The following is a 57,671-nucleotide window of genomic DNA, read 5'->3' on the forward strand; positions in this document are numbered from 1 at the left end:
GAAGATCGTCATCGCCTCGGTCTCGACCGCCGTCGTGGTCGCCGTCGTCGCCGGCGTGACCGCCGTCGTGGTGAAGAAGATCATGGACGACCGGGAGGCCGCACGCTGGACCACCTGCGCGTTCGAGGACTCGCCGAGCCGGTTCGACCAGCTCCCCGACCAGGTTCCCGACACCGTGCCGGCCGATCAGAAGCCGCAGTACCAGGCCGAACTCGACGAGCTGAAGGCGGCGGCGAAGAACGAGCGCAAGTCCCCCAAGCCCGACGACAAGGTCCTGAAGTCCGGCACCGAGCAGGCCACCTTCACGACCACCCAGGGTGTCCTGCCGGTCACACTGGAACGTGACAGCGCCCCGTGCAATGTCGCCGCGGTCACCTCGCTGATCGAGAACAAGTTCTACGACGACACGACCTGCCACCGCATGACCACCAGCGACAAGCTGAAGATCCTGCAGTGCGGCGACCCGACCGGCACCGGCATGAGCGGGCCCGGCTGGACCAGCCCCGACGAGCCACCGACCGACCTGAAGAAGGTCGGACAGCCCGACCCGATGAGCGGATCGCAGCCGGTGGTCTACCCGCGCGGCACGGTGGCGATCGCCAACAGCAGCCAGGGCGGGCAGAACCCGAACACCGGGTCCAGCCAGTTGTTCATCGTGATCAACGACAGCGAACTAGGTCCCGACTACTCCATCGTGGGCAAGGTCGACGAGCCCGGCCTCGCCGTGCTGGACAAGGTCTACGCCGGCGGCATCACCCCCGGCCCGGCCGGCAGCCAACCCGGCGACGGCAAGCCGAAGCTCCCGGTGACGATCGAGACCGCGGTCATCGACTAGCGAAACCGGCTCCGACGACACAGATCCCGTTGCGTTCTGGCCCGGCTACCGGGACAAGACGCAACGGGATCTGTGGTTTCGACACGGCTCCTCGCTGCGCTCGGTGCCGGCTCAACCAGCGGGAGGTTTCCTCGCTTCGCTCGGTGTCGGCTCAACCAGCGGGAGGGTTCCTCGCTTCGCTCGGTGCCGGCTCAACCAGCAGGGAGGTTCCTCGCTGCGCTCGGTGCCGGCTCAACCAGCAGGGAGGTTCCTCGCTGCGCTCGGTGCCGGCTCAACCAGCAGGAGGGTTCCTCGCCGCGCTCGGTGCCGGCTCAACCAGCGCCCCGCTGGCCGAGTAGCGTCGACCGAGCGTAGCGAGGACGCCGCGTATCGAGGTCACGCCGCCGAGGTGACGCGGTAGACGTCGTAGACGCCCTCCACGTTGCGGACCACGTTGAGCACGTGGCCGAGATGCTTGGGGTCGCCCATCTCGAAGGTGAACTTGCTGATGGCCACGCGGTCGCGGCTGGTGGTCACCGACGCCGAGAGGATGTTGACGCGTTCGTCGGCGAGCACCTTGGTGACGTCGGACAGCAGGCGGTGACGGTCGAGGGCCTCGACCTGGATGGCGACGAGGAAGACCGACTCCGGGGACGGCGCCCACGACACGTCGAGGATCCGTTCCGACTGCTGCTGGAGCGAGGTCGCATTGGTGCAGTCCGTGCGGTGCACGCTGATACCGCCGCCGCGGGTGACGAAGCCCATGATGTCGTCGCCTGGTACGGGCGTACAACATTTGGCGAGTTTGATCACCACGTTGTCGACGCCGTCGACGACCACGCCGGCATCCCCGCCCTGACGCGAGCGGGTCGGCATCGTCGACGGTGTGGACCGCTCGGCGAGCGCCTCCTCCGCGTCCTCGATACCACCCAGAGATGCCACGAGCCGGTTGACGACATGCCGTGCGGAGACATGATTCTCCCCCACCGCCGTGTACAGCGCGGTGACGTCGGTGTACCGCAGCTCCTTGGCGATCGCCGCCATCGACTCCGCCGACAGCAAGCGCTGCAACGGAAGTCCGCCGCGGCGGACCTCCTTGGCGATCGCATCCTTACCGGCTTCGAGGGCCTCCTCGCGGCGTTCCTTGGCGAACCACTGGCGGATCTTGGCCTTGGCCCGCGGCGACACCACGAAGGTCTGCCAGTCCTTCGACGGGCCGGCGGTGGGCGCCTTGGAGGTGAACACCTCCACCACCTCGCCGTTCTCGAGCTTGCGTTCGAGCGCGACCAGCCGGCCGTTGACGCGGGCACCGATACAGCGGTGACCGACCTCGGTGTGGACCGCGTAGGCGAAGTCGACCGGCGTCGAACCGGCCGGGAGGGTGACCACGTCGCCCTTCGGCGTGAAGACGAAGATCTCCCGGACCGCGAGGTCGTACCGCAACGATTCGAGGAACTCACCGGGGTCGGCGGCCTCACGCTGCCAGTCGAGCAGCTGGCGCATCCACGCCATGTCGTCGATCTCGGTGGTGTCGGACTTCTTGCCCGACTTCCGGTAGCCGTTCTCCTTGTAGCGCCAGTGCGCGGCGATGCCGAACTCGGCGGTCCGGTGCATCTCGTGCGTCCGGATCTGCACCTCGAGCGGCTTGCCCTCGGGCCCGATCACGGTGGTGTGCAACGACTGATAGACGCCGAAGCGCGGCTGGGCTATGTAGTCCTTGAAGCGTCCCGCCATGGGCTGCCACAGCGAGTGGACGACGCCGACCGCGGCGTAGCAGTCACGGTCCTCTTCGCACAGGATGCGCATGCCGACCAGGTCGTGGATGTCGTCGAAGTCGCGTCCCTTGACGATCATCTTCTGATAGATCGACCAGTAGTGCTTGGGACGCCCCTCGACCGTCGCGTGGATCCGCGCCGCGGACAACGCGTTGTTGATGTCGGCCCGCACCCGCGCGAGGTAGGTGTCACGCGACGGGGCGCGGTCGGCGACCAGACGCACGATCTCCTCGTAGCGCTTGGGATGCAGGATCGCGAACGAGAGGTCCTCGAGCTCCCACTTCACGGTCGCCATACCGAGCCGATGCGCAAGCGGCGCAATGACTTCCAACGTCTCGCGCGCCTTGCGCGCCTGCTTCTCCGGCGGGAGGAAGCGCATCGTCCGCATGTTGTGGAGCCGGTCGGCGACCTTGATCACGAGGACACGCGGGTCGCGGGCCATCGCGATGATCATCTTGCGGATGGTCTCGGCCTCGGCGGCACTGCCCAGCGCGACCTTGTCGAGTTTGGTCACGCCGTCGACGAGATGGGCGACCTCGGGGCCGAAGTCACGTTCGAGCGCCTGCAACGAGTAGCCGGTGTCCTCGACCGTGTCGTGCAGCAGTGCGGCGATCAGGGTGGTGGTGTCCATGCCGAGGTCGGCGAGGATCGTCGCGACCGCCAGCGGATGGGTGATGTACGGGTCGCCGGACTTGCGTTTCTGTCCGCTGTGGCGCTCCTCGGCGACGTCGTAGGCCCGCTGCAGCAGGGCGACGTCGGCCTTCGGGTAGATCTCGCGGTGCAGCGTGACCAGGGGCTCGAGGACCGGCCGGACCTGGCTGCGGGTGGCGGTCATGCGGCGGGCCAGACGGGCGCGCACGCGCCGCGAGGCGGATGGCGAGGTCGAGGTCGACGTCGCGGTGGGGACGCCGGGTCCGGTGCCCTCGCCGACCGGCGAGGCAGACGAGTCGGCCGCGGGAGTCACGGAGCGCTCAGCCGTGCCGGATTCATCGGGCATCGCCGGTCCTCCTCCGTATGGTCCGTGTCCTGTCGTGGTCTCAATCGAGTCTAGATCCTCGGTCACCCGCGACCGTCAGTCGAGCGCCACCGAGTGGACGGGCACCTCTGGGCCCAGCCCGCGAGCGATCGTGTCGCGCCCGCCGAGCCCGACGAGCTCCATGATCACCGCGACGCCGGTGACACTCGCCCCGGCCCGGCTGAGCAGACCCGCAGCGGCCACCGCGGTACCGCCGGTGGCCAGCACGTCGTCGACGAGAAGGACGCGCTGCCCGCTCAGGTCGAGACCGTTGGCGGGGATCTCCAGCGTCGCGCTGCCGTATTCGAGGCTGTAGCTGACCGCGTGCACCGGAGGCGGCAGCTTGCCGCCCTTGCGCACCGCGAGCACCCCGACCTCGAGTTCGCGGGCGACCGCACCACCGAGGAGGAAGCCGCGTGCGTCGATGCCGGCGACGAGGTCGATCGCGCCGCAGCCGTGGGTCAGGGCCGTGACGATCGCGGACAATCCCTCCGCGTCGGCCAGGACCGGTGTCAGGTCCTTGAAGGCGATCCCGGCGCTCGGGAAGTCGTCGACGAGGCGGGTGTGCCGGGCGATCGCCGCCTGGGCACGTGCCACCGCTTCCGCGGTCCGTTCGGGTACCACGCCACCCATCAGTTCTCCCCTACCGCTTGTCTGCACTGCCACTCGACCGTCATTTGCCGATCGTCCATCGATCCATGTTCCACCCGGTGCCTGCGCGACTGAGTCCGGCCGCGACGCCACCCACCTGATCCTTCCACTGCCGTATGCGCGGCGCGGCGAACAGGGGGATCGACGGCATCGACGACCAGCTCGCGTTCTCGATCGAGCGGACCAGACGGAGCCGGTCGGGTACGGACACGGTGACCGCGAACTGGTCGATCCCACGACTGACCTGAGGGCCCCCGGTGCCGGAGAGGTTGAGCGGGTCACCGCCGCGCAGCGTGTAGGCGTCCCGGCTCGGGTCCGCGGCGCCGGATGCGGCGAAGGAGTCTCCCCCGGCGGTGATCAGGGCATCGACATCCTTGCCCAGTGATTCTGGTTGCACGTCGGGCGTGGCGACATCCTCGACGACGAATCCGGCTTCCCGGCAGGACGCCGCGATGGCCGCCACCATCTGCTGCCACCGCAGGGTCGGCGCCACGTACCCGATGCGGACACGACGCGGCTGCAGACCCGAGGTCGTCGATGTCCCGTCCCCCGCGCCCTGACCGGTCGCGGCGCGCAGCAGCGTCCGTGCCCGTTCGAGATCCGGGCGCTGGTAGGCGCGGCCGAACTCGGTGTTCATCGGCCCGGCGAGGTTGTCGGCGGGTGCGAGCACGCGCAGATTCCACACCTGGGCGCCGCCGGAGAAGTCACGGGCGAGGTCGGCACGCGGAACGCAGGAGGCGAAGGCCTGCCGCATCCGCACGTCCCCGAAGACGCCTCGTCCCGCGAGCACGACCTGTTCCACGCCGAGCGCCCGGGCGGGTGAGGCCGGTCCGTCCGCGCCGGGTGTGCCGGCGATGTCACCCTCCACGATTCCCGCGGTGACGTCGACGATGTCGAACTTCCCGTCGGGAAGGCGGCGCGCCGAATCGGTGCCGCGGCCCCAGATCGCGATGCGCGAGGTCTCGGGCTTGTCGCCCCACCACGATTCGTTGGGGATCAGGACGAGTCCGCCCGACCGTGAGTAGCGGTCGATGCGGTAGGGCCCGGAGGCCGGGAACCGCGCATGGTCGACCGGACCGAAGGTCAGATCGAAGCCCGTGTTCCAGGCGGTGGCGATGCGGGCCAGCGCACCGCGGTCCATCGCCCGGATGGGGTCGACGACGTTGGCGACTCCGGCCTCGCGGGCCACCACGTGGGCGGGCAGCAACGTGCCCGCGCCGAACAGCGACAGCCAGTCGCGGTACTCACGTCCTGGCGCGAACGTCACCGTCGCCGACTTCGCGCCGGGCGCGCACTCCACCTTCTCGATGTCGCGGTACCCGGCCGTCGTCGCCGGCGTGAAACCGGGGAAGCGCCCACTCATCGCTGCCCACGCCAACACCAGGTCGTCGCAGTCGAGGGCGACGTCGTCGGTGAAGGCGGCCTCGGGGGTGAACTCGTACCGCAGCGCCGTGGCGCGTCCGGGGATCCGGGTCACGGTGCCGACGTCGCGGTCCGGGATGACCTGCCCCCGGGGTCCGAGCAGGCTGAAACCCGGCAGGAGGCGACTGGTCGCCATGATCACTCCGTCGGCGTTGCCGTCCACGGTGTTCGCGTTGTAGCTGGTCACGTGGGCGTCGACCACGTAGTCGAGGGTCGGTGGCCCGTCGTCCCCGCACGCCGTCAGGACGCCCGCGCCCGTGACGACCCCGACGAGCAGGCTCAGGACCCTGATGAACTCCCGGTGCCTGACGATCACGTCGGTGAGACTAGCGGTTGCGACGGCGTTTGCCGGTCGGTACCGCCCGGTCGGTGTCGTCCGTGTCGGCCGCGCCGCGGCGACGACGCACCGGCCGCTCGGTGTCGGTCGAGCCGGCGCCGGACGTGATCCCGGCACGACGGTTCATCACCTTCGTGGTGTGCCGGGCGACGTCCGGACGGCGTTCCTTCAACGTCACCAGCAGCGGCGCGGCGAGGAAGATCGACGAGTAGGCGCCGACCACGACGCCGACGAGCTGGATCAGGCCGAGGTCCTTCAGCGTGCCGACCCCGAGCAGCCACACCGCCACGACCATCAGGGCGATGATCGGCAGCACCGAGATGATCGTCGTGTTGATCGATCGCATCAGGGTCTGGTTGATGGCGAGGTTCGCCTGCTCGCCGTAGGTACGACGCGTCGTCTGCAGGACCGAGCGGGTGTTCTCGGCGACCTTGTCGAACACGACGACCGTGTCGTACAGCGAGAAGCCGAGGATGGTCAGCAGGCCGATCACCGTCGCCGGCGTCACCTCCCAGCCGACCAGCGAGTAGACACCCGCGGTGCACACGATGTCGAAGAACAGCGATGCCATGGCCGCGATCGACATCTCCCGGTCGAACCGGACGGCGATGTAGGCGAACACGATGACCAGGAACACCGCGAGCGCGAGAACCATCTTCTCGGTGATCTCACGGCCCCAGGTGGAACTGACGTCGGAGATGCTGACCTCGTTGGGTGCCAGCTCGGGACCGAACTCCGTGGCGAGCGCGCGCGTGACCGCCTCGGCCTGGGCGATGTCGAGGGTCTCGGTGCGCACCTGCACGGTGGCGCTGTCGCCGGCGCCCGCGGTCTGGACCGATTCGGGCTCTTCGCCGAGGGCCTCGGCGACGACCTTCTCGACCGAGTCCGCGGTGACCTCCGACGAGACGACGGGGACCGACATCTGGGTGCCGCCCTCGAAGTCGATGCCGAAGGTGAACCCGCGGATGGCGATGGACGCCAGGCAGATCAGCATGATCACGGCGGTGACGATGTACCAGGTCTTCCGCTTGCCCACGATCTCGAAGGCGCCGGTGCCGGTGTAGAGCCGGGCGAAGAACCCTCGCCGGGTGTCGGAGACGAAGTCGGCGTCGGTCCCGGTGGACGGCGCCGGCGGTTCGGCGACCGTGGTGCCGGTGGTCTCCCGCGCGTCCTTGTTCGGGTTGTCCGGACGGGTCATCGCACAGTCCCCTTCTCGCTGGTGGACGCGTCGACGCGGGCCGCTTCGGTGCCGGTGGCCTCGGCCTGGCGGCGGGCTGCGACCTTTCGCTCGCGGGCCACCTCGGTGACCGCGCCGAGGCCGTTGACGCTCGGCTTGGACAGGAACGCCGACCGGCTGGCGTAGACCACCAGTGGGTGGGTCACCAGGAAGACGACCATGACGTCGAGAATCGTGGTGAGGCCCAGCGTGAACGCGAAGCCGCGCACCTCGCCGATCGCGAGGATGTAGATCACCGCGGCGGCGATGAAGCTGACCGCGTTACCCGACCAGATGGTGCGGCGGGCGCTGGCCCAACCGCGTGGCACGGCCGAACGGAAACTCCGGCCCTCGCGCATCTCGTCCTTGATGCGTTCGAAGTAGACGACGAACGAGTCCGCGGTCATACCGATACCGATGATCAGACCGGCGATGCCGGCGAGGTCGAGCGTGAACCCGATCCAGCGTCCGAGCAGCACGATGATGCCGTAGACCATCGCACCGGCGAGCACCAGTGACAGCGTCGTCAGGAGGCCGAGCATCCGGTAGTAGGCCAGCGCGTAGATCAACACCGCGACGAGACCGATCGCGCCGGCGAGCAGACCTGCCTTCAGCGACGAGAGACCCAGTGTCGCCGAGACGGTTTCGGCATCGGAGGCATTGAACGACAGGGGCAGCGAGCCGTACTTCAGCACGTTCGCGAGCTCGTTCGACGACTTCTCGGTGAACGGGTCGGCGCTGCTGCCGCTGATGCGGGTCTGGCCACCGGGGATCGGCTCGTTGATCGCCGGCGCCGAGACGACCGCCGAGTCGAGGGTGAACGCGGTCTGCGTGCGGTTGGGGGCCTCCTGCGCGGTGTACTTGGGCCAGAAGTCCGCCGCCTTGCCCTTGAACTCGAGGGTGACGACCCACTCACCGGTCTGCGGATCGGTGCCGGCGGACGCGTCCTTGATGTCGCGACCGTCGATGATCTGCGGGCCGAGGAGGTAGACCTCCTTGCCGTCGGTGGAACAGGCCACCAGGTACTGGTCGGGCAGGTCGTTGCCCCGGAGGGGGTCGTTGGCGGTCGGCGAGCAGTCCATTTTCGCCATCTGCTCCTGCAGCGGCACCAGCTGTTCCTGCTTGGCGTCGCCGGGGGCCTGGCGGAGCTTGCGCTGTTCGGCGATCGCCGCCGCGGCCACCTCGGTGGGCATCGCGTCGGCCTGTTTCGCGGTCTGGTCCTCCGGCTTCGGCGGCTGCGGGGTCGCCGCGGTGGCGCCGACCACCGGCCGCACGTACAGCCGCGCGGTCTGACTCAGCGACTTGGCCTGCGCGCCGTCCTCGCCGGGCACCGTGATCACGAGGTTGTTGCCGGTGACGACGACCTCGGAGCCGGACACACCGAGCCCGTTCACACGCTGCTCGATGATCTGCTTGGCCTGGTCGAGCTGTTGCCGCGTCGGCTCCTTGCCGTCCTCGGTGCGCGCGGTGAGCGTCACCCGGGTTCCGCCCTGGAGGTCGATGCCCAGTTTGGGTTCGAGCGTCTGGGGACCGGTGAAGTAGATCAGCCCGTACACGACGGCGAGGAGCGCGAGGAAGGCCACGAGCGGACGCCACGGCGGGATCTCTCGACTCGGTCGCGACCGCTTGCCGGCGGGCTTGTCCGCCTTTGCAGTCGAACGAGGAGTAGTCACAGCTGTTCAGGTCTCCTTTGGGAACGTCAACCGGCCGAGGATGCTGGGACCGCATGACCCACCGACTCCGAAGGTCTGCGTGCGCGCGCCGAGATCACAGCGCGGCACGCAGACCTCAGCAAGACAGGCGTTGCGCGGGAGGTGGGCAGGAGGCGCCATGCCGTTGGACGGCGCGGCGCTGCGCGGGGATTACTTGTCGGTGTCGCGCGCGTCGTCGGACGACGGCTTGTCCAGGCTCACCGAGTCCGAGTGGTCGGCGTAGTCGTCGTACTCGACCTCGGGTGCGGTGTGGCCCGCGTAGGTGGCGGCGGCCTCGTCGGTGGGGATGACGCGCATGATCGCGAGGCGGTTCCAGCGGGTCATCACGCCGGTGGCGATCTCCACATCGACGAAATCCGACGACGTGGCGTCGATGACGGTGCCGTACAGGCCGGAGGTCAGCTGGATACGCGCACCCGTGGACACCGAGTTCTGCATGTCCTGCATCTCGGCCATGCGCTTCTTCTGCTTCCGCATCGACAAGAACATGAAGCCGGCGAGAAGGGCCAGCAAGAGGGGGAAGAGCAGAGCGTCCATGGGTGAGAGTCAGTCCTTTGTGTTTTCGGGGTGTACCGCGTGGACCACCGCCCCGCGCCGACGGGCGTGAGGCGGCAACGGCCACGCTGTGCTCCACACAGTGTGCCACGTCCGCCGGCAAGATCATCCCCGCAGGTGGTGCCCCGCGTCACATGCGGCGACGTCACGCAGCGCGGGTGGGGGTCACAGCTCGTCGAACAGCGGGTCCGTCCCGATGTCGCGGGGCCGGGCGCCGAAGGACGCGTTCATCGCGCCGGCGGGCGGCGTCAGACCGAGGTGATGCCACGCCGCTGCGGTGGCGACCCGGCCACGCGGCGTGCGGGCGATCATCCCCGCGCGGACGAGGAAGGGCTCGCAGACCTCTTCGACGGTCGCGGGCTCCTCGCCCACCGCCACGGCGAGCGTCGAGACCCCGACCGGTCCCCCGCCGAACGCCCGGATCAGAGCGTCGAGGACGGCCCGGTCGAGGCGGTCGAAGCCCAGTTCGTCCACGTCGTAGACCGCGAGCGCGGCCCGGGCGACGTCGACGGTGATCGAGCCGTCACCGCGGACCTCGGCGTAGTCACGGACACGGCGAAGCAGACGGTTGGCGATGCGGGGCGTGCCGCGCGAGCGGCGCGCGATCTCCTCCGAGGCGTCGGGACGCAGTCCCATGCCGAGGATTCCCGCGGAACGGTTCAGGACCTGGACGAGTTCGGCCGGGTCGTAGAACTCCATGTGCGCGGTGAACCCGAAGCGGTCGCGCAGCGGGCCGGTCAGCGAGCCGGAGCGGGTGGTGGCGCCGACCAGGGTGAACGGGGCGACGTCCAGCGGAATCGACGTGGCGCCCGGCCCCTTGCCGACCACCACGTCGACGCGGAAGTCCTCCATCGCGAGGTACAGCATCTCCTCGGCCGGCCGGGCGATGCGGTGGATCTCGTCGATGAACAGGACGTCACCCTCGACGAGATTCGACAGCATCGCGGCGAGGTCACCGGCGCGTTCGAGCGCCGGTCCCGACGTCACGCGGATCGCGGCGCCCATCTCCGAGGCGATGATCATGGCGAGCGAGGTCTTGCCGAGTCCCGGTGGACCGGACAGCAGGATGTGGTCGGGGGTCCCGCCGCGTCCCTTCGCCCCGTGCAGGACGAGCTCGAGCTGTTCGCAGACGCGCGGTTGACCGATGAAGTCGGCCAGCGACCGGGGACGCAGGCCTGCGTCGAGGTCACCGTCGGAACGGACCGGTGTCGCGTTGACCTCGCGTTCCTCGAGGTCGTCGGGGTCGCCCGTCATCACGAGGCCTTGCCCAGCAGCGCCAACGAGCGGCGGAGCGCGGTGGAGGCGTCGGCGTCGGGATTCTCGGCGAGCACCGCGGTGACCGCCTTCTCGGCCGGGCCGGCGGTGAAGCCGAGGCCGACGAGCGCCTCGGCGACCTGTTCGCGGATTCCGCCGGCGACGACGGTGCCGGCCGACGTGTCGCCCGCCGGCCGGTCGACCTTGTCCCGGAGTTCGACGCAGAGTCGTTCGGCGACGCGCTTGCCGATGCCGGGCACCGACGTCAGCGCCTTGGTGTCGGAGTCGGCGAGTGCGCGACGTAACGCCTCCGGCTCGAGGACTGCGAGAGTCGCCATCGCCAGCCGCGGACCGACCCCGGTCACCGTCTGCAGCAGCGCGAACAGCGCGCGGGCGTCGGGTTCGGTGAACCCGTACAGCGTCATCGAGTCCTCGCGGACGATCATCGAGGTGAGAAGCGTCGCCTCGTCGCCGCGCCGCAGCCGCGACAACGTCACCGGGGTCGCGAGCACCCGGTAACCGACTCCGGCACAGTCGATCACGGCATGGTCGAGGGCGATCTCGAGAACCGGACCGCGGACTGACGCGATCATGCGCGACTCCCCTCTCGTGCCTGGGCGAGCCGCTGACGGTGCTTCGCGGCGGCCGCGTCGGCCTGTTTCTGCGCGGCGGCCATCCGCTCCATCATGGGCCCGCGCCAGCAGTGACAGATCGCGAGCGCGAGTGCGTCCGCGGCGTCGGCGGGTTTCGGCTTGGTCTGCATGCCGAGAATCCGGGTGACCATCGCGGTGACCTGCGCCTTGTCCGCGCGACCGCTGCCGGTGACGGCGGCCTTGACCTCCGACGGCGTGTGGAAGCGTACGGGTACGCCACGCTGGCTCGCCGCGAGCGCGATCACGCCGCCGGCCTGCGCGGTACCCATCGCGGTCGACACCTGGTTCTGCGCGAAGACCCGTTCGATGGCGACCACATCGGGCTGATGGACATCGAGCCAGTGACACGCCGAGGTGTAGACGGCCAGCAGACGCTCGGCCAGTTCCATGTCGCTCGGCGTGCGCACCACGTCCACGTCGAGTGCGGTCACCGACCTCCCACGACCCGACTCCACCAGTGCGATACCGCACCGGGTGAGACCCGGATCGACGCCCATGACGCGCACTCGTACCCTCCCAGGAATCCGAACAGTGTTACGAACAGTTGTTCGAGATCCTATCGGGGCGCGGGGACAACTCCGATGATCAACACGCCCTCGTGAAGGCGGTGGGCGATCAGTCGTTCTCGAGCTCGGCGAGGACCTCGTCGCTGATGTCGACGTTGCTGTAGACGTTCTGCACGTCGTCGGAGTCCTCGAGTGCGTCGATCAGCTTGAAGACCTTGCGCGCGCCGTCGGCATCGACGGCGACCTCCACCGATGCGCGGAAGCTGGCCTCGGCCGAGTCGTAGTCGATACCCGCGTCCTGCAGGGCGCTGCGCACCGCGACCAGGTCGGTCGGCTCGCTGACGATCTCGAAGGTGTCCCCGAGATCGGTGACCTCTTCGGCACCGGCGTCGAGCACGGCCATCAGGACGTCGTCCTCGGACTGGCCGTTCTTCTCGAGCGTGACGACGCCCTTACGGGTGAACAGGTACGACACCGAGCCCGGGTCGGCCATGTTGCCGCCGTTGCGGGTCATCGCGGTGCGGACCTCACCGGCGGCGCGGTTGCGGTTGTCGGTGAGGCACTCGATCAGGATCGCCACGCCGTTGGGGCCGTAGCCCTCGTACATGATGGTCTGCCAGTCGGCGCCGCCCGCCTCTTCACCACCGCCGCGCTTACGGGCGCGTTCGATGTTGTCGTTGGGCACCGAGGACTTCTTCGCCTTCTGGATGGCGTCGAAGAGAGTCGGGTTGCCGGCCGGGTCACCACCGCCGGTACGTGCCGCCACCTCGATGTTCTTGATGAGCTTGGCGAACATCTTGCCGCGCTTGGCATCGATGACCGCCTTCTTGTGCTTGGTGGTGGCCCATTTGGAATGGCCGCTCATGTCCGTCCTTTCCCGGTGCCGGTGCGCGGCGGGGGGTGCCCGCGGCACGCTGCCGGGCCCACGAGCCCCACATCCGGCGTTCCTCTACCTGCCGACTCCTGCCGCAGGCGCTTGCACTATCGCTGGTTCGGCACGATCTTACCGACGCACCATCTCCACGAAGTATTCATGTACACGACGGTCGCCGGTCACTTCCGGATGGAACGACGTCGCGAGCACCTTCCCCTGGCGTACGGCGACGATCCTCCCCTCGGCCGGACCCCGTGGGACCCGGGCGAGAACCTCGACGTCGGGCGAGATCGACTCGACCCACGGCGCCCGGATGAAGACCGCGCGCATCGCCGGGGCGCCGACGCGATCGGTGATGCCGGCGAAGTCGAGATCGGTCTCGAAACTCTCCACCTGACGACCGAAGGCGTTGCGGCGCACCGTGATGTCGAGGGCGTCGAGGTGCCGCGCGTCGGGACGGGTGTCGAGGATGGTGGAGGCGAGCATGATCATGCCCGCGCAAGAACCGTAGGCCGGCAGTCCGTCGGAGAGGCGCTCGACGAGTGGATCGAAGAGATCGAAGATGCCGAGCAGCTTGCTCATCGTCGTCGACTCCCCGCCCGGGATGACGATGCCGTCGATCTCGTCGAGTTCGGCCCGCCTGCGGATGGGCAGGGCGTCGGCACCGCTGGCCTGCAGGGCGTGGACGTGCTCGCGCACGTCACCCTGTAGCGCGAGAACCCCGATCCGCGGTCGCGATCCGGCGCTCACCGATCGGTCCGGGCGTGCTGATCTTCGGGCATCTCGCGACCGGTGCGCGCGAGTCCCTCCTGCGTGACGGCCGCGACCATGCGTCCCTGCCGGTCGAAGATGCGGCCCTGCGTCAGGGCGCGGCCGCCGTCGGCAGACGGCGAGGTCTGGTCGTAGAGCAACCAGTCGTCGGCGCGGAACGGGCGCATGAACCACATCGCGTGGTCCAGGGAGGCGACCTGAGGGTTGACCTCGGGGTGGGGCACCCGCGACGACCCGAGGAGCGTCATGTCACTCATGTAGGCGAGCGTCCCCACGTGGAACACCGTGTCGGCGGGCAGCGGATGCCGATAACGGAACCAGACCCGTTGCTGCGCAGCGAAATAGGGCGAGGTCACCATTTTCTCGGGCGGCACGATGCGGAGGTCGAAGTTGCGCCACTCCTTGAACACCGCTCGCTCTTCCTCCGCGAGCTCGTCGAGGCGGTCGTTGAGTTCTTCGGGGTCCGGGACCGGTGGCATGCGGTCCTGGTGTTCATAGCCCTGGTCGGTGCGGACGTGGAAGGAGGCCGACATCGTGAAAATCGCCTCGCCGCGCTGGATTCCGGTGACCCGCCGGGTGACGAAGGAACGACCGTCGCGGACGCGGTCGACGAGGAACACGGCGGGAATGTCCGGGTCACCGGGCCGCAGGAAGTATCCGTGCAGCGAATGGACGTGGTGGTCGGCGTCGACCGTGCGCGTCGCGGACATCAGCGCCTGTCCGGCAACCTGTCCGCCGAAGGTGCGCTGGAGGTGACTCGGGAACGCACCACCCCGGTAGATGTCGGTCTCGATCCGCTCGACCTGGAGTATGTCCTCGATGGCTGCCACGCAGACCAGTATTCCGCACCGGGCGACCCGGCCGGAGGCCGGACCACAGAGTTCCCCGGTCCGGACGTCGGCGTCAGAGCTCGTCGAGCGTCATGATCCCGTCCTGGATGGCGCGGGCGACGAGCGACGCCTTGGTGGGTGCGGGACGACCGATCTCGGCGTACTTGGCGCGAATCCGGGTCAGATGGGTGTTGACCGTGCCCAGCGAGATGTAGAGCTCCTGGGCGACGGCGGGCTTGGAGTCGACGAGCATCCAGGTCCGGAGCACCTCGACCTCGCGGGAGGTGAGGTTCGGCTTGGCGCGACCGGTGGAGGTCTCCACCTTCACCGCGCTCTCCGCGACCGGCATCGGCGAGGCGACGCGGTGCAGGTGGGGGTGACCCGCGCGGTGGCCGAGTCCGGGCTGACTCTGGCGGGAGACCTGTCCGGGAAGCGGCATCCGGCGGGCTGCGAGACGGGCCAGAGCCTCCTGCCGGCGGGCCTGCGCCTCGGCGTCGCGTCGAGCGTTGATCTGGCGCAGGTGCTGGGGGGCCGGGTGGGCGATCGCAGTCATGTGTGCTTCCTCTTCACTCAATCGAACCGGATGGTCGGTGCCGGGTCGTTCCGGCGATGAGTTGAAGATTATGAGCGTTTCGCGTCCCGGTCGATGGGGAGAACTCCCCACCGCATGGGGAGAACTACCCATGCCATGACCGCAGGTCAGACGGTCGGCATCAGCCGGCGGCGTTCCTCGCCGCCTCGGCGTCGATGAGCGGGAGGTCTTCGCGGGTCACGATGCGCGAGGACACCGCGTACTCGACGAGCTTGGTCCGGCGGTTGCTGGCGAGTTTGCCACCACCGCCGCGCATTCCGCTGACGCCGAGCTGGTCGAGCTTGTCGCAGACGTTGTCGAGCTTGCGGTTGAACTTGGTCAGCGGCCAGCCCAGGCGCCGCGCCGCCTGTGCCGAGGACGGGATCGCCGAGGCGCCGGTCCCCTCGCGGCGCAGTATCTCCTCTGCCAGCACGACGATCAGCAGCTTCTGGCTCTCGGTCAGGGTCGGAACGCCCTGGGTGGTGTGGCCGCCGCTGAACTCCGGGCGCGTCACCGACTTCACCTGCGGCGCACGGGCGAACACGCTCAGCTCGTAGGTGGTGGGTCCGGCGGTGAACACGATGGTCGTCTCGCCGAACACGAGCGGCATCCGCGCGCCCGGGCCGAGCGTGGCCGAGAAGCCGACGTCGCCCGCGGAGACGCTCGCCGACAGGTGGGTGCCCAGATTGGTCAGCCACCACAGCCCGTTCTCGTTGTGCACCACCAGGAATCGGCGGTGGAGATACGGGTTGTCATCGATGGACAGATCGGCCTCGCGCCCGATGAAGAAGCGCCGCTCGGCATCGAGTGCGATCCGTTCGCCGCAGTACTCGACATAGGTTGCGCCGGCGTCCATCCCGGTGTCGGCGCCCTCGGAGGCACTCGGAGTCCCGGGGTGGTCGTGCACCGAGGGGTCGTGACCTGTATTCATCAGATCGCCGCGGTCACTCGGGGCCGGCGACCGTCGCCTCGCCGGTGGTCTCCCCGTCGAGAGCGGGCATCGTCAGGGTCGGGACCGACTCGTGCACGGTCACCACGATGACGGTGACGTTGTCGTGGGCGCCGAGCGCGAGCGCCGCGTCGACGAGACGTTCGGCGGCTTCGTCAGAGGTCGACGCATTGGCGAGGATGTCGCCGATCTCCTCGTCGGGCAGTTCACCGGTGAGCCCGTCGGTACACAGGAGCAGGACGTCGCCCGGGAAGGCCGGCGTGTTGAAGAAGTCCGGGACAGGGTCGACCATCCCCGCACCGAGTGCGCGGGTGATGACGTTGCGGCGCGGGTCGGTTCGCGCCTCCTCCGGCGTCAGGAAGCCCGCGTCGATGAATTCCTGGACCTGCGAGTGGTCGGTCGTCAGCTGCTGCAGCGACCCGTTCTGGTACCGGTAGGTGCGCGAGTCGCCGATGTTCAGGACCAGCCAGTGCGGACTCTGTTCGTGGGTGACGAGCACGGCGCCGGTGGCGGTGGTACCCGCGCGGCGGTCGGTCTCGGTGTCGATCTCGCCGATGCGGCGCTGCGCGGCGACCAGCAGATCGTCGAGCTGGAGCCTGGTGGCGTTCAGTTCGCCGGCGCTCGTCGCCTCGGCGAGGGTGAGCAGCGCGGCCTCGCTGGCGAGTTCGCCGCTGTCGTGACCGCCCATGCCGTCGGCGATGAGGTACATGCCCGGAAGGGCGAGTGCGGCGTCCTCGTTGGTCTCGCGGACCCGTCCGACGTTGCACGCCGCCGACCACTCGAGCCGCAAGTCACCCACGATGTGTGTGCCCGAGACCGAGGTGTCCCGAACGATGGTCGCCGCATCCATGATCAGCAGATCCTACCGCCGGAACACCCCCGGCTCGCTACGCATGTCGACTGTTCGGTCTCCGGCGTGTTGAACAGGGGTGTTCCGGCGGTCGGGGTCACCAGCCGCGCTCGGCCAGGCGGTGCGGCTGCGGGATGTCGTCGACGTTGATGCCGACCATGGCCTCGCCCAGACCGCGCGAGACCTTGGCCAGCACGTCGGGGTCGTCGTGGAAGGTGGTGGCCTGCACGATCGCGGCCGCACGCTGAGCCGGGTTGCCGGACTTGAAGATCCCCGAACCCACGAACACGCCCTCGGCGCCGAGCTGCATCATCATCGCCGCATCCGCCGGGGTGGCGATACCGCCGGCGGTGAACAGCGTCACCGGCAGCTTGCCGGCCTCGGCGACCTCGACCACCAGGTCGTAGGGAGCCTGCAGTTCCTTTGCCGCCACGTACAACTCGTCCTTCGGCAGCGACGTCAGGCGGCGGATCTCGTCGCGGATCTTGCGCATGTGCGTCGTGGCGTTGGACACGTCACCGGTACCGGCCTCACCCTTGGAACGGATCATCGCCGCACCCTCGGTGATACGACGCAGCGCCTCACCCAGGTTGGTCGCACCGCACACGAACGGCACGGTGAACGCCCACTTGTCGATGTGGTTGGAGTAGTCGGCCGGGGTAAGCACCTCGGACTCGTCGACGTAGTCCACGCCCAGACTCTGCAGGATCTGCGCCTCGACGAAATGCCCGATGCGCGCCTTGGCCATCACCGGGATCGACACCGCGGAGATGATCCCGTCGATCATGTCCGGGTCGCTCATCCGCGAGACCCCACCCTGGGCGCGGATGTCGGCGGGCACCCGCTCGAGAGCCATCACGGCCACCGCGCCGGCGTCCTCGGCGATCTTCGCCTGCTCGGGGGTGACCACATCCATGATCACGCCGCCCTTGAGCATCTCGGCCATCCCCCGCTTGACCCGGGCGGTGCCCTGACCGACCTCGGGAACGGTCGCGCCGTTGTGACTCACTGATTTCTCCTCATGTCGCTGTCTCGGCGTGCCGCAGCCGATCCGCTCCAGCGGACCCCGCGGCAGCGTGGAACCAGTCTAGGTCAGCCGGGCGAACGCGCTGGTACCAGGATCACTCGCCCTGACCCGGCGTGACGCGTTCGTTGATCTCGAAGTACGTCGGCGGCGACGCGCGGCCACCGAGACGCAGCCACCGGACCAGTCGCCGCTCGGCGAGCGCCCGGGTGTCGCGCACCGCATCGTTGTAGAAACGGCGGGCCATCATCACCCGCGTCTCGGCGTCGGCGAGCTCGATGACCAGGGCCGGAGACCGTCCGCGGCCGTCGGTGCGGGCCAGTGCCGCCGACAGTGCGTTCTCGGCGTCCTCGCGTGTCTCGGGCGCTGCACGCTCGGCCCGGTCGGCCAGTGCGGTCAGCTCGGATCCCGGCAGTTCGGCGGCGATCGCGCGGACGACGACGGCGCGACGGTCGAGACTCGCGTAGAGGGACTGCCGGGCGAGGTCGACCCGGACGTTGAGGCGGTCGAGCCGGTTGGCCGTGTGATAAGCCCAGCCGACGACCAGCAGGACCAGGACGATCCCGATGACGATCCAGGTGGCCATCAGTCCGACACCACCACCGGTCCGGCACCGACCGTCACGGTGTCGTAGACGCGCAGAATTTGGTCGGCCACCCGCGACCAGTCGTATTTGTCCGCTCGGACGCGACCCGCGGCCACCAGTTGCTCGCGCGCCTCGTCGTCGGAGAGCAGCGAGATGATCCCCGCGGCCAGCTCATCCGGCGACCCGGTGTCGACGAGCTTGCCCGCCCGGCCGTCGTCGAGGACGCGCCGGAAGGCGTTCAGCGAGCTGGCGATCACTGCGGCACCGGCGGCCATCGCCTCGACGAGGACGATGCCGAAGCTCTCGCCGCCGAGGTTGGGTGCGCAGTAGACGTCGGCCGATGCGAGCGCGCGCGCCTTGGTGGCGTCGTCGACCTGACCGAGGAACACGAGGTGGCCGGCGAGGGTCCCGGCCCGCCGGCGCAGTGCGGCCTGGTTGCCGCCACCGACGACGAGGACGCGCACGTCGGGGAACCGGGCGACGACCGCCGGCAACGCGCGCATCAGGATGTCGATGCCCTTGCGCGGTTCGTCGAAGCGACCGAGGAACAGGATCGTGCCACCCGCATGCGGATAGCCGTCGAGCGGTCTGGCGTTGGCGAAGCTGCCGACATCGATGCCGTTGGGGATCTCCACGGCATCCGACCCCAGCGACTCCATCTGCCAGCGCCGGGCGAGTTCGGAGACGGCGATCTTACCGGCGATGCGTTCGTGGTACGGACGTAGGATTCCCTGGAAAGCACTGAGCCACAGCGACTTCGACGTCGCGGTGTGGAAGGTCGTGACGATCGGGCCGGAGGCGACCATCAGCGAGAGCATGGAGATCGACGGCGAATTGGGCTCGTGGACGTGGAGGACGTCGAAGCCGTTCTCCGCGATCCAACGACGCAGTCGTAGATAGCCTTTCGGACTGAAGTTCACCCGCGACACCGACCCGTTGTACGGGATCGCCAGCGACGGGCCCGCACGCACGACGTACTCGGGCAGTTCGGTACGACGCGATGCCGGGGCGAGGACGCTGACCTCGTGGCCGCGGTCGATGAAGACGTGGGCGAGTTCGGTGACGTGCGCCTGCACACCTCCGGGAACGTCGAAGGAGTAGGGGCAGATCATCCCGATTCTCATGTCGCTCCCCCGGTGTCGGCCAGCCGCGCCTTCTGCTTGTCGGTCCAGTCGGCTTCCCAGAGCGGCTGCAGCATGTGCCAGTCGGTGGGATGCGCGGCGATGTTCACCGCGAATGCGTCGGCGAGCGCCTGGGTTGCCGCCTCGACACCGCCGGAGACGTCGATCTCCTCACCACAGGACATGGCCGAGTACGGCGCCTCCTCGAACCAGTGATGCACGGGGATCAGCGCTGCCCCGGTCTCGATGGCCAGGCGCGCCGACCCGGCCGGCATCCGGGTTCGTTCACCGAAGAAGGTGACCGGGACGCCCTGACGGGCGATGTCCCGCTCCCCCAGCAGACACACGATGCCGCCGGCGCGCAGCCGTTCGGCGAGTGCGCCGAACGGCGGCTGTTCACCGCCGCTGAGCGGGAAGATCTCGAAGCCCAGCGACTCGCGGTACTCGACGAACTGGGTGAACAGCGACTCCGGCTTCAGCCGCTCGGCGACCGTCGCGAACTTGCCGTAGTGATGGACGAGCCACACCCCGGCCATGTCCCAGTTGCCGGTGTGCGGCAACGCCAGCACGACGCCCTTGCCGCGGGCGACCGCGGCGTCGAGGCGGGCGTGGTCGGGGTCCGGCAGCGTGGCAGTCGACGCCGCCGTGGCCCGGTCCTGGGTGGGCAGGCGGAAGGCCTCGCACCAGTACCGGGCGTAGGACCGCACGGCGTCGGCGACGAGGTCGTCGGGGACGTTCGCCGGGTCGGTGCCGATCACGCGGGCCAGGTTGCGGCGCAGCTGTTCCGGGCCGCCGTTGCGGCGACCGGCGAACTCTCCGGCACGGTCGAAGACGGCGCGTGCGGCGCGTTCCGGCGCCCTCCGCACCGCGGCCCAGCCGGCCCGGTATCCGAGGTCGGCGGCGAGAGCGGCGACGTCGGTCATCGCGCTCCGTCGGGGGGAGTCGATCCGTTCGCGTCGTTCCCGGTGTCGTCGTTCCCGGTGTCGTCGTCGGGGTCTGCCTTCAGCGGGATCAGGTCGCGGGCACCGGGCGAGTTCGAGATCGACCACATGCGCTGGCCGACGGTGATCACGCTGCCGACGGCGAGCAGCCACATCGCCACGTGGACCGCCCAGGGCAGGCCCAGCCCGGTGAGGCCGGTACCGACGAGCACGATGATGAGCCGGTCGGGACGCTCGATGAGCCCTCCGTCGCCGTAGAGCCCGCTGGCCTCGGCCCGGGCCTTCGCGTACGAGATGACCTGAGAGGTGACCAGGCAGATCAGGGTCGCGACCAGGAGCAGGTGGTGCGGTTCGGTGACGGTGCACCACCACACGAGTCCGGCGAAGATCGCGCCGTCGGCGATGCGGTCACAGGTGGCGTCGAGGACGGCGCCGAACCGTGTCCCGCCACCACGGGCACGCGCCATCGCGCCGTCGAGCATGTCGAACATGACGAACAGCCAGATCACCAGGGTGCCCAGGAAGAGGTACCCCATGGGGAACAGCGTGAGGGCGGCGGCCACGGTCGCGACCGTTCCGATGACGGTCATGATGTCCGGGGTCAGACCGGTCCGCAGCAGCGCCCGCCCCATCGGCAGCGTCACCTTGGAGACCGACGCCCGACCCAGAATGCTCAGCATCCGCGAGCTCCCTCCCCCTCAGTCATCGAAGCGCTGCCACGCCTCGGCGAGCAGCAACCGGGTGTCGCGCAGCAACTGCGGCATCACCTTCGTCTCGCCGACGATGGTGATGAAGTTCGCGTCGCCCATCCAGCGAGGCACGATGTGCTGATGCAAGTGCTCGGACAGCGAGCCACCCGCGGCATAGCCCAGGTTGAGTCCCACGTTGAAGGCGTTCGGGTTCGAGACCGCCTTGATCGTGCGGATCATCCGCTGCGTGAACGCCATCAGCTCGGCCGACTCGGCGGGTGTCAGGTCCTCGAGGTCGGCGACCTGGCGGTACGGGACCACCATCGTGTGACCGGGGTTGTACGGGTAGAGGTTGAGCACCGCGTACACGGCTTCGCCGCGCGCGACGATCAGACCGTCCTCGTCGGACATCGTCGGGATGTCGAGGAAGGGGTGACCGGTCTTCGCCGCCGGCTGCGGGTCGGCGATGTAGGTCATCCGGTGCGGACTCCACAGCCGCTCCAGACGATCACCGACACCGACGCCCTCGTCGCGGATCTCGCCGGATGCCTCAGCCATCGACCGCCCCCACCGGGCCGAGCTTCGCCTCCAGGAGTTCCCCGGTCGGCGACTCGTTGCGCCGGCTCGCCACCCAGTCGGTGATCGCGGCGATCGCGGGACCCACCGGGACACCGTTGATCTGGGACCCGTCGCGGAACCGGAAGCTCACCGCATGCGCTTCGACGTCGCGCTCGCCCGCGAGCAGCATGAAGGGAACCTTGCCGGTGGTGTGGTTGCGGATCTTCTTCTGCATGCGGTCGTCGGAGTGGTCGACCTCGGCACGGACACCGGCGGCCCGCAGCGCGTCGACGACGCCCTGCAGGTGATCGGCGAACGCCTCGGCGACCGGGATGCCCATGACCTGGACCGGGGACAGCCACGCCGGAAAAGCGCCCGCGTAGTGCTCGGTGAGCACGCCGAAGAACCGCTCGATGGAACCGAACAGCGCGCGGTGGATCATCACCGGCCGCTGCTTGGTCCCGTCCGACGCGGTGTATTCGAGACCGAACAGCTCCGGCAGGTTGAAGTCGAGCTGGATCGTCGACATCTGCCAGGTGCGACCGAGCGCATCCTTGGCCTGCACCGAGATCTTCGGGCCGTAGAACGCGGCACCACCCGGATCGGGCACCAGATCCAGACCGGAGGCCTGTGCCACCTCGGCGAGCGTGTTCGTCGCCGCCTCCCACACCTCGTCGGAGCCGACGAACTTCTTCGGGTCCTTCGTCGACAGTTCGAGGTAGAAGTCGTCGAGACCGTAGTCCTTGAGCAGCCCCAGGACGAAGGTGAGGATCGACGTCAGCTCGTCGCGCATCTGGTCTTGCGTGCAGTAGATGTGCGCGTCGTCCTGCGTCATACCGCGCACTCGGGTCAGCCCGTGGATCACGCCGGACTTCTCGTACCGGTACACCGACCCGAACTCGAACATGCGCAGCGGCAGTTCCCGGTACGAACGTCCCCGACCCCGGAAGATCAGGTTGTGCATCGGGCAGTTCATCGGCTTCAGGTAGTAGTCCTGGCCGGGCTTGCGAAGCTCGCCGTTCTCGTCGTACTCGGCGTCGACGTGCATGGGCGGGAACATCCCGTCGCGGTACCAGTCGAGGTGACCGGAGACCTCGTAGAGGTGCGACTTGGTGATGTGCGGGGTGTTGACGAACTCATATCCCGCGGCGACGTGACGCGCCCGTGAGTAGTCCTCCATCTCCTTGCGGATGATGCCGCCCTTGGGGTGGAAGACCGGCAGTCCCGAGCCGAGTTCGTCGGGGAAGCTGAACAGGTCGAGTTCGGCACCCAGCTTGCGGTGGTCGCGCTTCTCCGCTTCCGCGAGCAGTTCGAGATGGGCGTCGAGCGCCTCCGCCGACTCCCATGCGGTGCCGTACACGCGCTGTAGGTCGGCATTGTCCTGGTCACCGCGCCAGTAGGCGGCCGACGACCGGGTCAGCTTGAAGGCCGCGATGTATTTGGTGGTCGGCACGTGCGGACCGCGGCACAGATCGCACCAGATCCGTTCGCCGGTGCGCGGATTGAGGTTGTCGTAGACGGACAGCTCACCGCCGCCGACCTCCATGACCTCGGCATCGTCGGCGGCGCCCTTGTCGTCGATCAGCTCGAGCTTGAACGGCTCGTCCGCCAGCTCGGCGCGCGCCTCGTCCTTCGAGTCGTAGACGCGGCGCGAGAAGCGCTGGCCGGACTTGATGATCTGCTTCATCTTCTTCTCGAGGGCCTTGAGGTCCTCGGGTGTGAACGGCTCGGCGACATCGAAGTCGTAGTAGAAGCCGTCCTTGATGGGCGGTCCGATACCCAGCTTGGCCTCGGGGAACAGATCCTGGACCGCCTGCGCGAGCACGTGGGCACACGAGTGCCGGATGACGCTGCGTCCGGTCTCGGTGTCGGCCGCAACGGGTTCGACCTCGGCGTCCTCGGCCGGCGCCCAGGACAGGTCACGAAGGTCGCCGTGCGCGTCGCGGACGACGACGATCGCATCCGGCCCCTTGTTGGGGAGGTCGTGATCACGAAGTGCGGTGCCCGCGGTCGTTCCAGCCGGCACACGGATCGTGGCTGGGCTGGTCACCTGGACGTCGTCGGGCACGGGGACGCTCCTCGAATAGGTTCGGACACGCGAAGGGCGCGTCCGTAGGGGACGTTTGCGACTCTGATGGTATCCGCGTGTCATCCCGCCCGACCGAACCCCTCCTCTGCGGCGCGGCTCGGGTGAGCGATCAGGAGAAAATGGGACTCGCGAGCCACTCGTAGTGGAGGTTCACCCAACCGGCCGCCGTCTGCAGGGCCCCGAGGAGCCAGAGGGTGCCCACGACGATCGCGCAGGTACCGATCCAGAAGACGGACTGCACCGACCAGTGTTGCCGGCCGATCCATTCCATCCAGGCGTCGTACTTCGCGCGTGCGAACTTCAGCAGGCGATGAGCCCAGTCGAACTCCGACGCCAGGATTCCCAGTCCGAGGAAGACGATGAGCCAGCCGGGACCCGGGTACGGGATGGTGACGAGCCCGCACAGCAGGACGACGGTGCCGACGACGGCGACCGCGATGCGGTAGATCCGATGCCAGCGGGGATTGGAGCGAACCACGTACCGGCGATGACGCGCCCGGATCCGCAGTCGCTTCCACCACGACTCCGTCATGTCTCCCCTACTCCGCCGTCGCCCAAGCCGTGTTCAGGCTACCGGCATCTCGGCGACCATCGCCGACGCGGACATGAGGCCCGCCGCCGCGATACCTTTACCAGAAGTTCGCCCGATCACCCGGTGCCCGGGGGCATGCTGGAACGATGGCGACCACGGCGGCCCCGACACGACCGGTGACGATCGACGCGCGTCTGCACGACGGCGTGATCGTCGGCTTCGGCCACCCGACCACTGAGGCGCACCCGCGGGCGATCGAGTCCACCGCCGGTCTCGTCCAGCGTCTCCGCGGGTTCGGAATCGTCTGCGGGGCCCGCTCGGTCGGGCGCACCCTGGGCCCCGAGCTCGACGGCCTGTTCGCCGCGAACATGACCGACACCCCGCCCGAACAGCTCGAGGGCACCGCTCACCCCGACCCGGCCGGGTTGCTCGACATCGCCCGGCGCCTCGGCGTGTCACCTCTGCGATGCGCTGTCGTCGAATACACCCCGGAAGGCGTGGCCGCAGCTCGCCGGGGCGGTTTCGCGCTGGTCGTGGCGATCGGGACACCGGCGCGGGCCGAGGAACTCCGCCGTCTCGGCGCCGACGCCGTGGTCGGTGATCCCGCCGACATCCGGGTACGCCTCGGCGGCGCCCGGATCTCGACGATGCCCGACGCACTGACCTACCTCGAGCACCTGCACGCCATCGCCGCATCTCGACGCCCCGTGGTCTTCCTCGATTTCGACGGAACCCTGTCCGACATCGTCGACGATCCGTCCGCTGCGGTCCTCGTCGAGGGTGCCGCCGAGGCGCTGACCCGGTTGGCGAAGTTGTGTCCGGTCGCCGTCATCAGCGGCCGCGACCTCGACGACATCCGCGAGCGCGTGGGGCTTCCCGGCCTCTGGTACGCCGGTTGTCACGGCCTCGAACTCCTCGGACCGGGGGGCGAGCACCTCGTCAACGAGGTGGCCCGCACGTCCACGCCGACGATCGCGGCGGCATCCGAGGAACTTCGGCAGCGGTTTGCCGCTGTCGACGGAGTCCTGGTCGAGCCCAAACATTTCAGTGTCGCCGTCCACTTCCGCAACGCCTCCCCCGACGATGTCGAGGACATCATCGTGGCGGCGCGCGAGATCGGTGTGCGCCAGGGATTGCGAGCCCTCCCCGGCCGCATGGTCCTCGAACTGAAACCCGACGTCGACTGGGACAAGGGGCAGGCGCTGGAGTGGGTCCGCCACCAGGTGGGCGCCGTCGACCGGGGGTGGATCACGATCTACTTCGGCGACGACCTCACCGACGAGGACGCCTTCGACCGGATCGCCACCGACGGGATCGGGATCGTGGTGCGCGCCGAGGAGAACCGCGACCGCCGCACGGCCGCCCAGTTCGCCGCGGAGTCACCCGCGGCGATCCCGGCACTGCTGGCCCAGATCGCCGATCACGTCGAGCAGGCGAGCGAGCCCCCGTCGGACTGGTCACTGACCTACGACTCCTACGATCCGCCCGCGGAGAAGCTCCGCGAAGCCCTGTGCACCGTCGGCAACGGCTACTTCGCGACGCGTGGGGCGGCCTCGGAGTGCGATGCCGGACCGGTGCACTACCCGGGCACCTACGCCGCCGGCGTGTACAACCGGCTCACCGACCGACTGCCCGCCGGAGAGGTGGAGAACGAGAGCCTGGTCAACCTGCCGAACTGGTTGCCGCTGACCTTCCGGATCGACAGCGGTGACTGGTTCAGCATCGACGATGTCGAGGTGTTGTCGTTCCGTCAGACGCTCGACCTACGGCGCGCGATGCTGACCCGCGACCTCCGCTACCGCGATGCGCACGGCCGCACCACCACCGTCCGGCAACGCCGATTCGTGTCGATGGACCAACGTCATGTCGGCGCCCTGGACACCAGAATCCTGGCCGAGGACTGGTCGGGCAGGATCGAGGTCTCCTCGATGATCGACGGCACCGTCACCAATTCCGGGGTGGAGCGTTACCGGGAGCTGGCGAGCAGGCATCTCACCGTCCCGGAGGGGACGGCGGATTCGACAGATTCGGTTCTGTTGCGGGTGCAGACCAACCAGTCCCGCGTCATCATCGCGGTGGGCGCTCGGACCACGGTGTGGCGCGGGAACGAACAGCTGCCCGCCCACTACGACCTGATCTCCGATCAGGGTCGGATCGGGCACCGGATCGGTGTCGACATCGCCGCGGGTGAAGAGGTCATCGTGGAGAAGGTCGCGACGCTGTACACCTCACGCGACAACGGGATCTCCGAACCCGGTGTCGCCGCGTCGCGCACCCTTGCCCGGCTCGGACGGTTCCACGACCTGCTCACCGATCACGCCAGGGCGTGCGTGCGCATGTGGGATCTGTGCCGCACCGACCTCGAAGGGCACCCCGACGCGCAACGGGCGCTCCGGTTCCACATGCTCCACATTCTGCAGGTGGTCTCACCGAACACCATCGACATGGACGTCGGAATCCCGGCGCGGGGCCTGCACGGTGAGGCTTATCGCGGCCACATCTTCTGGGACGAGGTCTTCGTCCTGCCCGTGCTCACCCCCCGGCTCCCCAAACTCGCCAAGGCACTGCTCCGCTATCGGTTCCGGCGTCTCGGGGAAGCGCGGGTCGCCGCCCGCGAAGCCGGCCACCGGGGTGCGATGTACCCCTGGCAGTCCGGAAGCGACGGCCGGGAGGAGAGCCAGAAGCTGCACCTCAACCCGCGCTCGGGACGGTGGAACCCGGACCCCAGCGCCCGCCAGCACCACATCGGCCTGGCTGTGGCCTACAACGTGTGGCAGTACTTCCAGGTGACGCACGACCTCGACTTCCTCATCGAATCCGGCGCGGAACTGCTCGTCGAGATCGCCCGGTTCTGGGCCGACATCACGACCTACGACCCGCGCCACGACCGGTACGCGATCCGGGGCGTCATCGGGCCCGACGAGTTCCACTCCGGCTACCCCGAGGCACCCTACGACGGGATCGACAACAACGCGTTCACGAATGTGATGGCGGTGTGGGTCATCCGGCGCGCTCTTGATGCCCTGGCGACCATCCCGCAGCGTGATCGGGTCAATCTGCTCGACGAGATCGGCTTGCGCGAACCAGAACTCGAGCTGTGGCGGACACTGACCTGCCGGATGTTCGTCCCCTTCCACGACGGCACGATCAGCCAGTTCGAGGGATATGACGAACTGGTCGAACTGGATTGGGACGCCTACCGCGCCGAGTACGGGAACATCCAGCGGCTGGACCGCATCCTGGAGGCCGAGAACGACGACGTGAACCGGTACAAGGTGTCCAAGCAGGCCGACGTTCTCATGCTCTTCTATCTTCTTTCTGCGGAGGAGTTGCGAGAGTTGCTGGAACGCCTGGGCTATGGGCTGCCGCCCGAGATGATCCCGCACACCATCGACTACTACATGTCCCGGACCTCGCACGGGTCGACATTGAGTTCGGTCGTCCACGCGTGGGTGCTCGCCCGCGGCGATCGCGAACACGCGGTGTCGTTCTTCGAGAGAGTCCTCGACTCCGATATCACCGACATCCAGGGCGGTACGACGTCGGAGGGTATCCACCTCGCGGCCATGTCCGGGAGCATCGACCTGTTGCAGCGCTGTTTCACGGGCCTCGAGCTCCGCGACGACCGCCTGATCCTCAACCCGCGGTGGCCGCGATCCCTGGGCGTCTTGTCCTTCCGCGTCTACTACCGTCGGCACCGTCTGCAATTGCGGGTCAGCGGCAGCGGCGTCGAGGTCACGTCTGAGAAACGCGACGTCGCTCCGATCGATGTGCAGTGTCGCGAGAAACTGGTCCAGTTGGCGCCCGGGACAACGGTCCGCTTCCGATGACTCCCCCGGACGGACGAACCAGCAGGGCGTGGGCCGGAGGCCTGATCGCCGGTGGCGCCCTGGCATCGGTCGCCGGGGTGCTCGGCATCGCCTATGTCCGAGACCTCGTCGCAGCACGGAAGCGGGTCGGGGCGGTCACCCGCCATGTGATGGAATCCCGCTGTGGCGCTGTCGAATACGCGGCACACGGCGCGGGTGAGTCGGTCCTGGTGAGCCACGGCATCTTCCAGGGCTGCGACGGTGGACTGCTGTCGGTGCGCGACCTGCTGCCAGACCGAAGGATCATCGTCCCGTCCCGCTTCGGATATCTGGGATCGGTGATGCCCGCCGAGCCCTCGGTCGCCGCCCAGTCCGACGTCTTCGCCGAACTGCTCGATCACCTCGGCCACCACGAGGTCGACGTCATCGGGATCTCCGCGGGCACGAGCGCAGCGGTCCAGTTCACGCTGCGCCATCCCCACCGGGTTCGGCACCTGATCATCCTCTCCGGGAACTTTCCGGGGAGCCGCACGGCACGCATACCACCCCGGTGGGCACGGTGGTTCTATTCCGATCACGCGCTGTGGCCCCTGAAAGCCTTCGCCCACCCGACGTTCCTCCGCCTCCTCGGTGTGCCGCCGGGGTTCCCTCGTTCGGCCGATGAGCGCCGTGTCGCCGAGGAGATCTCGGAGAGCATCTTCCCCGTCGCCTGGCGTCGGCGGGGCGCGGTGTTCGACGCCTATGTCGCCGACCCGGAGATCGGCACCTACGACCTCGAGGCGATCGAGGCGCCGACTCTGATCGTGCACGCCGCCGATGATCCGCTGGCGTCCTACGACGCGGCCCGTGACGCGGCGTCGAGGATCCCCGGCGCACGACTGCTCGGCCTCGATTCCGGCGGACATCTCCTCCTCGGTCAGCGCGACCGGGTGAAGGAGGTGATCGCCGATTTCGTGGAATCCCGACCCGGATGAGGCGGTCGCCGGCCATGAAGCGAAAGTTCGCGCCGCGGAGTGGCAAACGGGTCCTTCGCGCCACGAGCGCGAGTAACGTGCGCCCACACGGCCGCGCATGGACCGAGGGCGCGACGACACCGGTTCGAGGTGATATCGAATGCCGAACCCCCATGTGGACACCGGATCGCAGACGCCAGACCACTCCCGAGCGTCGACGCTGACACCCGAGACCACCGCCGAGGTCGATGCCGTGGTCGAGAGGGCCGCGGCCGCAGCGACCGAGTTCCGCACACTCGACCAGCAACGGGTCGACGCGATCGTCGCGGCCATGGCGCGGGCCGGGGTGCGGGCCGCCGCCGAACTCGCCGCGGTGGCGATCGAGGAAACCGGTTTCGGGGTCTTCGAGGACAAGGTCGTCAAGAACTATGTCGCGACGGAGTTCCTCCACGACCACCTCAAGGACAAGAAGTCGGTGGGCGTGATCGGGGAGGACCACGAACGCGGTGTCGTGCGGGTGGCCGAGCCCATCGGCGTCGTGCTCGCGATCACTCCGGTCACCAATCCCACGTCGACGGTGCTGTACAAGGCGATCGTCGCGGCGAAGACGCGCAATGCCATCGTCTTCCGCCCCTCGCCGGTGGCGGCGCGTTCCTGTGAACGGACGGTGGCAATCCTGCGTGAGGCCGCCGAGGCGGCCGGGATGCCCCCCGGCGCTCTGCAGGTGATCCCCGACGCCGCCCACGAGGTGACCCATTATCTGTTCCGGCACCGGCTCGTCGACTTCATCTGGGTCACCGGCGGGCGGAAGATCGTCGCGCTCGCCAACGCGGCCGGCAAACCCGGACTCAGCGTCGGACCCGGCAACGCGCCGATCTACCTGCACCGGACCGCCGACATCGAAGCCGCTGTCGTCGACATCCTGATCTCCAAGACCTTCGACGCCTCCGTCATCTGCCCCGCGGAACAGACCTGCATCGTCGACGACGCGATCTACGACGCCACGGTCGAGGAGTTCCGCCGGATGGGCGCACACCTGCTCACCGACGAGCAGTCCGCGGCCATCGCCGACTTCGCGTTCGGCGACGGCGACAAGGTCAATCTCGGCGCCCTCGGCCAGCCGGCTCCGGAACTGGCCGCCCGCGCCGGTTTCACCCTGGACCCTTCGGTGAAGGTGCTGCTGGCGCCGCTGCCGTCGGATCTCGACGAGCTCGCGGCACACCCGCTCGTGCAGGAGAAGCTGATGCCCGTCCTCGGACTCGTCCGCGCCCGCGACGTGCATCACGGGATCGACGCCGCGGTCCTGGTCGCCGAACACGGCGGTCTCGGCCACACCTCTGCCGTCTATGCCAACGATCAGTCGGTCGTCGACGCCTACAGTGCCGCAGTACGCACCGGACGGATCCTCGTCAACGCACCCACCGCAGTCGGAGCCCTGGGCGGGATCTACAACGATCTCCCGCCCACCTTCTCGCTGGGCTGCGGCACCTGGGGCGGGTCGAGCACCACCGAGAACGTGAACTATCTCCAGCTGCTGAACATCAAGACCGTCGCTCATCGACGTACCCCGTCCCAGTGGTTCCGCGTGCCCGCGAACACGTTCTTCAACGCCGGCGCACTGGACAATCTTCGCGACGTCCCGTGCACGGATGTCGTGGTCGTCACCGCCGCCCTGAGCGCCGAACGCGGAGTGGTCGACGAAGTGCGTGCCCACTTGCACGCCCAACACGTCCGGGTCTTCGCCGAGGTCGAGCCGGAACCGGACGAGGCGACGATCCGTCGTGGCGTCGCCGTGCTGGAGGGTCAGCCGCCGGATCTGCTCATCGCCGTCGGAGGCGGGTCGGTGATCGACGCCGCCAAGGCGATCCGGCTCTTCCACGAGCACCCCGACACCGACCTGGCCGAGCTGACCCTGCCGTTCCTCGATCCCCGCAAGCGGTTGGCGGAGTACCCGCAGGACCCGCACACCCTGCGGCTGGTGGCGATTCCCACCACCGCGGGCACCGGGTCCGAGGTGTCACCGGCCGCGGTACTGACCGTCGCGGGCCGCAAGGAGACCCTCGTCGACTACTCCCTCGTCCCGGACATGGCGATCGTGGATCCGACGCTGACCCTCTCCATGCCCCGCGCACTGACCGTCGACACCGGCGTCGACGCGCTCACCCACGCATTGGAAGCCGTCGCCTCGATCTTCGCCTCCCCGTACACCGACGCGTTCTGCGTCCAGGCCGCACGACTCATCTTCGACGCGTTGCCCCGTGCGTACGACGATCCGACCGACCTCGCGGCCCGCACCGACATGGCCAACGCCGCCACTCTCGCGGGGCTCGCCTTCTCGAACGCGTTCGTGGGGACCAATCACGCGCTCGCCCACGCCGTCGGCGCTGCATTCGGTATCGCGCACGGTCGGGTGAACGGCGTGTTCCTGCCTCACACGCTGCGCTACAACGCCGCGGTGCCGACGAAGTTCATGCCCGCGCCGGGATACTCGGCGTACGTCGCGCCGGAGAAGTACGCACAGCTGGGACGGGTCATCTTCGGCGGACGCGAGCCCGACGAGAGCCGACGCCGGCTGTTCGCAGGTGTCGACGGTCTGCTGCGCCGGTTGGCAATCCCCCAGACCCTCAAGGAGATCGGCGTGGCCGAGGACGAGTTCCTCGAAGCGTTGCCCGAACTCGCGATGAATGCGTTCCAGGACCTGAGCAACCGCACCAACCCGCGGATGCCGCTCATCAGCGAGATCACCGACCTGCTCAAACTCGGCTACTACGGTGAGGATGATCATGCCCACTGACCGCGCTTCCCAGACCGTCGAGGTCGGCGCCCCGCTCGAGACCGTGCTCGCGACGCTGCGCGACCTCGAGAGCCAGCCCGAGTGGATTCCGGAGATCCTCGAGGCGGAGGTACTCGAGACCGACCCGAAGACCGGACTTCCCCGCACGGCCAGGTTCAAGGCGTCCGCGACCGTCGGGACAGACAGTTACACGCTCACCTATGAGCACCGCGACGACGGCATGAGCTGGTCGATGCTCGAAGGGCGCATGCAGACCGGCCAGGAAGGCCGCTACCAACTCGACGCGACGGGCCCTGACACGACCTCGGTCACCTATGAGCTCACGATCCATCACAATCTGCCGCTGCCCGGGTTCGTGCGCAAAAGGGTGATCAAGGGACTCGTGGACAGCACACTGACCGGTTTGACGAAACGTTTCGCCAAGTGAGATCCGAACCCGCACCGACACGACGCGAAGGAGACCAGGCATGACAGATCCGTCCACCGAACCCCAGATCGTCGAGCTGACCCCGGCGCGGGTCGCGGTACATCGCGAGAAGGTCCCGATGACCGGCCTTCCCCAATTCTTCGATCGTTCGTTCCACGCGGTGGACGACGCGATGCGGAACGCGGGAGCAAGCGTTGTCGGACCGCCGCTGGGCCTCTACTACGGCATGCCCACGGACACTGTGGATGTGGCGGCCGGGTTTCCCACCGACCGCGACGTCTCGGTGGACGGAGAAGTCACTACCGAAACCCTTCCGGGCGGTCGCGCCGCGCAGATCCTGCACATCGGCTCCTACGATGCGATGGAGCAGACCTACGGCCGGCTGATGCAGTGGATGCAGGCCCAGAATCTGAGGCCGGCCGGGGTGATGTGGGAGAGCTACCTGACCGAGCCCGACGAGAACGATCTGTCGTCGATGCAGACCCTGATCGTGTGGCCGTTGGAGGACTAGACGACGCTCAGCGGGTTCCGGGAGCGATCGGCTCTCGTGAGGAGACAACAAAGGCCTCGTCGTCACGATGAGGCCTTTGTCTCTGTGGTCCCGGCTGGGATCGAACCAGCGACCTTCCCGGTGTGAACGGGACGCTCTTCCACTGAGCCACGGGACCGTGTCGGGCGCCTGATGTCGGTGACAGGGGCGCCTGCGCACGAGCCAGAAGATTACACGGGTTCCGCAGAGTTCCCAAATCACGGACGTGCGCCACGTCACAGTCATCGGTTTTGCCGGTCCGGAGTAATCACACGCTGGGAATTCGTCTTTCTCCAGCCCTCTGACCAGGCGATTTGTAAAGTTCGGAATCCATCGCGTAAGTTTCTCTTCGCACCGCGAGCAGCAAGATCCACAAGATCGCTCGTGGGCATGCGGATGTAGCGCAGCTGGTAGCGCATCACCTTGCCAAGGTGAGGGTCGCGGGTTCGAATCCCGTCATCCGCTCGGCGCGAGTCGACTCGCATCTGGTGGTGTGGCCGAGTGGTGAGGCAACGGCCTGCAAAGCCGTGTACACGGGTTCGATTCCCGTCGCCACCTCCACACCACAATTTCATATACCCGCGCGATTAGCTCAGTGGGAGAGCGCTTCCCTGACACGGAAGAGGTCACAAGTTCAATCCTTGTATCGCGCACCACAGTTAGAACAGGTCAGAGGCGGTTTCCGAGACAATCGGGACCGCCTCTCTTGCTGTCTGAACCGTATGGGTTGCCAACGGGTTGCCAGTTGTTCCCCAAACCGGGGCAAACCGGGAACGTTCTGCACGCACCTGCACGCACTCACTCCCCCACGACGCGCAGTGTCGGGGTCGCCGGAGTGACCGCCGTGGCAACCGCCGAGAGCAACCCAGCGGACGCCGCCAAGTCCTCCCGGAACAGACCGACGTACACCCGTTGCGTGATCGCCACCGACGCGTGGCCCATCCACCGACTGACGATCTCGATGCGCACCCCCGCGGACGCGCAGAGGGAGGCGAACGTGTGCCGCAGCGCGTGAATGGTCACGACGCGATCGGCGCTCGACACCCCCGACAGACCGGCCGCGGGGATGATGACGCGCTTGTTGAGGTTGCTCCGTCTGATCGGCGCCCCGGTGGCCCCGACAAACACCGGGTCGGTCGCCACCCTGCCCGCGACGTGTGCGCGGAGATCGTTCGCGAGATGCGGTGCCAGTTCGACGTCGCGCACCTTGTCCCCCTTCGGCAGACCGGGCACGAGGCGACCGGCGACCTCTGTGTTTGCGCGCCGGACGTGAATAAGGCCCTTCGCGAGATCGAGGTCGCGCACCTGGAGTCCGGACAGTTCGCCGACGCGCAGGCCCGAGTACGCCGCGAACCGGATCAGTAGACCGTCGGGTGAGGCAGGAGCGGGAGGGATGACCGGCACACCATTGTCGTCGCGATCTAGGGTCAGTTCTGCATCGCGGTCGCGGCCGACGCGCGAGCGGTTGGTGCGCAGCATCGCCAGGTAGTCCGCGGCGCGCGCCATCCGGTCGACCTCCTCGGCAGACAGAAACACGTCGCCGCCGTCGTCGACCTTGGGCAGTTTCACTTTCGCGGCCGGATTCCCGCGGAGTCGGCCGTCGGCCACGGCATAGTCGAGGATCCCGGACAGGACGACGTAGCACCGGTGGACAGTTGCCGCCGAGAGGCCGGACCCCTTCAGGTCGGCGACCCACGACACCACATCACCGTGCGTGATCGCCCCCAGCTCGCGCGTGCCCCATACCGGCGTGACGTGGTTGTTCAGTATCGAGGCGTAGTTCTTTTGTGTGCTCGCGCTCTTGTCGATGACGAGCGACTTCAGCCATGCGTCGGCGACGGTCGCGACGGTCGTGGACGACTTGCGTCGGTCGACGTGCGAGCCGTCGCGGAACTCTGCCTGAAGCTGCGCGATCCGGTTCTCCGCCTCATCCTTGCGGTCGAAGTCTTCGGCCCGCCGGGCGCCGTCTAGTTGGTACTTGACCCGCCACCGTCTCCCGCGCGGCTCAGTGAGGTTGCCAGCGGCGTCTTTCTTCCATCCGCTCGGCCGCTTGGTGCGCGTCTTCCATTCGCTGTAATGGTTGTCGATCGGCTTGCCCGTGACCCGGTCGTGCCGATTCTCTGAGTTGTTCACGGTCGCAGCCTACGTCAGTGACGCGTTCACAGTTGACGTCTACCGGCCACACTTGCCGACTGACATCTAGTTGTGACACAGATCACTCCTCAAAAACAGCCCTGACCAGGCTAGATAGTTGTCACGGTTGGCGATCATGAGCGCGAGTGTCGTAGCTGGTCAGCGGTTCGCCAGCGTCGGCCGCAGAGGACAGCGGAACTTGTCTCGGTTGACTATCAACCGTGAGAACTATTGTGCTGCAATGCTTTTATGCCCGTCGTCGGTGATTCTGTGTGGTGTCATTTGAGTACTGCAAGCGACCGCACCGGAGGAAAACACCGTGAACGACACAATCGACGTCACCGAAGCTCGCAGCGCCGCCGACGCTGCCCCCGCGCCAGTCTTGCCCGCCGATCATTCGGTTCTGCTCGACGAGCGCCAAGCGGCATACCTGGCGGGGCTCAGCCCGTTCACGATGCGCAATATCCGCAAAGAGGGCCGCGGGCCGCGGTATGTGAAGCTCGCCCGCCGCATTCGCTACCGGCGCCTGGACGTCGAACTCTGGATCGAGCAACACGTCGCCGCCTGATCTCGCACACAACCGGGGAGCGCTCGGCGCGAAACGTCTCGCGCGCAATCGAAATGAGGAAAATTGCCCAGGAATGAGAAACGGCGCCCGACCCGGAAGTCGGACGCCGCCGCCACGGTTGCCAGCCGAGGCCCCAGAGAGCAGGAGAACGCTCGGATCGAGAGTACTTCGGAGGTCGGACATCTGGCCACTGCCGCGCTCGACCTCTACCTCGACGCCGGTTGGCACTGTCCGCTGCCGCTGCCCGAGGGCATGAAGTACCCGCCGCCGGACGACACCACCGGCAACAAGCCGTACCCGGACGAAAACGAGATCCCCGAGCTGTGGCGCGGTCCGGTTCGGCCGAACCTCGGTCTCCGGATGCCGCGCTTCGTCGACGCCGAAGACAACACGACCTGGGAGGTCATCGGTCTCGACGTCGACGACTACGACGACAAGCACGGCTACGAGACCCTGCGCGATCTGATCGACGAGCTCGGCCCGCTGCCGATGACGTACCGCTCGACCTCGCGCGACCCCGACAACCCGTCGGGGATCCGGTTCTTCCTCGTCCCCGCCGACCTGAAGTGGAAGGGCAAGCCGGGCCGCGACATCGAGGTCATCCAGCGCACCCACCGGTACGCCGTCGCGTGGCCGTCGGAGACCGAGGACCGGGTCTACCGCTGGTACGACCTCGACGAGCAGCCGATGGACGGCCCGCCGGACGTGGCCGACCTGCCGAGCCTGCCGGAGCCGTGGATCGAGCATCTGTGTAAGGGTGAGGCCGGTCAGACGCGCGTGATCGAGGAGATCGACGACGTCGAAGAGGCCGTCCAGTGGCTCGAAACCGAGATCCCCGGCTACGAGGAGGACCCGTCCGGCCACATGAATCGGGCGACCAACCCCGAGAAGCTGGCCGAGGAGATGTCCTCCGGCGCGCACGACATGATGCTCGGCCGACTGCACGAGGTCGTGCAGCTCGCGGCCGAGGGGCACCACGGACTGAAGCTCGCGATCAGCCGCGTCCGCAAGGCCTTCCTCACCGAGACCCTGGGCGGGGCCGAGGGTGGTGAGGCCCGCCGGGACATCTTGCAGGCGAAGTCTGAGTGGCGGCGCGCGCTGTGCGGCGAGGTCTCGAAGCTGCGCGCCGACATCGCCGATGACCTCATCCGGATCTCGACCGTCGGCGGGTACACCGCCAAGGACGGCGACATCGACATCGAGGCGTTCCGGGCGAGCCTTGAGTTGGCTTCGACCCCGCCAACCGTCACCGACACCGACGCCGGGGACGACGATGGCGACGGTTGGTCGTGGCATTCGTCAGCCGACCTGGCCGCACCGGTAGCGCCGATCGAGTACCTCATCGAGCCCCTGATTCCTGCTCTGACGTACGGCGTTATCGCTGGTCAAAAGAAGACCCTGAAGACCTATCACGCGCTGATGATGGCGGTCGCAGTCGCCAGCGGGAAGCCGTTCCTCGGACGGTTCCGGGTGCCCGAGCCCGGTCCGGTTCTCTACGTTGCCGCCGAAGGTGGCGCGGTTCCGTTTCAGCGACGGTTCCAGGCGGTGTGCGCGGGTTACGGGATCGTTGGGGATGACATGCGCGCGTTACCGTTTCACGTCACCCACGACCGCGCACGGATGGGCACACCGGAGTGGTCAGCCAACATCGACGCCGCTATCGAGGCATTCCGGCCCCGCCTGTTGATCGTGGACAGCCTGTACAACGTACACGCGTCCGACGTCGAGACCAGCAACCTCTACGCCCGCGGCGGGATGCTCGCCGATCTGTCTGCACTCACTGAGAATCGTTGCGCGCTATTGGTTCTCGACCATTTCAGAAAAGGCACCGGAGGGTCGCTCGACCTGCACGACATCTCCATGAGCGGCGTAGGTGAGTGGGCCGACAGTTGGGTGCTCCAGCGCCACCGTGCCGACCCCGACCTCGACCAGGGGGCGTTCTGGCTGGAGGTCGAGTACGGCTCACGGCAGACCGGTGGTGCGCGGTACGGGGTCGACATCACGGTTCCCCCTCAGCGCGACGACGGCACCATTGCGCCGGTTCGCTGGCAGGTCGGTGATGTTGCCCCCGCGAGCCCGGTCGCCGATCTCCGAACGACGATCCTGCATCACCTCCGCACCTCCGATGGCGGGCTCACCGCGGGCCAACTCAAGTCGGTGATCCCGGGCAACGCACAGAAGCGCAGCGACGTCGTGGCCGAGTTGGTGGGTGAGGGCAAGGTGTCCGCCACGACTGAGCCACGGGGTGCCGGTGGTCGTCGGGTCACGGTGTACCGCGCGAGCGCTCACAAGCTCGTGTTGCCGTTCCGGCCCGGTGGCAATCTCGGTGTTCCCGACCCCGACGAGGATGGGACCGAATGCGCCTAAGAGTCGAGCGGTCCGTTTATAAATCACTCCTACCTGCACTAATGACCAACCTTGCGACGCGCGGTCCTCTTATTCCGACCCTCGGAACAAGACGACCTCACCGACAACCGAGTGGAGACGTTCTGAGCACCGGAACGAGACGGAACAACTTCACGCGAGACCCGCCCATCGTCGCAGGTCACGACGCAATTCGTGTTGTTCCGTCGCTCGGAATATTTCGGAACACGCCCGGAGGAACGGCAACGGCGTAAGCCGTTCCGTTCCGGTCAATCCCTATAGGGGAACAGAACAAGACGAGGAGCCGACCAGATGACACGCGGTGAGGGACCCCGCCGACAGCGCGACGTCGAGCGGCAGGAGGCCCGCCGAGCGCAGTTCGCGGAGTACTGCGATCGGCAGATGCGAGATCCGACGGCGGGCACCACGTGGCACCCCGAATACCAGTGGCCCAGTGAGTCAGACGAGACCTACGCGGCACGACGCCGCACCGAGACCACGCACCCCCAACAGACCGACACCAACAACGGCCATCCGGCCGGGAAGTGAGGACCCATGACGACGAGCTTCGATCCCAACACGCCGCCGCCGCCCGAGGCGTTCCGCGAGAGCCGCCGCCGCGACCCCGACCCGTACGAGCTCGACCGCCCGCCGATGAGCCGAGCCGAGATCGCAGCGGCCAACAGGGACACCGAAGCCCGAAACTCCGATGCCCGTATGGCCCGCGAGACCGCACGCGCGAACGCGTTGGTGGTGCCGCAGAGGGCCCCGCGCAGCGTCGCGCAGCACCCTATGACGCCGAAGCTGGCCGACGCCGGGGAGGTCGGGGCCACCGTGCTCGACCTCGTGCGCTACAGGCACGCCGAAGGTGCGCTGTCCCGCGCGCTGTCCCGGGTCGACGAGGAGTCCCGGGAGATGACCGCGCGGATCAAGGCCGACAATCTGCGAGCCCGCACGACTGACGCCGCCGCCGCGGCCCTGGACGCGGCCGAGAAGCGGGAGAAGGTGCCGCCGACCCTGGCGCCGTTGATCGACTGGCAGCGAGACCGAATCGACCACATCGACCAAGGCGTGGAATCCACGTTGCGCAAGGCGATCGAACGGGGAGCCGCAGAGCGCGCCGAGGCCGCGGTGGTGGCCGTTCTCGCCGAGATCGACGCCGCCGTGATCGAGGAGGCGGGGAAGGTGCTGCGCGACGCGGCGCAGGCTCACAAGCGGCTCAATTTGGCCGGCCTCACCGTCGATGCAGACGCGGGTGAGCTGGTCGACGCTGGCGACGACGGCGCGCTGTCGGCGCTGCGTCTGTGGCGTTCCGCGGTCTCGCGTTGGGAGCACGTGCAGGCCGTCCGCATGTGGGTTGCGGCCGTCCTCGACCGCGGTTTCGAGGTCCATCGTGGTGTGTTGCGCGTGGTACCGCCGCCGCGGGTCAAGGTCGGCGACTTCGTGACCGACGAGCAGGCGCGAGAGCACAACTCGCCGCAGGCCGAGGCCCGGACCCAGGGGGCGCAGTGGGAGGGGTCCACTGCGCCGCGTGCTGTTGGGGAGGGGTCCTCGCACACGGCGTTGCGGTGGTGGTGCGGCCTGGACGAGGGGTCTCGTCCTGCGCCTCGTGGTGTGCTCAGCGAGGAGGGGAACTGATGGCTGATCGAGGCTTCGGCCGCTACCTCGACGAGGCGATGAGGGACCGGCCGCACACGAGCACGGAAGCGGAAGCCGAACGGGAGACGAGGGGTCGCACCACGGACGAATCGACGAGCACCACGGACGACGCCGCCGAACACCGTCCGCCGACGACCCGACGCGGACTCGGACGCGCTGACGCCACCGATCGGGGCTTCGGCCGGTACTTGCCCGACTAACGAGGGATCGGCCGTCTGCGTCGATCTGGGACCCCGATACTGCCACGTGCGGTGTCGGGGTCACGTCGTATCCGAGGGTCGTCGGTTCGGCACGTCGGCCAGGGAGGGGGGTGTCCACCCCTCCCCCACCGTCTCGCGCAGAGCACCGCCGCGTACTGTCCTCTCGTGGATGTGCGGGTCTGGGGGTATAGGGCCTATACGCCCCTGACCAGGGCAAACAGGCCCCTGAGAGCCCCATGAAAGACCTAAAGGCCGTCGACCCATGTCAGATGAAACTCGAATTACGCTGCCGCGCAATGGATATCGTCGCCAGCCCCTCAGAATCGGGGCGCCGTCACAGTCGGAGGCCGCCCCAGCTTGAAACCTTCCCACGGTCGCGTCTGCGGGCCCAGCGCCTCTGGTTTTTCTCGGTTGCAACCCGAGCCTGAGTCGGACGTGGTGACCAAACCCTGGCATAGAAGATGCCGACCGACTCACCAACGGGAATACCTGTGACGTCGAGTAATCGCTCGTCCCCAAACCGCATCAGGTGGTTCCGGAGCGTACCCGCCCGGTGGAGTGTCGGAACGGTCCCGTGGCACAGGACAAACGGGTCGTCGAGGAGTACAACCGCAGGCCGCCGAACCCGGCGCAGCAACATGGTGTTGTCGTTGACCCGCGTCAGCTCGAAGGCTTGACGTTTCCGGCCAGTCCAGAGCACTGCTACCGAACCCACTGCAGCCACTACCGAGGCGACGACCCCGACGTCCGCAAAGCTCATCCGCTCAACGCCCCCTTAACAGTCATCGGATTCTCCGCCTGGCGGCGGCTCGTGAAGGTAGCGTTCGACCGCATGCCCCACGACGATTTCCTGCCGCATATTGAATACGAAGTCCGAATGCTGATGCACACGGCGCGCCGACTTTCGGCGTATCCGGATTACGACGCGATGACCCCCGGCTCAATCGAGAAGGCCGATCACGACGCGTATCTCGAATCGTTCCTGATCCACGCGCGCGTGATCCACGAGTTCTTTCGGCCCGAGTCTCCCAGTCGCGCCGACGACATCCGAGCATGGCAAGTATGTCCCGACCTGAAGGATGCGGACGGGGACATGGGACTGGACCCCGTCCTCAGTGACGCCGTCCTGCAACGAATCAACAAGCAGCTGGCGCACCCGACCACGGCGAGGGTGACTACGAAACAACCTTTCCCCATCCGCGACATTGCGACCGCGGCCGTGGCGGCCGTAGTGGCACTATTCCTTGTCCTCGACGATCCGAAGTACGCACAGCTCAGCGATGACCTAGACGCGTTCGAACAGGACGACACGGTCACCTGGTCGGGTTCCTGATTCGCGTACGGCTATTGACGATCAGAACCCGTCCGGGTTGCCAACGGGTTGCCAGATGATCCGGTTGCCCGCGGTTTGCGCTTGTCGGCCCACGGTGTGACGAATCGGATTATCCACAGTTCAGGGCGTATTTCCGAGTCGGCGGCAGTTTCTCACGGTTTCTCGCAAACGCCCAGATACGAAAACTGACACGGAAGAGGTCACAAGTTCAATCCTTGTATCGCGCACCATCGTCATTCAGCCCCGATCTGCGGATCGGGGCTGAATTCGTTGTGTGGCCATACCCGGGGCACGTGAACAACCCCTCCCCAATAAGTCGACTGCTAAGTTATTTTGCATGCGAGTACTTAGGGGATGTGCGCCCACCGACCGTCGGACGGAGCGATCATGACCTCGATCGGGTTGACACTCCCCCAGCTCGGTCCAGCCGTGTCCGCGTCACTCGTCCGCGACTTCGTCCAGCAGGCGGACGACATGGGTTTCGACTCGCTCTGGGTGCAGGACCACTTCTTGTACTCACTCAAGCAGGCCGGCGAGTACGGCGGCAGCGCCCAGTCGCAACCCGACGTCTACCGCTCGGTCTGGGCCCCGACCGAGCTGCTGGCCGCGGTGGCCACCTGGACGACTCGCATGGAGCTGGGCACGAGCATCCTGGTGGGCGGAAATCACTGGCCCGCCCAACTCGCCAATCGTCTGGCCACGATCGACCAGCTCAGCGCCGGACGGTTGACCGTCGTCGGGCTGAGTGTGGGCTGGTCGGTGGAAGAGCATGTGGCCATGGGTGTCGACCCCCGAACCCGCGGCCGGCGTATGGACGATTTCGTTCCAGCCCTGCGAGCCTGCTGGGGCGAGGATCCGGTCGAGCATCACGGGGAGTTCTTCGAGATCGGCCCCGCAGTGATGCGTCCGAAACCGGTGTCCCCACCCAAACTGATGTCCGGCATGTACTCCGAGCAGGGACTCGCGAGGACGGCAAGGGATTTCGACCTCTGGAATCCCGGTTCCGTCCCGATCGCCACGGTCGTGGACACCCTGGGACAGATGAACAGCCGGCGTCCGGCCTCGATGGCGCCACTCGACGCCATCTATCGCGTCGCCCAGCAATCCACCGCGGGCGTACGGCTCGACGTGGCAGAGATGACCACACGCGTCAGCGAATGCGTTGCCGCCGGCCTGGAAGGCGTCATCGTCGAGACCAACTTCTGCTCGGAGATCACCGAAGCCGCCGACTGGCTCGGAGTCCTCGCGAACCTGGCCCCGCTCGTCGACGCCGCGCGGGGCTGACCGGGCCGCCCGGGCCGACCGGATCGGCGCGGCCGGCCCGGAACGCCTCAGCCCACGAGCCCGCTGTCGACGACCGAGCGTTCCAGCGCGTCGAGGAACATCGCGACGTCGTCGTCGGTCATCGGGGACGTCACCGTCCCGAGTGCCGATTTGAACATCAGGATCCCCTGGTTGTAGAGGCTGGTGGTGAGCAGGTTGGTCACCGCCTTGTCCGAGGTGAGAGCCGTCTCCAGGTCGACGACCGGCGTCGGGGTCCAGTGGATGCCGAAGACGTGGGCGAAGCCGGTGACCTGGAGCGGCGCGTGACGCCGGCGGCCGATGTCGCGGACACCCTGCCGGAGCTGTTCGCCGAGCCGGTTGAGATGGTCGTGTACCTCGGGTGTCAGCGCGCGGACCTGCGCCAGCCCCGCGGCGAGGGTCGCCGGTATCCCGCCGAGAGTGGTCGCGTGCCGCATCTGCGTCATCGGATCGAGAACCGGATCGACCAGCGACATGATGTCGGCGCGGCCACCGTAGGCGGCCAGCGGCAGGCCGCCGCCGATGGCCTTGCCCAGGGTGGTCAGGTCGGGTTCGATCCCGAAATGCCCCTGCGCCCCGTGGACACCCATCGGGAACGAGACGACCTCGTCGAGGATGAGGAGCATTCCGTGCCGCCTCGTGACCTCGCGGAGTCTGGCCAGGAACTCCGGGGTCGCCGGAATCATCCCGGTTCCACCGAGGATCGGCTCGACGATGACCGCGGCGATCTCGTCGGCATGCCGGTCCAGGATCTGCTCGGACTCATCGGAGTGGTTGTACGGCAACAGCACCACGGCATCCTCGACGCCGGGGATGAGGCCGGGCGGGATCGCGCCCGGATCCGCGAAGCGGCCGTTGGCGACGAGCGACAGGTCGTGGGTGCCGTGGTAGCCACCGCGCATCTTGGCGATCTTCGGCCGGCCGGTGAAAGCACGCGCCAGACGTAGCGCCGTCATCGTCGCCTCGGTACCGGACGCGGTGAACCTGATCTGCTCCATCGACGGGAGACGACGATGGAGTTCGGCCGCCAGGTCGGCACCCAGCGATACGTGCGGCGAGCAATAGGTGGTGCCCCGCCGCAACTGAGTGATTGTCGCGTCCAACACATCCGGGTGACAGTGCCCGAGCGGCAGCAACCAGTCGCCGGACATCACATCCAGATACTTGTTGCCGTCGGCGTCCCACGCGTAGGCGCCGTCGGCGCGCTCGAAGTAGACCGGATGGGGACTCATGAAGCCGAGACCGCCGGGAACCCCGCCCGGAATGTGCTCGCGTGCCCGAGCGAACGCCTCGCGCGATGTCGCGGTCCGGGACTCGAAGACGGCCTCGACCTCCGCGCGCCACCGCTCCACGCGGTCGGCGTCGGCGCCGGCGCCGTCCAGGTCGACGCGGTTCATCTCCACGCCCGATTCCGTTACGCCGCCTACTGTTTCGGTCATCCCGATCCCTCCTGACGCGCTGTTATATCGTGTTTTCATTAATTGAGTTATAGACTACTTACTTGTAGGCTACGTCACAATCGCCGAGGACGAAGGAGCCGTGTTGATCGAGTTGCCCCGCCCCGTCGCGGAATTCTTCGACGCCGTCAACTCCCGCGACTTCGACGCCCTCGCCTGCTGTCTCGCCGAGGACATCTCGTACCACCTGGCCGTGCCCCACCCACCGGTGACGGGCCGCACCGCCGTCGTGGATGCGTTACGTGTCTCCTTGACGGCCGCCGACCGAGTCAGCTGGGAACCGATAAGTCACCTCGCCGATCACGATCGGACATTCGTCGAGCGCGTCGACCGGTTCTGGTTCGGAGCTCACGAAGCAGCGATCGAGGTCCCGGAGTCTTCGAACTCGCCGGCGACACGATCGGTGCCATCCGCGACTACGCCGACCTCGACACCTGGCGGCAGCGAAAGGCCGCTGCACTCAACGCCGGTCGGCCGACAGACGAAGGAGACCGATGACCGTCGCCGACCGGTCCGATGGAGGCCGACTTCTCCCGCAGGCAAGGTGAGATACTGGGCCGGTGACTGCGCGTCCGAGCGGCAACCTCCCGGTGGAACTGACGAGCTTCGTCGGCCGGCGTGACGATCTGACCAGAGCACGATCGCTGCTCGGAACCGCACGACTGCTGACGCTGACCGGCGTCGGCGGAGTCGGGAAGACCCGTCTGGCCCTCGCCGTCGCCGCCAGCGTACGACGCGAGTTCCCCGACGGCGTCTGGCTCGTCGAACTCGCCGACCTCCGGCAGACCGGTCTGCTGACACAGACCCTGTGCGGACTCTTCGGCCTCCCGAGTGATTCCTCCGACGCGTTCGGCACGTTGGCCGAGCACCTGCGCGCGAAGAAGCTCCTCCTGGTGCTCGACAACTGTGAGCATCTCATCGACGCGTGCGCCGAGGTGGTCGGCCGATTGCTGTCGGTGGCCCCAGCCGTGAAGATCCTCGCGACCAGCCGCCAGGTACTCGGCGTCGAGGGCGAACAGCTGTTCCCCGTCAGTCCGCTGACCCTGGGATCGCCGGGAGGCCTGGGCGAGGCGATGCAACTGTTCGAAGAACGCGCCTCGGCCGCACAGCCCCATTTCCGCGTCACCGAGGACAATCGCGCCGCGGTCGAGGAGATCTGCCGACGACTCGAGGGACTGCCGCTGGCGATCGAACTGGCCGCCGCCAATATCAGGGTCTTCGGGCCCGCCGAGATAGCAGCGCGACTGGGCGACTCCGCGATGATGATGTCGAGCGAACGGAACCGGTCGGCACGCCACCGGACCCTGGAGTCCGTGGTGGACTGGAGTTATCAGCTGTGTTCACCACGCGAACGTCAAGTGTGGGAACAGCTCTCGGTCTTCGCAGGCGGTTTCACCGCGGAGACCGCCGATGGCGTCTGCCTACCCTCCGAGACGGGCGCAGGGGTGCTGCGGGAACTGATCGGGCTCCTCGACAAGTCGATGATCGTGCGCGTCGACGAGGACCACGAGCCGCAGGGACGCTATCGATTGTTGGAACCGATGCGCCAGTACGCCCTCGCGAAGCTCGAGTCGTCCTCCGATGCGACTGCGGTGCGAATGCGCCATCGCGACCATTTCCTACGCCTGGCCCAGACCTCGGACACCGACTACTGCAGTCCGGACGACGTCGAGTGGTTCCGGCGCACCCGCGCCGAACACGCGAACATCCGCGAGGCACTGGCGTTCAGCCTCGAGACGGGAGACGGGGCCGCGGCGGCCGAGATGGTGCGCACCCTTCGCCCGTACTGGTCACAGTCGGGGACCCTGCGGGAAGGATTCGAGTGGGCGAACCGCGCGGTCGACCTGCTCGGCGAGCCGACGGTCGATCGGACGAATGCACTGCTCATCGGCAGTGTCCTCGGTTTCCTCGTCGGTGAGGTCGAGCGAGCACACACGTATCTCGCCGAGTACACCGAACTCGCCGAACGAGTGGCCGCGACCGACGAGCTCGTCTTCAGCGCGCGGTTCGCGGCAGGATTGGAAGCGTCGTTGCGTCACGACGCACCCCGGGCCTTCGACCTCGCCGAGGAAGCGATCGCGGGGAGGTCAGACCGGGTGAACGTCGGGTTCGTCGCGGATTGTCTGGCACTGTCCGCGCTGTATGCCTTCATCACCGAAGACGAGAACGCAGACCAGTACACGACTCGCTACCTCGACTATGCCGATCAGCACGGCACGCACCTGGTGAAGGCCATCGCACTGGGTCCGATGGGCATTCTTCGCTGGCACCAGGGAGACATCAGCGCCGCAAAGGCGTTGATGGCCGAAGCGATCGAATTGTATCGGGCCTTCGACTATCCCGGCATGGTTGCCGTGTGCATCGAGGTCAGCGGGTGGTGTGCCGCCGGCACCGACCCCGAACGGGCGGCGACACTCTTGGGGTCGGCGCAGACCGTGTGGCACCAACACAGTCACATGACTCTCGCCCAGGCCGCGATCAACCCGGTGACGACCACCGTCGAGAAGAAGTTGCGCGCGGAGCTGGGCGACGAGGGCTTCGAGAAGTCCTATGCGATGGGGCGAGAGTCGACTCTCGAGGTCGCGGTCCAGCTCGTCTCCGGCCGGACGCCCGCGACCCAGGGACGCTCGGGGACCGCATCTCTACGCTCCTCCCTCACCCGCCGCGAGAACGAGGTGGCGACGTTGGTCGCGGACGGCCTCACGAACAAGGAGATCGCCACCAAACTGACGATCTCCGCCCGTACCGTCGACGCCCACGTCGACCACATCCTGACCAAGCTCGGGTTCCGGTCGCGCACGCAGATCGCGCGGTGGGTCAGCGCCGACGAGAGCCTCTGATCCTTCTCAAGCCACCGACGCGAGGTAGGCCAGCGCCTCGACACCGGCGGGCGTGACCCGGATTCGCGGCCGACCGGTCGAATCCGCATTGTCGTCGACGAGACCCAGTTCGACGAGCCTGCGCACGGCCGAGGTGTCCGTCTCGGCGACGCACGTGCGCGGGGCCGACATCACCACGTCGCGCGACCCGACGATGTGTGCTGCCAATTGATCGACAGCCACTCGCTCCAGTACGTCCAGCTGCATAGCGTTCATGACCAGGCCTCCTTTTGCCACCTCCCACCTTGGTCGGCGCGGACACCCGAATCCATTCGCAAAAGTACCTAGGTACCTACCTATGAACTGGCTCACACTCGGATTCGACCGTGAAGTGAGACATAACCGTCACGGAGCCTCGCTCCCCTGCCGGTCGGATGGACGGCCAGTCAACAGTCAACTCACCGGCTGTGCCGAGCGAACGTGAGGAAGCACCTTGTCGACCAGCAATTCGAGGCTGCGCCAGGACAATTCGGGTGAGAGACCACCGAGTAACGAATGCACCCGCAACTCGTAGCCGTCGTCGAGTTCGGAGAGCCGTCGTACCGCTTCATCCGGACTCACGATCCACATCGAGGGATCGTTCCGGATGGAGTCGAGATCGCTCTTCTGGGCCCAGTACCCATTCGTGGTGGCGTTCGCCCGCTCGCCTGCCCAGGAGGCGTACATGTTGCTGGCATAGATGACGTGCGGTGCCACCTGCTCCAGGGCCTGTTCCGGATCCTCGGCCACGTAAAGGAACGCCGGACCGTGCCGCGGGAACGGTTCGGGTTCGGGATGCCCGAGCCTGACACACTCCTCCACGTAGAAGCGGTAGAGGTCCTCGGTGGCCGGCCGGTAACCCAGGCCCATCCGTGCCGCTCGCCGGGCGGACGGTTTGGCGTTTCCCCCGATGTACAGAGTCGGTCCACCCGGGGTTCCCGGGACCGGTGTGACGCGGACGCGGGTGCCTCGGTAGTCGAATTCCGCACCGCGCCACGCGGCGCGGAGGACTTCGAGCTTGTCCTCGAAGACCTTGCCACGATTGGGGAAGTCGACGCCGAACATGTCGAATTCCTCGGGCCGGTACCCGATTCCGGCGGTGACCAACACCCGGCCGGGACCTGCGATGAGGTCGAGCACAGCGAGGTCCTCCGCGAGCCGCAGGGGGTCGTGCATCGTGACGCACAGTGCGGAGAAGTGCAGTTCTATCTGTTCGGTGGCTCCGGCGATCGCGGCCGCCAGGATCAGCGGCGACGGACAGTAGTTGTCCTCTGCCCCATGATGTTCGGCCAGGTAGACGGTGTTGAAGCCCTTCTTGTCGGCCCAGAGGCATTGCTCGACGGCGGCCCGGTACAGGTCGCGCGGGCTCGCCGACCCCGAACCGAGATCGGGCGCTCGCATGTCGTACCGCAAGCCGATCTTCATGAGTTCTCCTTGTCCCTGGGGTCCAGCCAGATCCGGGGCGAGATGGTCGCGGATGATCAGCGCCCGGCACGCAACCCAATAGTCTTTATCGAGACTATTGACTACTAGACTTCACTGATACCGGGACACTACCGGGCCGCGACCGGGTTCGTGGCAGATCGCCTGAACAGGTTGATTCAGATGCTTCGCCCGACCGTCGCCCCGTCCAGGACGGCAGTGCGCAGCCGGCCCGGCACCGACGCGTCACCGATGACGTGGACCTCACCTTCGAAGACCTCGGTGATCACCTCGGCCACTTCACGATTGGGTTCCCGCGCCCCAACCATCACGACCGTGTCGGCGACGACCCGGCGGGTGCGACCGGAGCCGAGGAACTCGACCCCTACTCCGTCCTCCCCGATATCGGTCAGCACCGCGTCCGCGATGAGTTCGAAGCCCGGATGGCCCGCGATCCGGTCGCGCGCGGCCTGCGCGGTGGACGCCGGCTCCGGCAGACCCACCCCGAACGTGGGATGCCGGGTCACCAGGATGACGTCGCACGCCCGGTCGAGCAGGCTCTCCACCACGGAGATGGCCTCGAAGTCGCCGTCGTCGTCGTAGACCACCACCCTCGACGCGCGGTCGATCCGCCCACCGAAACCCAGTACCTCCCACGATGTCCGGACCCGGCGGCGGGCCGCCGTCGACAACCGGAAGGCCGGCCGGGCCGCGGTGAACCCGTCCGTCCGCGGTGAGGCACCGACCGCGACGATCACCACATCCGGCGCCAGACTGCTCACGATGTCCGGCTCCAGTGGCACGCCCAGGCGAATCCTCACCCCCAATCGGGTGAGCTCGTCGGCCAGCCAACGGACATGCGCCCCGTAGTCCGACCGGTGGGGTGCCGCCGCGCCGATCGCGACCTGCCCGCCGAGCTGCCGCGTCATCTCCAGCAGCTCGACGTCATGGCCGCGCAGCGCAGCGGCGCGGGCCGCCTCCATCCCCGCGGGACCGCCCCCACCCACCAGCACACGTTTCGCCCGCGGCGCCGGCGACGGATCAGCTGTCCACGTGACCTCTTTGCCGGCAACGGGATTCACCACGCAGCCGAAGGTCCCACGACGGCCCGCGACGCACCCCTCGTTGGTGCCGATACACGGCCGGATCTCGGCCTCCCGACCGTCGACCGTCTTGCGGACGATCTCCGGATCGGCGATCAGTGCCCGGACCATGCTCACCATGTCGGCCTGGCCGGAGGCCAGGACACGCTCCGCGTCGTCGAGTGTCATGATCCGGCCGGTGACGATCGTGGGAACGGCCAGTCCACGCGTCACCTGCTCCGAGGCGGGCAGCTCATAGCCGAGGGGATAGCCGTCTCCTGTCGCCATCATCCGCACGAAGCGGTAGTACCCGCCGAACGAGGCATCGACGAAATCGACCGAGTCCCCGAGCGCCTCGGCGATCCTCCGGGCGTCGGCCGGAGTGTTGCCACCGGGGACGTCCTCGTCGCTGGACAATCGCACACCGATCGGGAAATCGGCACCGGTCTCCTGCCGGATCGCGGCAACGATCTCGCGCAGGAACCGCAACCGGTTCTCCTCGCACCCCCCGTAGTCATCGGTCCGGTTGTTGGTCACCGGCGACAGGAACTGCGAGACCAGGTAGTTGTGTCCGGCGTGGATCTCCACACCGTGCAGCCCGCCTTCCCGGACATGACGGGCCGAGACGGCGAATCCCTCGACGACATCGTCGATCATGGTCTGCGTCATCGGGATCGGCACGAGACCCCGGACGGGGTTGGGAACATCGCCGGCCGACCACATCGGCCCGCCCAGCGCATTCGCATGGGCCGCGGATCCCGGGTGCCACAACTGCTGCATGAGTCTCATCGGATACCGCTCGATCCGCGACATCAGTCGGCTGTATGCCGGGACCGTCGCGGGATCGTAGGGCGCCAGTTCCATGGCCGCGGACGGGTGCACCGAGGCGGCACCCAGGATCGACAGACCGACGCCGCCGCGAGCCCGTTCGAGGTGATATTCGGCCAGTCCGCCACCCGGGGTCAGCGGCTGGTGCGTCGTGTGCGCGGTTCTGACGATCCGGTTCGGTATCGTCACCGAGCCGAGCTGCAACGGCTCGAACACGTGCGGATACCGATGCCGAACCGACTCTGCTGGTATCCCCGCGACCTTCGTCATCGTGGTCCTCTCATGCACTGGAAGAACGGCACCCGACCGCCACATACTCTATCAGTGAATGGTTCATCAATAGACTTTATCGCAGTCCTCCCCCGCGACACGCCACCCGAGCGACGCCTCCGCTCCGCCACTTCCCGGTCCGGACGCCCGATCCGCGATCAGATGACTTTCGGCCCCGCGACCAAAACGCCCGAAGCGTTCTAATCTGAGATCGTGGCCGCGATCACGATCCAGAACTTGACCAAGTCGTTCGGCCATGTCAAGGCCCTCGACGGATTCGACCTGACCGTCGACGACGGCGAGGTCCACGGCTTCCTGGGACCGAACGGCTCCGGCAAGACGACCACGATCCGGATTCTGCTCGGGCTGCTGCGGGCGGATTCGGGTGTCGTACGCGTTCTGGACCGCGATCCGTGGCGGGACGACGTGAACCTGCACGGACGCATCGCCTATGTGCCCGGTGAGGTGAATCTGTGGCCGGGCGTCACCGGCGGCGAGGTCATCGATCTCCTGTGCAATCTCCGCGGCGACCGGAACCGGCGTCGTCGCGACGAACTGATCGAGCGCTTCGAACTAGACCCGCGCAAGAAGTCCCGCACGTACTCGAAGGGCAATCGGCAGAAGGTCGCGCTGATCGCCGCGCTGGCCTCCGATGCCGAACTCCTCCTCCTCGACGAGCCGACGGCCGGGTTGGACCCGCTCAAGGAAGCCGAGTTCCAGCGGTGCATCGAGGAGGAGCGCCGGCGTGGACGCACCGTGTTGCTGTCGAGCCACATCCTGGCCCAGGTCGAAGCCCTCTGCGATCGGGTCACCCTCGTCCGGGCGGGCCGGACGGTGGACAGCGGCTCGCTGACCGAACTCCGCCACCTCGGCCGCCTCGAGATCAGTGCCGAGACCGCCCACAATCCCGCGCCACTCGACGAGGTTCCCGGCGTGCACGACCTGATCCGTGACGGGCATCGCATCCGCTGCACCGTCGACGCCAACGCACTGGACACCGTGGTCCGCGAACTCGCGACCCTGGGCGTCCGCGACCTGACCAGTGCTCCACCGACCTTGGAGGACATCTTCCTCCGGCACTACGGGGGCTGAGACCGGATGGCGGAGATCGAGATGACGCAGGTCGCCGAGCGGCGATCGGTGGGCAGCGCGGGGCGGAAGGCGGACGCCACCGGTCTCGGCACCCTGCTCCGGTTCTACCTGCGACGCGAACGAGCCGCCCTCCTCGCGTGGATCGGCGGAACCGCAGCCCTGGTGGGCTTCCAAGCCGTCGGCAGCCAGAACCTCTACGACACCCCCGCCAAACTGGCCGCCCTGCGCGAGACCCTCGGCGGAAGTCCTGCAGTCGTCGCACTCGCCGGACCCAAAGAACTGCTCGCCAGCATCGGCGGCGAGGTCGTGTTCGAGATATCCGGCTATGCCGCAATCGTTCTCGGACTCATGTCGATGTTTCTCGTCGGTCGCCACACACGCACCGACGAGGAGAACGGCCGCGCCGAACTCCTCCGGTCGACGCGTGTGGGCCGCGATGCACCGGTCGCCACCGCACTGGCCCTCGCCGCCCTCGCGAACCTAGCCGCCGGGGTCGCCGTCGCAGTCACCGCCGCGGCCACCGGGCTCCCGCTCGGCGGGTCGGTGCTCTTCGGAGCGGCACTGGCAGGTGTGGGTCTCACCTTCGCGACGCTCACGGCGCTGGCCGCGCAGATCTTCGAGAACCCCCGCAGTGTGTACGGATCGATCACGGCCATGCTCGGGCTGGCGTATGTGCTGCGGGCAATCGGTGATGTCGGCAACGGAGCGGCGTCGTGGCTCTCGCCGATCGGTTGGGGCCAGCGCACGCTTCCCTACACCACCGACCGATGGTGGCCCCTCCTCCTGCCACTGGTCGCGTCGTTGCTCACCCTCGCAGCCGCAGTGGCCGTCTCCGAACACCGCGATTTCGGCGCCGGGATCTTCGGCAACCGCGCCGGGCGTGCGGAGGCATCGCGACTGTCGCAGACGACGACAGGGATGGCGTGGCGTCTGCACCGCGGATCCATCGCCGCCTGGGTGGCCGGCGTGTTCGTCCTGTCGGCCGCATACGGATCGTTCGGCGACGCGATCACCGACTTCATCGCGGACAACCCGCAGATCGCGGAGTTCCTGCCCGGCGGCGCCGCGGACGCCGTCGACGCCTACCTCGCGCTCACGCTCACGATCGCCGCCCTGCTGTCGGCGGGATACGGGGTGAACAGTGCCCTGCGGGCGCGCCGAGAGGAGACCGCCGGACGGGCGGAGCCGATCATCGCGGCGAACACCAACCGGATCGCCTGGCTCGCCGGCCATATCGCGATGGCACTCGCGGGCAGCACCGTCGTCCTGGCTGCCGGCGCGGTCGGCGAAGGGTTGGCCTATGGCCTCACCATCGGTGATCTCGGCCAGATCCCACGCCTGCTCGCCGCGGCCGCGGTGTACGTCCCGGCCGTCTGGCTGATCGTCACGGTCGCCGTGGCCGGCGTCGGTTGCCTGCCCCGGGCCGCCGCGATCCTCGCCTGGACGTACTTCGCGTACTGCCTCGTCGCCGAGATACTGGCCGAGTCCTTCCAGCTACCCGAGTGGACACGCGTGGCGTCGCCGTTCCATCATCTGCCGCAGGCTCCCCTCGACACCGTGACGGCGGGCGGAGTTCTCGGCGTCACCGCACTGGCAGCCGTCGCCGTGGCCCTCGGCGTCGCCGGATTCAGCAAGCGCGACGTGGGTTAGACGCACCCCGGTCTCGCTAGCTGTAGCCCCCAAGTCCCTGTCGACGACCCAGCGTTCCCACGTGTCGACCGACACGTGGGTGCCGGGTAGCCACCGAGAATCTTGGCGATCCCGGGATACCTGTTGCCGTCGGAGTCAGTGGAACTCGTCGTCCCGGTTCATGGCGAGCAGGACATGTTCCGACGGGATGACGTAGTCATGCGCGGTCTCGGTGTGCTCCCGGACGCGCGCGATGAGGTCGCCCTCGTCGTCACTCTCCACGATCGCCCCGCATGCCGGACACAGGACGGTGTTCATTCACACCGCGCCCGTCGCCGCAGACATCACCGCGCCATCGGCCACCGGGTCGGCCTCGATGACCAACGCCGCCGGGCCGAGTGGAGTGCCGAAGGGCGCGTTCCAGTCGGCACGCGCAACCCGCCACCGGGGCAGACCGTCGAGCATGTTGTTGAGCCACGTCTCGATCTCGAGTTGTGCCAGCGACTTGCCGAGACACATGTGAGACCCGGAGCCGAAGCCGAGATTCCGCAAGTACTCTCTCGTGATGTCGAACTTGTGCGGGTCATCCCAGCGGCTCGGGTCCCGGTTGGCCGCACCCACCAGGCACAGCACTGTCGAGCCCGCCGGAATCGACACGCCGGCGACCTCCGCACCCTCGTCGGCGACCCGCCAGTTTGTCTGACCGACACTCCACCAGCGGTTGACCTCCTCGATCGCGTGGGGGACGAGTGATCGATCCTGTTTGAGCAGTTCCCACTGCTCCGGATGCCGGCCCAATGCCCACAGCGTCGTCGCCATCAGGTTCGAGCTCGTGTCATTGCCGCCGAAGACCAGAAGCGACACCGACGCCACCATCTCCTCGACGGACATGGACACGTCGCTCCGCACCATGTCCCCGATCAGGTCCGGGGCGTCGTCGTGCGCTCCGGACCGGAGACGGCCCGCCACATAGTCGTTGAGCGAGGCAACCCCTTGCGCACCGTGCATCTGGAGCTCGGCCTTGCGCTCCCCCGTCGCTGCCTCCGACTCGAAAATCGCCACCAACTGATCGCTCCAACGGATGAAGTCGCTCTTGTCCTCGCGCGGCACACCCGTCATCTCGGCGATGACGTCGGAAGGGATCTGGCGGGTCAGATTCCTGACGACCTCCACCTGTTCGCCGGCAGCGACCCGGCGACACACGTCGTCGACGCGCCTACGGACGGCCTCCTCGACCATTCCCTCGCATCGGGACCGCACTTCGGCACGGGTGAAAGCCGACGACCAGATACTCCGAAGCTCCTTGTGCCGCTTGCCTTCCACGCTCGTCATCGTCGGAGCACCGAACAGGGTCTCGTACATCACCGCGGGCTGCCGGAAGGACCTCGCGTCACCCAGCACCCGGGCGCAGTCGTAGTAGGTGGTGACCACATACGAGCTGCTGGGCTCGTGGTAGACGACCGGTCCCAGTTCGGCGATACCCAGGATTGCCGGGTACGGAGCGATCCCGCCCTCCGCCGTCGTCAGCTCCAGGTCGGTTGTCGGAATGGTGGCTGCCACAGTATGTCTCCAATCGATCAGGGTGTGGTCACCATCACAAAGATTTGGTCGCCTGTCAATCAATTGAGACATATTTAGTTTGTGACTAGCGTTTTCCGCGTCTAGGTGCGCAGGTCCTTGCGCAGGATCTTGCCCGACGCCGACTTCGGGATCGCCTCGATGAACTCCACCGCACGAACCTTCTTGTGCGGAGCCACCTTCGACGCCACGAACCCCATCACCTCATCAGCGGTGAGCTGCGCATCCGGCTGCCGCACCACAAACGCCTTGGGGATCTCCTCCCCCGACTCCGCATCGATGACGCCGATCACCGCCGAGTCAGCGATCTTCTCGTGGGTCAGGAGCAGCGCCTCCAACTCGGCCGGGGGCACCTGGTAGCCCTTGTACTTGATGAGCTCCTTGAGGCGGTCGACGATGTACACGCAACCGGTCGGGTCGACCTGCGCGAGATCGCCGGTGTGGAGAAAGCCGTCGGCGTCGATGGTGTCGGCGGTGGCCTGCTCGTTGTTGAGATAGCCGAGCATCACGTTCGGCCCCTGCACCCACAACTCACCCGGCTCCGACAGGCCCTCGGTCGGCATCGGGACTTCGTCGCCGGTGGCCGGGTCGACGATCTTGTTCTCCGAGTTCGGAACCGGCCAGCCTGTCGACGACAGGGGTGGATCCTCGAGGCCGAGAATCGCTTTCGCATCGAACGGGATGATGTGGGACACCGGGGACAGCTCGCTCATGCCGTAGCCCTGCAGCATGTGCAGGTCCAGACGCTTGGCGACCGCCTGACCCAGCTCGTCATCGAGCGGGGCCGCACCCGACATCATCGTGTGCAACGACGACAGATCGTAGTCGTCCACGATCGGATGCTTGGCCAGCGCCACCGCGACCGGCGGCGCGATGTAGGCCATCGTCACCTTGTGGTTCTGGATGTTCTCCAGGAACTCCACCAGGTCGAACTTCGGCATCACGACGAGCGAGGCACGGTTGAACAGCGCCGCGTTCAGCAACACGGTCATGCCGTAGATGTGGAAGAACGGCAGGACCGCGATCACCACGTCGTCGGCGGTCATGCCCTGCAACGGCTTCAGTTGCGCGACGTTAGCGACCAGATTCCGGTGCGAGAGTGCGACACCCTTCGGATTGCCGGTGGTCCCGGAACTGTAGGGCAGGACCGCCACGTGGGTGGCCGGATCGAAGGTCACCTGGGGCGCGGGTAGTCCGGCGCCGAGCACGTGGGCGGCGTTCGGATGTCCCGAGATCTCCTGTCCGTCTCCGTCGAGGACGACGAGGCTCGTGTCGTCCAATCCGACCTCGGCGACGGCGGCCTTTGCCTGCGCTGCCATCGGCGAGATCGTGACCAGCATCGCGGCGCCGGAATCCCGGAGTTGCTTGGCGATCTCAGGTGCGGTGAACAGCGCGTTGATCGTCGTCGCCGTGCCACCGGCGCGCAGGATGCCGTGGAACACCGTCGCAAACGCCGGAATGTTCGGCGACAGGATGCCCACCACGTCGCCGACACCGATCCCCCGCGACGCCAGCCAGCCGGCAACCGCGTCGATCTGGGTGATGAGTTCCCCATACGACGTCACCGCACCGGATTTCGGGTCCACCAGCGCGGTGCGCTCGAGCTCGTCGTCGGCGATGGAGCCGAACAGGAACTCGTGGACGCTGACCTCGGGGATCTCGACGTCGGGGAACGGGCTGGCGAAACTCACGACACCTCCACAGGTGAATCGGTCGACCAATGATCGAGAATCTGCGTCAGGTCCGCGGTCGAGGACTCTGACGGTGCGGGCAGGACAGTTCGGGAGAACCGTGGTGCGGGTGCGGGCTGGACGGCGTCGTCGACGATGACGTAGCTACCGCGTTGCCGCGCAACGGGATCGGCGGCCGCCTCGTCGAAGTCGAGCACGGGCGTCAGGCACGCGTCGACACCGGCGAACTCATCGGCCCACTGATCGCGGCTGCGCGTGGCGAACCGGGCGGCGAGCGCGGCGGAGATGACCGGCCAGTGTGTGCGATCCCAGCGGTCGGGTAGGTCACCGAGGCCGAGGGTGCCGATCAGGTTGCGCCAGAACTTCTCCTCGAGTGCCCCGACGGCGACGAACCTGCCGTCCGCGCACTCGTACGTCGCGTAGAAGGGAGCGGAGCCGTCGAGGAGGTTGCCCTCCGACCGGGACACCCAGCGGCCGGCCGCCTTCCACGACCACTGCAGTTGTGCGAGCAGACCGGCCCCGTCGACCATCGCGGCGTCGACGACCTGCCCGCGCCCGGTGCGCGACCGGTCGTGCAGCGCGGCCAGCACTCCGACCACGAGGAGCATCGATCCTCCGCCGAAGTCGCCGGCCAGCGACAGTGGCGGCACGGGCGGTGATCCGGCCGGACCCATCGCCTCGAGCACACCCGTCACGGCGAGGTAGTTGATGTCGTGACCGGCGAACATAGCGCGGTCACCGTCCTGTCCCCACCCGGTCATCCGGGCATAGACGAGTTGCGGTGCGTCGTCGCAGATCTCGGGTCCGAGTCCGAGCCGTTCCATGACGCCCGGCCGGAAACCCTCGACGAGGATGTCCGCGCGCACGATCATCTCGCGGATGCGAGCCAGGTCGGCGGGGTCCTTGAGGTCGGCCTCGACACTGCGGCGGGACCGGTACAGGCCGGCGTCCGCCTCGACGATGCCGTCCGGGCCGGGCGCCTCGGGGCCGGGGCGTCGAATCCGGATGACGTCGGCGCCGAGGTCGGCGAGCATCATCGCCGCGTGCGGCGTCGGACCCAGTCCCGGCATCTCTACGACGCGCACACCGGCGAGCGGACCGCTCACGAATCCGCCTGATGGTGGAGGATCCCGCGGATCGTGAAATCGACGTAGTCGCCGACCAACTGGTCGACGTCGTGGTCGTCGCGCAGCCACCAGCTGATGCCGTTCATCAGGTCGAGCACCGCGATGGCGGACTGATGGGCGTCGCGCACCTCGAACACGCCCATGCGGGCGCCGGCCTCGATCACGTCCCGGATGCGCCGCTGGTAGTACTTGCGGTAGTCGGTGACGATCCGGCGGTGTTCGGGCGTCAGCGCCGACAGTTCCCGCAGCGCCACAAGGTGTTCCACCCGGT

50 protein-coding genes and 4 tRNA genes (2 of these 54 running past the window's edge) are annotated in these 57,671 nt (G+C 67.6%); 20 read left to right on the top strand and 34 right to left on the bottom strand.

All coding sequences use genetic code 11. The features are described from left to right. On the top strand, positions 1-835 hold the 3' portion of the coding sequence (locus GAA2_RS12965; RefSeq protein ID WP_024497164.1) for a peptidylprolyl isomerase. The gene continues 86 nt to the left of window position 1, outside the view; 835 of the gene's 921 nt are visible here — the last part of the coding sequence; its start codon lies off the left edge, out of view; it ends in the stop codon at positions 833-835. A 375-nt stretch (positions 836-1,210) separates the two neighbouring features. Here GAA2_RS12965 and GAA2_RS12970 read toward each other — a convergent pair whose 3' ends face one another. The 23 genes from GAA2_RS12970 to GAA2_RS13080 all read right to left on the bottom strand — a co-directional run bounded on the left by GAA2_RS12970 (position 1,211) and on the right by GAA2_RS13080 (position 24,295). After that, on the bottom strand, positions 1,211-3,586 hold the full coding sequence (locus tag GAA2_RS12970) for a RelA/SpoT family protein (protein ID WP_024497165.1): 2,376 nt from the start codon (positions 3,584-3,586) through the stop codon (positions 1,211-1,213). Positions 3,587-3,661: 75 nt separating this feature from the next. Then, positions 3,662-4,237, bottom strand: a complete 576-nt coding sequence (locus GAA2_RS12975) for an adenine phosphoribosyltransferase (RefSeq protein WP_024497166.1) — start codon at positions 4,235-4,237, stop codon at positions 3,662-3,664. A gap of 40 nt (positions 4,238-4,277) precedes the next feature. After that, positions 4,278-5,993, bottom strand: a complete 1,716-nt coding sequence (locus tag GAA2_RS12980; RefSeq protein WP_024497167.1) for an ABC transporter substrate-binding protein — start codon at positions 5,991-5,993, stop codon at positions 4,278-4,280. A gap of 10 nt (positions 5,994-6,003) precedes the next feature. Further along, the gene (gene secF, locus GAA2_RS12985) at positions 6,004-7,212 is read right to left on the bottom strand and encodes a protein translocase subunit SecF (RefSeq protein ID WP_024497168.1); all 1,209 of its coding nucleotides are present in this window, start codon (positions 7,210-7,212) and stop codon (positions 6,004-6,006) included. Beyond that, positions 7,209-8,903 carry a protein translocase subunit SecD gene (gene secD / locus GAA2_RS12990; RefSeq protein WP_024497169.1) on the bottom strand — a complete coding sequence of 565 codons (1,695 nt, stop codon included), beginning with the start codon at positions 8,901-8,903 and terminating at the stop codon, positions 7,209-7,211. The genes secF and secD overlap by 4 nt, the downstream gene beginning before the upstream one ends. A 189-nt stretch (positions 8,904-9,092) precedes the next feature. Then, positions 9,093-9,479, bottom strand: coding sequence for a preprotein translocase subunit YajC (gene yajC, locus GAA2_RS12995; protein ID WP_024497170.1), 387 nt, complete (start codon positions 9,477-9,479; stop codon positions 9,093-9,095). A 183-nt stretch (positions 9,480-9,662) separates the two neighbouring features. Continuing rightward, the gene (gene ruvB / locus GAA2_RS13000) at positions 9,663-10,751 is read right to left on the bottom strand and encodes a Holliday junction branch migration DNA helicase RuvB (protein WP_024497171.1); all 1,089 of its coding nucleotides are present in this window, start codon (positions 10,749-10,751) and stop codon (positions 9,663-9,665) included. Next, entirely contained in the window at positions 10,751-11,344 is a 594-nt protein-coding gene (gene ruvA / locus GAA2_RS13005) for a Holliday junction branch migration protein RuvA (protein ID WP_024497172.1), read from the bottom strand. Before ruvA ends, ruvB begins: the two co-directional genes overlap by 1 nt. Next, positions 11,341-11,910: a crossover junction endodeoxyribonuclease RuvC gene (ruvC, locus tag GAA2_RS13010; RefSeq protein WP_006436340.1), complete on the bottom strand. Its 570-nt coding sequence runs from the start codon at positions 11,908-11,910 to the stop codon at positions 11,341-11,343. The genes ruvA and ruvC overlap by 4 nt, the downstream gene beginning before the upstream one ends. Positions 11,911-12,019: 109 nt before the next feature. Beyond that, complete coding sequence (locus GAA2_RS13015) at positions 12,020-12,775, bottom strand: YebC/PmpR family DNA-binding transcriptional regulator (RefSeq protein WP_006436341.1); 756 nt, start codon at positions 12,773-12,775, stop codon at positions 12,020-12,022. A 138-nt stretch (positions 12,776-12,913) separates the two neighbouring features. Then, positions 12,914-13,534 carry a pyridoxal 5'-phosphate synthase glutaminase subunit PdxT gene (gene pdxT / locus GAA2_RS13020; protein ID WP_024497173.1) on the bottom strand — a complete coding sequence of 207 codons (621 nt, stop codon included), beginning with the start codon at positions 13,532-13,534 and terminating at the stop codon, positions 12,914-12,916. Next, entirely contained in the window at positions 13,531-14,385 is an 855-nt protein-coding gene (locus GAA2_RS13025) for an acyl-CoA thioesterase (RefSeq protein ID WP_024497174.1), read from the bottom strand. The genes pdxT and GAA2_RS13025 overlap by 4 nt, the downstream gene beginning before the upstream one ends. 73 nt (positions 14,386-14,458) lie before the next feature. Continuing rightward, positions 14,459-14,938 carry a helix-turn-helix transcriptional regulator gene (locus GAA2_RS13030; RefSeq protein ID WP_006436344.1) on the bottom strand — a complete coding sequence of 160 codons (480 nt, stop codon included), beginning with the start codon at positions 14,936-14,938 and terminating at the stop codon, positions 14,459-14,461. Between the two features lie 160 nt (positions 14,939-15,098). Beyond that, entirely contained in the window at positions 15,099-15,887 is a 789-nt protein-coding gene (locus GAA2_RS13035; RefSeq protein ID WP_024497175.1) for a hypothetical protein, read from the bottom strand. 13 nt (positions 15,888-15,900) lie between these two features. Then, complete coding sequence (locus GAA2_RS13040; RefSeq protein WP_006436346.1) at positions 15,901-16,755, bottom strand: PP2C family protein-serine/threonine phosphatase; 855 nt, start codon at positions 16,753-16,755, stop codon at positions 15,901-15,903. Between the two features lie 97 nt (positions 16,756-16,852). After that, the gene (gene pdxS, locus GAA2_RS13045; RefSeq protein WP_006436347.1) at positions 16,853-17,764 is read right to left on the bottom strand and encodes a pyridoxal 5'-phosphate synthase lyase subunit PdxS; all 912 of its coding nucleotides are present in this window, start codon (positions 17,762-17,764) and stop codon (positions 16,853-16,855) included. Between the two features lie 112 nt (positions 17,765-17,876). Beyond that, positions 17,877-18,365 carry a hypothetical protein gene (locus GAA2_RS13050; RefSeq protein WP_024497176.1) on the bottom strand — a complete coding sequence of 163 codons (489 nt, stop codon included), beginning with the start codon at positions 18,363-18,365 and terminating at the stop codon, positions 17,877-17,879. Continuing rightward, positions 18,365-19,489, bottom strand: coding sequence for a glycosyltransferase family 4 protein (locus tag GAA2_RS13055; RefSeq protein ID WP_024497177.1), 1,125 nt, complete (start codon positions 19,487-19,489; stop codon positions 18,365-18,367). The genes GAA2_RS13050 and GAA2_RS13055 overlap by 1 nt, the downstream gene beginning before the upstream one ends. Then, the gene (locus GAA2_RS13060; protein WP_024497178.1) at positions 19,486-20,409 is read right to left on the bottom strand and encodes a phosphatidylinositol mannoside acyltransferase; all 924 of its coding nucleotides are present in this window, start codon (positions 20,407-20,409) and stop codon (positions 19,486-19,488) included. Before GAA2_RS13060 ends, GAA2_RS13055 begins: the two co-directional genes overlap by 4 nt. Then, positions 20,406-21,107: a phosphatidylinositol phosphate synthase gene (pgsA, locus tag GAA2_RS13065; RefSeq protein WP_024497179.1), complete on the bottom strand. Its 702-nt coding sequence runs from the start codon at positions 21,105-21,107 to the stop codon at positions 20,406-20,408. The genes GAA2_RS13060 and pgsA overlap by 4 nt, the downstream gene beginning before the upstream one ends. Before the next feature lie 18 nt (positions 21,108-21,125). Further along, a complete protein-coding gene (locus GAA2_RS13070) occupies positions 21,126-21,674 on the bottom strand; it encodes an HIT family protein (protein ID WP_006436352.1) in 549 nt (182 codons plus the stop codon). Beyond that, positions 21,667-23,742, bottom strand: coding sequence for a threonine--tRNA ligase (thrS, locus tag GAA2_RS13075; RefSeq protein WP_191834384.1), 2,076 nt, complete (start codon positions 23,740-23,742; stop codon positions 21,667-21,669). The genes GAA2_RS13070 and thrS overlap by 8 nt, the downstream gene beginning before the upstream one ends. Before the next feature lie 130 nt (positions 23,743-23,872). Then, complete coding sequence (locus GAA2_RS13080) at positions 23,873-24,295, bottom strand: TIGR02611 family protein (RefSeq protein WP_159405570.1); 423 nt, start codon at positions 24,293-24,295, stop codon at positions 23,873-23,875. Between the two features lie 146 nt (positions 24,296-24,441). Between GAA2_RS13080 and otsB the strand changes: the two genes are divergently transcribed. The 5 genes from otsB to GAA2_RS13105 all read left to right on the top strand — a co-directional run bounded on the left by otsB (position 24,442) and on the right by GAA2_RS13105 (position 32,789). Continuing rightward, on the top strand, positions 24,442-28,125 hold the full coding sequence (gene otsB, locus GAA2_RS13085) for a trehalose-phosphatase (protein ID WP_191834385.1): 3,684 nt from the start codon (positions 24,442-24,444) through the stop codon (positions 28,123-28,125). Then, positions 28,122-29,078, top strand: a complete 957-nt coding sequence (locus GAA2_RS13090) for an alpha/beta fold hydrolase (protein ID WP_191834386.1) — start codon at positions 28,122-28,124, stop codon at positions 29,076-29,078. Before otsB ends, GAA2_RS13090 begins: the two co-directional genes overlap by 4 nt. Positions 29,079-29,217: 139 nt before the next feature. Then, complete coding sequence (adhE, locus tag GAA2_RS13095; protein ID WP_238063616.1) at positions 29,218-31,851, top strand: bifunctional acetaldehyde-CoA/alcohol dehydrogenase; 2,634 nt, start codon at positions 29,218-29,220, stop codon at positions 31,849-31,851. After that, the gene (locus GAA2_RS13100; protein ID WP_191834387.1) at positions 31,841-32,278 is read left to right on the top strand and encodes an SRPBCC family protein; all 438 of its coding nucleotides are present in this window, start codon (positions 31,841-31,843) and stop codon (positions 32,276-32,278) included. Before adhE ends, GAA2_RS13100 begins: the two co-directional genes overlap by 11 nt. 40 nt (positions 32,279-32,318) lie before the next feature. Continuing rightward, positions 32,319-32,789, top strand: a complete 471-nt coding sequence (locus GAA2_RS13105; protein WP_159405565.1) for a GyrI-like domain-containing protein — start codon at positions 32,319-32,321, stop codon at positions 32,787-32,789. Between the two features lie 85 nt (positions 32,790-32,874). Here the strand turns inward: GAA2_RS13105 and GAA2_RS13110 are convergent. Then, positions 32,875-32,946, bottom strand: a tRNA-Val gene (locus tag GAA2_RS13110). 253 nt (positions 32,947-33,199) lie between these two features. Between GAA2_RS13110 and GAA2_RS13115 the strand changes: the two genes are divergently transcribed. The 3 genes from GAA2_RS13115 to GAA2_RS13125 all read left to right on the top strand — a co-directional run bounded on the left by GAA2_RS13115 (position 33,200) and on the right by GAA2_RS13125 (position 33,463). Then, a tRNA-Gly gene (locus tag GAA2_RS13115) sits at positions 33,200-33,272 on the top strand. A 22-nt stretch (positions 33,273-33,294) separates the two neighbouring features. Further along, positions 33,295-33,368, top strand: a tRNA-Cys gene (locus GAA2_RS13120). Between the two features lie 20 nt (positions 33,369-33,388). Beyond that, positions 33,389-33,463 (top strand) — tRNA-Val (locus GAA2_RS13125). 142 nt (positions 33,464-33,605) lie between these two features. On the opposite strand, the gene GAA2_RS13130 is transcribed toward GAA2_RS13125, so the two are convergent. Beyond that, positions 33,606-34,940, bottom strand: a complete 1,335-nt coding sequence (locus GAA2_RS13130) for a tyrosine-type recombinase/integrase (RefSeq protein WP_191834388.1) — start codon at positions 34,938-34,940, stop codon at positions 33,606-33,608. Positions 34,941-35,259: 319 nt separating this feature from the next. Between GAA2_RS13130 and GAA2_RS13135 the strand changes: the two genes are divergently transcribed. From GAA2_RS13135 to GAA2_RS13165, 7 genes are all read left to right on the top strand, one after another. Further along, on the top strand, positions 35,260-35,508 hold the full coding sequence (locus GAA2_RS13135; protein ID WP_223121893.1) for a helix-turn-helix transcriptional regulator: 249 nt from the start codon (positions 35,260-35,262) through the stop codon (positions 35,506-35,508). Between the two features lie 63 nt (positions 35,509-35,571). Further along, entirely contained in the window at positions 35,572-37,875 is a 2,304-nt protein-coding gene (locus GAA2_RS13140; RefSeq protein ID WP_191834389.1) for an AAA family ATPase, read from the top strand. 309 nt (positions 37,876-38,184) lie between these two features. Then, positions 38,185-38,421, top strand: a complete 237-nt coding sequence (locus GAA2_RS13145) for a hypothetical protein (RefSeq protein WP_191834390.1) — start codon at positions 38,185-38,187, stop codon at positions 38,419-38,421. A 6-nt stretch (positions 38,422-38,427) separates the two neighbouring features. Next, positions 38,428-39,510 carry a hypothetical protein gene (locus tag GAA2_RS13150; protein WP_191834391.1) on the top strand — a complete coding sequence of 361 codons (1,083 nt, stop codon included), beginning with the start codon at positions 38,428-38,430 and terminating at the stop codon, positions 39,508-39,510. Beyond that, entirely contained in the window at positions 39,510-39,731 is a 222-nt protein-coding gene (locus GAA2_RS13155) for a hypothetical protein (RefSeq protein ID WP_191834392.1), read from the top strand. Before GAA2_RS13150 ends, GAA2_RS13155 begins: the two co-directional genes overlap by 1 nt. Before the next feature lie 574 nt (positions 39,732-40,305). Beyond that, positions 40,306-41,064 carry a hypothetical protein gene (locus GAA2_RS13160; protein ID WP_191834393.1) on the top strand — a complete coding sequence of 253 codons (759 nt, stop codon included), beginning with the start codon at positions 40,306-40,308 and terminating at the stop codon, positions 41,062-41,064. 387 nt (positions 41,065-41,451) lie between these two features. Further along, complete coding sequence (locus GAA2_RS13165; RefSeq protein ID WP_191834394.1) at positions 41,452-42,348, top strand: TIGR03619 family F420-dependent LLM class oxidoreductase; 897 nt, start codon at positions 41,452-41,454, stop codon at positions 42,346-42,348. 47 nt (positions 42,349-42,395) lie between these two features. Here the strand turns inward: GAA2_RS13165 and GAA2_RS13170 are convergent, their stop codons facing one another. After that, positions 42,396-43,805 carry an aspartate aminotransferase family protein gene (locus GAA2_RS13170; RefSeq protein WP_191834395.1) on the bottom strand — a complete coding sequence of 470 codons (1,410 nt, stop codon included), beginning with the start codon at positions 43,803-43,805 and terminating at the stop codon, positions 42,396-42,398. A gap of 100 nt (positions 43,806-43,905) precedes the next feature. On the opposite strand from GAA2_RS13170, the gene GAA2_RS23455 reads away from it, so the two are divergent. After that, on the top strand, positions 43,906-44,445 hold the full coding sequence (locus tag GAA2_RS23455) for a nuclear transport factor 2 family protein (RefSeq protein ID WP_394855147.1): 540 nt from the start codon (positions 43,906-43,908) through the stop codon (positions 44,443-44,445). Beyond that, complete coding sequence (locus GAA2_RS13180) at positions 44,384-46,663, top strand: ATP-binding protein (RefSeq protein ID WP_191834397.1); 2,280 nt, start codon at positions 44,384-44,386, stop codon at positions 46,661-46,663. Before GAA2_RS23455 ends, GAA2_RS13180 begins: the two co-directional genes overlap by 62 nt. 6 nt (positions 46,664-46,669) lie before the next feature. Here the strand turns inward: GAA2_RS13180 and GAA2_RS13185 are convergent, their stop codons facing one another. The 3 genes from GAA2_RS13185 to GAA2_RS13195 form a co-directional block, all read right to left on the bottom strand. Then, positions 46,670-46,918 carry a hypothetical protein gene (locus tag GAA2_RS13185; RefSeq protein WP_191834398.1) on the bottom strand — a complete coding sequence of 83 codons (249 nt, stop codon included), beginning with the start codon at positions 46,916-46,918 and terminating at the stop codon, positions 46,670-46,672. 177 nt (positions 46,919-47,095) lie between these two features. Beyond that, the gene (locus GAA2_RS13190; RefSeq protein ID WP_191834399.1) at positions 47,096-48,106 is read right to left on the bottom strand and encodes an LLM class flavin-dependent oxidoreductase; all 1,011 of its coding nucleotides are present in this window, start codon (positions 48,104-48,106) and stop codon (positions 47,096-47,098) included. A gap of 176 nt (positions 48,107-48,282) precedes the next feature. Next, positions 48,283-50,283 carry an NAD(P)-binding protein gene (locus tag GAA2_RS13195; protein ID WP_191834400.1) on the bottom strand — a complete coding sequence of 667 codons (2,001 nt, stop codon included), beginning with the start codon at positions 50,281-50,283 and terminating at the stop codon, positions 48,283-48,285. 213 nt (positions 50,284-50,496) lie between these two features. Between GAA2_RS13195 and GAA2_RS13200 the strand changes: the two genes are divergently transcribed. Both GAA2_RS13200 and GAA2_RS13205 read left to right on the top strand, forming a co-directional pair. Beyond that, on the top strand, positions 50,497-51,375 hold the full coding sequence (locus GAA2_RS13200; protein ID WP_024498548.1) for an ABC transporter ATP-binding protein: 879 nt from the start codon (positions 50,497-50,499) through the stop codon (positions 51,373-51,375). Between the two features lie 6 nt (positions 51,376-51,381). After that, on the top strand, positions 51,382-53,025 hold the full coding sequence (locus GAA2_RS13205; protein WP_024498547.1) for an ABC transporter permease: 1,644 nt from the start codon (positions 51,382-51,384) through the stop codon (positions 53,023-53,025). A gap of 135 nt (positions 53,026-53,160) precedes the next feature. On the opposite strand, the gene GAA2_RS13210 is transcribed toward GAA2_RS13205, so the two are convergent. From GAA2_RS13210 to GAA2_RS13230, 5 genes are all read right to left on the bottom strand, one after another. Beyond that, entirely contained in the window at positions 53,161-53,322 is a 162-nt protein-coding gene (locus GAA2_RS13210; RefSeq protein ID WP_152528514.1) for a DUF1059 domain-containing protein, read from the bottom strand. Beyond that, positions 53,323-54,564, bottom strand: a complete 1,242-nt coding sequence (locus GAA2_RS13215; RefSeq protein WP_024498546.1) for a cytochrome P450 — start codon at positions 54,562-54,564, stop codon at positions 53,323-53,325. Positions 54,565-54,665: 101 nt separating this feature from the next. Further along, the gene (locus tag GAA2_RS13220) at positions 54,666-56,273 is read right to left on the bottom strand and encodes an AMP-binding protein (protein WP_024498545.1); all 1,608 of its coding nucleotides are present in this window, start codon (positions 56,271-56,273) and stop codon (positions 54,666-54,668) included. After that, positions 56,270-57,379, bottom strand: a complete 1,110-nt coding sequence (locus tag GAA2_RS13225) for a CaiB/BaiF CoA transferase family protein (protein ID WP_024498544.1) — start codon at positions 57,377-57,379, stop codon at positions 56,270-56,272. Before GAA2_RS13225 ends, GAA2_RS13220 begins: the two co-directional genes overlap by 4 nt. Beyond that, positions 57,376-57,671 carry the end of a TetR/AcrR family transcriptional regulator gene (locus tag GAA2_RS13230; protein WP_024498543.1) on the bottom strand. 352 nt of this gene lie beyond the right edge of the window, so only the last 296 of its 648 coding nucleotides appear in the window; the start codon falls outside the window, past its right edge; its stop codon occupies positions 57,376-57,378. Before GAA2_RS13230 ends, GAA2_RS13225 begins: the two co-directional genes overlap by 4 nt.

It is taken from the genome of Gordonia ajococcus (assembly GCF_012974285.1).
Taxonomy (GTDB): Bacteria; Actinomycetota; Actinomycetes; order Mycobacteriales; family Mycobacteriaceae; genus Gordonia; species Gordonia amicalis.

Excerpts from the sequence above, each read along its gene's own strand:
- GAA2_RS12970 (WP_024497165.1), bottom strand. The coding sequence starts at position 3,586 with ATGCCCGATGAATCCGGCACGGCTGAGCGCTCCGTGACTCCCGCGGCC.
- GAA2_RS12975 (WP_024497166.1), bottom strand. The coding sequence starts at position 4,237 with ATGGGTGGCGTGGTACCCGAACGGACCGCGGAAGCGGTGGCACGTGCC.
- secF (WP_024497168.1), bottom strand. The coding sequence starts at position 7,212 with ATGACCCGTCCGGACAACCCGAACAAGGACGCGCGGGAGACCACCGGC.
- yajC (WP_024497170.1), bottom strand. The coding sequence starts at position 9,479 with ATGGACGCTCTGCTCTTCCCCCTCTTGCTGGCCCTTCTCGCCGGCTTC.
- ruvB (WP_024497171.1), bottom strand. The coding sequence starts at position 10,751 with ATGACGGGCGACCCCGACGACCTCGAGGAACGCGAGGTCAACGCGACA.
- ruvA (WP_024497172.1), bottom strand. The coding sequence starts at position 11,344 with ATGATCGCGTCAGTCCGCGGTCCGGTTCTCGAGATCGCCCTCGACCAT.
- GAA2_RS13015 (WP_006436341.1), bottom strand. The coding sequence starts at position 12,775 with ATGAGCGGCCATTCCAAATGGGCCACCACCAAGCACAAGAAGGCGGTC.
- GAA2_RS13030 (WP_006436344.1), bottom strand. The coding sequence starts at position 14,938 with ATGACTGCGATCGCCCACCCGGCCCCCCAGCACCTGCGCCAGATCAAC.
- GAA2_RS13035 (WP_024497175.1), bottom strand. The coding sequence starts at position 15,887 with ATGAATACAGGTCACGACCCCTCGGTGCACGACCACCCCGGGACTCCG.
- GAA2_RS13040 (WP_006436346.1), bottom strand. The coding sequence starts at position 16,755 with ATGGATGCGGCGACCATCGTTCGGGACACCTCGGTCTCGGGCACACAC.
- GAA2_RS13050 (WP_024497176.1), bottom strand. The coding sequence starts at position 18,365 with ATGGCCACCTGGATCGTCATCGGGATCGTCCTGGTCCTGCTGGTCGTC.
- GAA2_RS13055 (WP_024497177.1), bottom strand. The coding sequence starts at position 19,489 with ATGAGAATCGGGATGATCTGCCCCTACTCCTTCGACGTTCCCGGAGGT.
- GAA2_RS13060 (WP_024497178.1), bottom strand. The coding sequence starts at position 20,409 with ATGACCGACGTCGCCGCTCTCGCCGCCGACCTCGGATACCGGGCCGGC.
- pgsA (WP_024497179.1), bottom strand. The coding sequence starts at position 21,107 with ATGCTGAGCATTCTGGGTCGGGCGTCGGTCTCCAAGGTGACGCTGCCG.
- GAA2_RS13070 (WP_006436352.1), bottom strand. The coding sequence starts at position 21,674 with ATGGCTGAGGCATCCGGCGAGATCCGCGACGAGGGCGTCGGTGTCGGT.
- GAA2_RS13080 (WP_159405570.1), bottom strand. The coding sequence starts at position 24,295 with ATGACGGAGTCGTGGTGGAAGCGACTGCGGATCCGGGCGCGTCATCGC.
- otsB (WP_191834385.1), top strand. The coding sequence starts at position 24,442 with ATGGCGACCACGGCGGCCCCGACACGACCGGTGACGATCGACGCGCGT.
- GAA2_RS13090 (WP_191834386.1), top strand. The coding sequence starts at position 28,122 with ATGACTCCCCCGGACGGACGAACCAGCAGGGCGTGGGCCGGAGGCCTG.
- adhE (WP_238063616.1), top strand. The coding sequence starts at position 29,218 with ATGCCGAACCCCCATGTGGACACCGGATCGCAGACGCCAGACCACTCC.
- GAA2_RS13100 (WP_191834387.1), top strand. The coding sequence starts at position 31,841 with ATGCCCACTGACCGCGCTTCCCAGACCGTCGAGGTCGGCGCCCCGCTC.
- GAA2_RS13105 (WP_159405565.1), top strand. The coding sequence starts at position 32,319 with ATGACAGATCCGTCCACCGAACCCCAGATCGTCGAGCTGACCCCGGCG.
- GAA2_RS13145 (WP_191834390.1), top strand. The coding sequence starts at position 38,185 with ATGACACGCGGTGAGGGACCCCGCCGACAGCGCGACGTCGAGCGGCAG.
- GAA2_RS13150 (WP_191834391.1), top strand. The coding sequence starts at position 38,428 with ATGACGACGAGCTTCGATCCCAACACGCCGCCGCCGCCCGAGGCGTTC.
- GAA2_RS13155 (WP_191834392.1), top strand. The coding sequence starts at position 39,510 with ATGGCTGATCGAGGCTTCGGCCGCTACCTCGACGAGGCGATGAGGGAC.
- GAA2_RS13165 (WP_191834394.1), top strand. The coding sequence starts at position 41,452 with ATGACCTCGATCGGGTTGACACTCCCCCAGCTCGGTCCAGCCGTGTCC.
- GAA2_RS13170 (WP_191834395.1), bottom strand. The coding sequence starts at position 43,805 with ATGACCGAAACAGTAGGCGGCGTAACGGAATCGGGCGTGGAGATGAAC.
- GAA2_RS13185 (WP_191834398.1), bottom strand. The coding sequence starts at position 46,918 with ATGAACGCTATGCAGCTGGACGTACTGGAGCGAGTGGCTGTCGATCAA.
- GAA2_RS13190 (WP_191834399.1), bottom strand. The coding sequence starts at position 48,106 with ATGAAGATCGGCTTGCGGTACGACATGCGAGCGCCCGATCTCGGTTCG.
- GAA2_RS13195 (WP_191834400.1), bottom strand. The coding sequence starts at position 50,283 with ATGACGAAGGTCGCGGGGATACCAGCAGAGTCGGTTCGGCATCGGTAT.
- GAA2_RS13205 (WP_024498547.1), top strand. The coding sequence starts at position 51,382 with ATGGCGGAGATCGAGATGACGCAGGTCGCCGAGCGGCGATCGGTGGGC.
- GAA2_RS13210 (WP_152528514.1), bottom strand. The coding sequence starts at position 53,322 with ATGAACACCGTCCTGTGTCCGGCATGCGGGGCGATCGTGGAGAGTGAC.